General features: G+C 60.7%; 55 protein-coding genes and 2 tRNA genes (1 of these 57 cut by a window edge). 35 read left to right on the top strand and 22 right to left on the bottom strand.

Annotation, left to right across the window (positions count from 1 at the left end; all coding sequences use genetic code 11):
• A protein-coding gene (locus L598_RS13295) for a sulfotransferase family protein (RefSeq protein ID WP_144863148.1) crosses the window boundary here: on the top strand, nt 1-1,148 show its 3' portion. The gene continues 469 nt to the left of window position 1, outside the view; only the last 1,148 of its 1,617 coding nucleotides appear in the window; its start codon lies off the left edge, out of view; its stop codon occupies nt 1,146-1,148.
• Between the two features lie 64 nt (nt 1,149-1,212).
• On the top strand, nt 1,213-3,726 hold the full coding sequence (locus tag L598_RS13290) for a glycosyltransferase (protein ID WP_210244996.1): 2,514 nt from the start codon (nt 1,213-1,215) through the stop codon (nt 3,724-3,726).
• Between the two features lie 116 nt (nt 3,727-3,842).
• Here L598_RS13290 and L598_RS13285 read toward each other — a convergent pair whose 3' ends face one another.
• The 7 genes from L598_RS13285 to L598_RS13255 form a co-directional block, all read right to left on the bottom strand.
• Nucleotides 3,843-5,180 (bottom strand): UDP-glucose/GDP-mannose dehydrogenase family protein, encoded by a 1,338-nt coding sequence (locus L598_RS13285; protein ID WP_144863145.1) that lies wholly within the window; start codon nt 5,178-5,180, stop codon nt 3,843-3,845.
• A gap of 199 nt (nt 5,181-5,379) precedes the next feature.
• Nucleotides 5,380-5,456 (bottom strand) — tRNA-Arg (locus tag L598_RS13280).
• Nucleotides 5,457-5,472: 16 nt separating this feature from the next.
• Nucleotides 5,473-5,778 carry an ETC complex I subunit gene (locus L598_RS13275; protein WP_144863143.1) on the bottom strand — a complete coding sequence of 102 codons (306 nt, stop codon included), beginning with the start codon at nt 5,776-5,778 and terminating at the stop codon, nt 5,473-5,475.
• Nucleotides 5,779-5,795: 17 nt separating this feature from the next.
• Nucleotides 5,796-5,872: transfer RNA gene (locus L598_RS13270), tRNA-Pro, on the bottom strand.
• Nucleotides 5,873-6,005: 133 nt separating this feature from the next.
• Nucleotides 6,006-6,707, bottom strand: coding sequence for a DnaA regulatory inactivator HdaA (hdaA, locus tag L598_RS13265; protein ID WP_144863141.1), 702 nt, complete (start codon nt 6,705-6,707; stop codon nt 6,006-6,008).
• A gap of 6 nt (nt 6,708-6,713) precedes the next feature.
• Nucleotides 6,714-7,826 carry an AI-2E family transporter gene (locus L598_RS13260; protein WP_246658751.1) on the bottom strand — a complete coding sequence of 371 codons (1,113 nt, stop codon included), beginning with the start codon at nt 7,824-7,826 and terminating at the stop codon, nt 6,714-6,716.
• The gene (locus L598_RS13255; RefSeq protein ID WP_144863137.1) at nt 7,819-8,376 is read right to left on the bottom strand and encodes a CDP-alcohol phosphatidyltransferase family protein; all 558 of its coding nucleotides are present in this window, start codon (nt 8,374-8,376) and stop codon (nt 7,819-7,821) included. Before L598_RS13255 ends, L598_RS13260 begins: the two co-directional genes overlap by 8 nt.
• 190 nt (nt 8,377-8,566) lie before the next feature.
• Between L598_RS13255 and purM the strand changes: the two genes are divergently transcribed.
• Both purM and purN read left to right on the top strand, forming a co-directional pair.
• Nucleotides 8,567-9,631, top strand: coding sequence for a phosphoribosylformylglycinamidine cyclo-ligase (gene purM, locus L598_RS13250; RefSeq protein WP_144863135.1), 1,065 nt, complete (start codon nt 8,567-8,569; stop codon nt 9,629-9,631).
• Nucleotides 9,628-10,341 (top strand): phosphoribosylglycinamide formyltransferase, encoded by a 714-nt coding sequence (gene purN / locus L598_RS13245; RefSeq protein WP_144863133.1) that lies wholly within the window; start codon nt 9,628-9,630, stop codon nt 10,339-10,341. Before purM ends, purN begins: the two co-directional genes overlap by 4 nt.
• A 34-nt stretch (nt 10,342-10,375) precedes the next feature.
• On the opposite strand, the gene L598_RS13240 is transcribed toward purN, so the two are convergent.
• Complete coding sequence (locus tag L598_RS13240) at nt 10,376-12,481, bottom strand: molybdopterin oxidoreductase family protein (protein WP_144863131.1); 2,106 nt, start codon at nt 12,479-12,481, stop codon at nt 10,376-10,378.
• Nucleotides 12,482-12,663: 182 nt separating this feature from the next.
• Here L598_RS13240 and L598_RS13235 point away from each other — a divergent pair, with 182 nt between their 5' ends.
• The 4 genes from L598_RS13235 to L598_RS13220 all read left to right on the top strand — a co-directional run bounded on the left by L598_RS13235 (nt 12,664) and on the right by L598_RS13220 (nt 15,373).
• Complete coding sequence (locus L598_RS13235; protein ID WP_144863129.1) at nt 12,664-13,524, top strand: 23S rRNA (adenine(2030)-N(6))-methyltransferase RlmJ; 861 nt, start codon at nt 12,664-12,666, stop codon at nt 13,522-13,524.
• Between the two features lie 57 nt (nt 13,525-13,581).
• The gene (locus tag L598_RS13230; protein ID WP_144863127.1) at nt 13,582-14,022 is read left to right on the top strand and encodes a hypothetical protein; all 441 of its coding nucleotides are present in this window, start codon (nt 13,582-13,584) and stop codon (nt 14,020-14,022) included.
• Nucleotides 14,023-14,039: 17 nt separating this feature from the next.
• Nucleotides 14,040-14,708 (top strand): ribonuclease, encoded by a 669-nt coding sequence (locus L598_RS13225; protein WP_144863125.1) that lies wholly within the window; start codon nt 14,040-14,042, stop codon nt 14,706-14,708.
• Nucleotides 14,709-14,773: 65 nt separating this feature from the next.
• On the top strand, nt 14,774-15,373 hold the full coding sequence (locus L598_RS13220; protein ID WP_144863123.1) for a glutathione S-transferase: 600 nt from the start codon (nt 14,774-14,776) through the stop codon (nt 15,371-15,373).
• Between the two features lie 67 nt (nt 15,374-15,440).
• Here the strand turns inward: L598_RS13220 and L598_RS13215 are convergent, their stop codons facing one another.
• Nucleotides 15,441-16,097: an outer membrane protein gene (locus tag L598_RS13215; RefSeq protein ID WP_144863121.1), complete on the bottom strand. Its 657-nt coding sequence runs from the start codon at nt 16,095-16,097 to the stop codon at nt 15,441-15,443.
• Nucleotides 16,098-16,498: 401 nt separating this feature from the next.
• On the opposite strand from L598_RS13215, the gene L598_RS13210 reads away from it, so the two are divergent.
• The 5 genes from L598_RS13210 to L598_RS13190 all read left to right on the top strand — a co-directional run bounded on the left by L598_RS13210 (nt 16,499) and on the right by L598_RS13190 (nt 20,740).
• A complete protein-coding gene (locus tag L598_RS13210; protein ID WP_144863119.1) occupies nt 16,499-17,263 on the top strand; it encodes an SDR family oxidoreductase in 765 nt (254 codons plus the stop codon).
• Nucleotides 17,260-19,344, top strand: a complete 2,085-nt coding sequence (gene uvrC / locus L598_RS13205) for an excinuclease ABC subunit UvrC (protein WP_144863117.1) — start codon at nt 17,260-17,262, stop codon at nt 19,342-19,344. Before L598_RS13210 ends, uvrC begins: the two co-directional genes overlap by 4 nt.
• A gap of 80 nt (nt 19,345-19,424) precedes the next feature.
• A complete protein-coding gene (gene pgsA, locus L598_RS13200) occupies nt 19,425-20,015 on the top strand; it encodes a CDP-diacylglycerol--glycerol-3-phosphate 3-phosphatidyltransferase (RefSeq protein ID WP_144863115.1) in 591 nt (196 codons plus the stop codon).
• A gap of 4 nt (nt 20,016-20,019) precedes the next feature.
• Nucleotides 20,020-20,271: a molybdopterin converting factor subunit 1 gene (gene moaD, locus L598_RS13195; RefSeq protein ID WP_144863113.1), complete on the top strand. Its 252-nt coding sequence runs from the start codon at nt 20,020-20,022 to the stop codon at nt 20,269-20,271.
• Between the two features lies 1 nt (nt 20,272).
• Nucleotides 20,273-20,740, top strand: a complete 468-nt coding sequence (locus tag L598_RS13190; RefSeq protein WP_144863111.1) for a molybdenum cofactor biosynthesis protein MoaE — start codon at nt 20,273-20,275, stop codon at nt 20,738-20,740.
• Nucleotides 20,741-20,812: 72 nt separating this feature from the next.
• Here the strand turns inward: L598_RS13190 and ndk are convergent, their stop codons facing one another.
• Both ndk and L598_RS13180 read right to left on the bottom strand, forming a co-directional pair.
• Nucleotides 20,813-21,235: a nucleoside-diphosphate kinase gene (gene ndk / locus L598_RS13185; RefSeq protein WP_144863108.1), complete on the bottom strand. Its 423-nt coding sequence runs from the start codon at nt 21,233-21,235 to the stop codon at nt 20,813-20,815.
• 82 nt (nt 21,236-21,317) lie between these two features.
• A complete protein-coding gene (locus L598_RS13180; RefSeq protein WP_144863106.1) occupies nt 21,318-22,010 on the bottom strand; it encodes a glutathione S-transferase family protein in 693 nt (230 codons plus the stop codon).
• Nucleotides 22,011-22,074: 64 nt separating this feature from the next.
• Here L598_RS13180 and L598_RS13175 point away from each other — a divergent pair, with 64 nt between their 5' ends.
• From L598_RS13175 to L598_RS13160, 4 genes are all read left to right on the top strand, one after another.
• Entirely contained in the window at nt 22,075-22,587 is a 513-nt protein-coding gene (locus L598_RS13175) for a DinB family protein (protein ID WP_144863104.1), read from the top strand.
• Between the two features lie 185 nt (nt 22,588-22,772).
• Nucleotides 22,773-24,650 (top strand): ABC-F family ATP-binding cassette domain-containing protein, encoded by a 1,878-nt coding sequence (locus L598_RS13170; RefSeq protein ID WP_144863102.1) that lies wholly within the window; start codon nt 22,773-22,775, stop codon nt 24,648-24,650.
• Nucleotides 24,647-25,453: a crotonase/enoyl-CoA hydratase family protein gene (locus L598_RS13165; RefSeq protein ID WP_144863100.1), complete on the top strand. Its 807-nt coding sequence runs from the start codon at nt 24,647-24,649 to the stop codon at nt 25,451-25,453. Before L598_RS13170 ends, L598_RS13165 begins: the two co-directional genes overlap by 4 nt.
• 234 nt (nt 25,454-25,687) lie before the next feature.
• On the top strand, nt 25,688-26,134 hold the full coding sequence (locus L598_RS13160; protein ID WP_144863098.1) for a hypothetical protein: 447 nt from the start codon (nt 25,688-25,690) through the stop codon (nt 26,132-26,134).
• A gap of 99 nt (nt 26,135-26,233) precedes the next feature.
• On the opposite strand, the gene L598_RS13155 is transcribed toward L598_RS13160, so the two are convergent.
• From L598_RS13155 to L598_RS13145, 3 genes are read right to left on the bottom strand one after another with little or no spacing between them, the layout of a single operon-like run.
• On the bottom strand, nt 26,234-26,650 hold the full coding sequence (locus L598_RS13155; protein ID WP_144863097.1) for a hypothetical protein: 417 nt from the start codon (nt 26,648-26,650) through the stop codon (nt 26,234-26,236).
• A gap of 17 nt (nt 26,651-26,667) precedes the next feature.
• A complete protein-coding gene (locus L598_RS13150; protein ID WP_144863094.1) occupies nt 26,668-27,114 on the bottom strand; it encodes a DNA polymerase III subunit chi in 447 nt (148 codons plus the stop codon).
• A gap of 9 nt (nt 27,115-27,123) precedes the next feature.
• On the bottom strand, nt 27,124-28,626 hold the full coding sequence (locus tag L598_RS13145) for a leucyl aminopeptidase (RefSeq protein WP_144863092.1): 1,503 nt from the start codon (nt 28,624-28,626) through the stop codon (nt 27,124-27,126).
• Nucleotides 28,627-28,907: 281 nt separating this feature from the next.
• Between L598_RS13145 and lptF the strand changes: the two genes are divergently transcribed.
• The 6 genes from lptF (at nt 28,908) to rsmA (ending at nt 36,571) form a co-directional block, all read left to right on the top strand.
• The gene (gene lptF, locus L598_RS13140; protein WP_144863090.1) at nt 28,908-30,116 is read left to right on the top strand and encodes an LPS export ABC transporter permease LptF; all 1,209 of its coding nucleotides are present in this window, start codon (nt 28,908-28,910) and stop codon (nt 30,114-30,116) included.
• Complete coding sequence (gene lptG, locus L598_RS13135; RefSeq protein WP_144863088.1) at nt 30,113-31,198, top strand: LPS export ABC transporter permease LptG; 1,086 nt, start codon at nt 30,113-30,115, stop codon at nt 31,196-31,198. Before lptF ends, lptG begins: the two co-directional genes overlap by 4 nt.
• Entirely contained in the window at nt 31,198-33,645 is a 2,448-nt protein-coding gene (locus L598_RS13130) for an LPS-assembly protein LptD (RefSeq protein ID WP_246658750.1), read from the top strand. Before lptG ends, L598_RS13130 begins: the two co-directional genes overlap by 1 nt.
• Before the next feature lie 95 nt (nt 33,646-33,740).
• Nucleotides 33,741-34,679, top strand: a complete 939-nt coding sequence (locus tag L598_RS13125; protein WP_144863337.1) for a SurA N-terminal domain-containing protein — start codon at nt 33,741-33,743, stop codon at nt 34,677-34,679.
• 51 nt (nt 34,680-34,730) lie between these two features.
• The gene (gene pdxA, locus L598_RS13120; protein WP_144863086.1) at nt 34,731-35,747 is read left to right on the top strand and encodes a 4-hydroxythreonine-4-phosphate dehydrogenase PdxA; all 1,017 of its coding nucleotides are present in this window, start codon (nt 34,731-34,733) and stop codon (nt 35,745-35,747) included.
• Nucleotides 35,744-36,571: a 16S rRNA (adenine(1518)-N(6)/adenine(1519)-N(6))-dimethyltransferase RsmA gene (gene rsmA, locus L598_RS13115; RefSeq protein WP_144863084.1), complete on the top strand. Its 828-nt coding sequence runs from the start codon at nt 35,744-35,746 to the stop codon at nt 36,569-36,571. The genes pdxA and rsmA overlap by 4 nt, the downstream gene beginning before the upstream one ends.
• Nucleotides 36,572-36,834: 263 nt before the next feature.
• Here the strand turns inward: rsmA and gmk are convergent, their stop codons facing one another.
• From gmk to fabD, 7 genes are all read right to left on the bottom strand, one after another.
• Nucleotides 36,835-37,491: a guanylate kinase gene (gmk, locus tag L598_RS13110; protein ID WP_144863082.1), complete on the bottom strand. Its 657-nt coding sequence runs from the start codon at nt 37,489-37,491 to the stop codon at nt 36,835-36,837.
• 3 nt (nt 37,492-37,494) lie between these two features.
• Nucleotides 37,495-38,382: a YicC/YloC family endoribonuclease gene (locus L598_RS13105; protein ID WP_144863080.1), complete on the bottom strand. Its 888-nt coding sequence runs from the start codon at nt 38,380-38,382 to the stop codon at nt 37,495-37,497.
• A 46-nt stretch (nt 38,383-38,428) separates the two neighbouring features.
• A complete protein-coding gene (gene mltG, locus L598_RS13100) occupies nt 38,429-39,610 on the bottom strand; it encodes an endolytic transglycosylase MltG (RefSeq protein WP_144863078.1) in 1,182 nt (393 codons plus the stop codon).
• A gap of 111 nt (nt 39,611-39,721) precedes the next feature.
• Complete coding sequence (gene fabF / locus L598_RS13095) at nt 39,722-40,981, bottom strand: beta-ketoacyl-ACP synthase II (protein WP_144863076.1); 1,260 nt, start codon at nt 40,979-40,981, stop codon at nt 39,722-39,724.
• A 47-nt stretch (nt 40,982-41,028) separates the two neighbouring features.
• On the bottom strand, nt 41,029-41,265 hold the full coding sequence (locus L598_RS13090; RefSeq protein ID WP_144863074.1) for an acyl carrier protein: 237 nt from the start codon (nt 41,263-41,265) through the stop codon (nt 41,029-41,031).
• A 166-nt stretch (nt 41,266-41,431) separates the two neighbouring features.
• On the bottom strand, nt 41,432-42,169 hold the full coding sequence (fabG, locus tag L598_RS13085; RefSeq protein ID WP_144863072.1) for a 3-oxoacyl-[acyl-carrier-protein] reductase: 738 nt from the start codon (nt 42,167-42,169) through the stop codon (nt 41,432-41,434).
• Nucleotides 42,170-42,229: 60 nt separating this feature from the next.
• Complete coding sequence (fabD, locus tag L598_RS13080; RefSeq protein WP_144863070.1) at nt 42,230-43,171, bottom strand: ACP S-malonyltransferase; 942 nt, start codon at nt 43,169-43,171, stop codon at nt 42,230-42,232.
• A 257-nt stretch (nt 43,172-43,428) separates the two neighbouring features.
• Between fabD and L598_RS13075 the strand changes: the two genes are divergently transcribed.
• The 12 genes from L598_RS13075 to L598_RS13020 all read left to right on the top strand — a co-directional run bounded on the left by L598_RS13075 (nt 43,429) and on the right by L598_RS13020 (nt 55,760).
• Entirely contained in the window at nt 43,429-44,355 is a 927-nt protein-coding gene (locus L598_RS13075; protein WP_144863068.1) for an ABC transporter ATP-binding protein, read from the top strand.
• A complete protein-coding gene (locus L598_RS13070) occupies nt 44,352-45,113 on the top strand; it encodes an ABC transporter permease (RefSeq protein ID WP_144863066.1) in 762 nt (253 codons plus the stop codon). Before L598_RS13075 ends, L598_RS13070 begins: the two co-directional genes overlap by 4 nt.
• 300 nt (nt 45,114-45,413) lie before the next feature.
• Nucleotides 45,414-45,872: a 30S ribosomal protein S6 gene (gene rpsF / locus L598_RS13065; protein WP_144863064.1), complete on the top strand. Its 459-nt coding sequence runs from the start codon at nt 45,414-45,416 to the stop codon at nt 45,870-45,872.
• Complete coding sequence (rpsR, locus tag L598_RS13060; protein WP_019170551.1) at nt 45,872-46,120, top strand: 30S ribosomal protein S18; 249 nt, start codon at nt 45,872-45,874, stop codon at nt 46,118-46,120. The genes rpsF and rpsR overlap by 1 nt, the downstream gene beginning before the upstream one ends.
• Before the next feature lie 209 nt (nt 46,121-46,329).
• On the top strand, nt 46,330-46,953 hold the full coding sequence (rplI, locus tag L598_RS13055) for a 50S ribosomal protein L9 (RefSeq protein WP_144863062.1): 624 nt from the start codon (nt 46,330-46,332) through the stop codon (nt 46,951-46,953).
• 126 nt (nt 46,954-47,079) lie between these two features.
• Nucleotides 47,080-48,333, top strand: a complete 1,254-nt coding sequence (locus L598_RS13050; protein WP_144863060.1) for a cyclopropane-fatty-acyl-phospholipid synthase family protein — start codon at nt 47,080-47,082, stop codon at nt 48,331-48,333.
• Nucleotides 48,334-48,592: 259 nt separating this feature from the next.
• Nucleotides 48,593-50,083: a replicative DNA helicase gene (locus tag L598_RS13045; RefSeq protein ID WP_144863058.1), complete on the top strand. Its 1,491-nt coding sequence runs from the start codon at nt 48,593-48,595 to the stop codon at nt 50,081-50,083.
• 4 nt (nt 50,084-50,087) lie between these two features.
• Nucleotides 50,088-51,260, top strand: coding sequence for an alanine racemase (alr, locus tag L598_RS13040; protein WP_246658749.1), 1,173 nt, complete (start codon nt 50,088-50,090; stop codon nt 51,258-51,260).
• Nucleotides 51,261-51,344: 84 nt separating this feature from the next.
• Nucleotides 51,345-52,739 carry a DNA repair protein RadA gene (gene radA, locus L598_RS13035; protein WP_144863054.1) on the top strand — a complete coding sequence of 465 codons (1,395 nt, stop codon included), beginning with the start codon at nt 51,345-51,347 and terminating at the stop codon, nt 52,737-52,739.
• Between the two features lie 55 nt (nt 52,740-52,794).
• Complete coding sequence (locus L598_RS13030; protein ID WP_144863052.1) at nt 52,795-53,343, top strand: CvpA family protein; 549 nt, start codon at nt 52,795-52,797, stop codon at nt 53,341-53,343.
• Between the two features lie 46 nt (nt 53,344-53,389).
• Entirely contained in the window at nt 53,390-54,862 is a 1,473-nt protein-coding gene (gene purF / locus L598_RS13025; protein ID WP_144863050.1) for an amidophosphoribosyltransferase, read from the top strand.
• A 151-nt stretch (nt 54,863-55,013) separates the two neighbouring features.
• Nucleotides 55,014-55,760, top strand: a complete 747-nt coding sequence (locus L598_RS13020; RefSeq protein WP_144863048.1) for an SDR family NAD(P)-dependent oxidoreductase — start codon at nt 55,014-55,016, stop codon at nt 55,758-55,760.
• A 50-nt stretch (nt 55,761-55,810) separates the two neighbouring features.
• Here L598_RS13020 and L598_RS13015 read toward each other — a convergent pair whose 3' ends face one another.
• On the bottom strand, nt 55,811-56,815 hold the full coding sequence (locus tag L598_RS13015; protein ID WP_144863335.1) for an LLM class flavin-dependent oxidoreductase: 1,005 nt from the start codon (nt 56,813-56,815) through the stop codon (nt 55,811-55,813).
• Nucleotides 56,816-56,959: the final 144 nt, after the last annotated feature.

Here is a 56,959-nt window from a genome sequence, read left to right as displayed (position 1 = left end):
CTCTCGAGGTTGCCGCCTCGTTGCAGAAGCGCAACGGCTTCGAGCTCGCCTTCGGTCACCTTCTGTGGCTGCGCCATGTGCTGGAGGCGGAGGTGGCTACACGCGGACTGCCACGCATCTTCCTAAGCTATGACTCCATGCTGCGTTCCTGGGCGCGTGTCGTGGAGCGGGCGGAGGAACAGTTCCGCCTTTCGCTGCCGCGCAAGTCAAGCACGGCCATAGCGGAGATCGAGACATTCCTCTCAGACAAGCTCAGACACCACAAGGAAGCACCGGAAAGCGTGGTGGAAAATCCGACGCTTTCCCGCTGGCTGCGCGACAGCTACCGCATTCTCTCCCGCTGGATCGAAAAGGGCGAGGATACAGCCGACCACGCAGCGCTTGACGCCATCCTTGCCGAATTCGACGCTGCCACCCCTGCCTTCGCGCTACTTGCCGATGCCGGCCACGCGGCGATCGGCAGAGCGCGTCGCTTAGAAGATGATCTCGAGCAAAATAAGGCCGAACTTGCCGAGGCGCGCAAAGCTGCAGCGCAGATGGAGGAGGCCTTTGAGACAGTCGAACGGGCAGCTGCCGACACGCGTGCCGAACTTCAACAGACCAAGAGTGCACTTGAACAGCGCCGCCACGAGGCGGAGGAGACGGCAGAAGCTCTCAAGCAGACACGTGAGAAGCTGGCCGATGCGGAGGCCGCCCGCCAGAAGGCGGAGGAGGCTCACACCCAGGCTCGGCAAGAAGCGGAGGCTGCCCGCCAGGAGGCGGAGCAGGCTGCAGCCCTCAACCGCGACCTTTCCACTCGGCTCGATACCCGTTTCAACGAGATCGCTGAAATAAGCCGCCTCTTGCGCGCCCGCGAGGCAGAGGTAGAGGCCGGGCGCCTACGGACCGAGCAAGTGGCCAGCCAAGCTGCAACGGAGCTTGGGCGCGCTATCACCGCGGTGATGGATAACAGGCGCCATCCTTTCTTCTGGGCAGGGGCGCGCATGCGGCGCGCCATCGCCATTGTCCAGCGCTCCGGTCTTTTCGACGCCGAATGGTATCTCAGGCACTATACCGATGTGGCAGAGGCCGGCATTGATCCGATCAAGCACTATGTGCTCTTCGGCGCAAGAGAGGGACGGCATCCCAACGGCCGCCTCAAAAGTTGAAGTTGCCGCTCAATCATTTTAGCTAGATCGCTACACGGATTGATGTATCGTCAGAAAATCTCAAGTGGGGTCATTGGTGGGCGAAATATCAAAGGAAGATCTGGAAGCCATCCGCAATTCCGGCCCGTTCGATGCCGAATGGTATCTTGATACATATCCGGATGTGAAAGCACTGGGGATGGATCCTCTAGAGCACTATCTCTGGCTGGGAAGAAAATTAAACCGGTCCCGCTCGGCCAAGGATTTTCAAAACGGTGCCACTATAAACAAAGATATCACAGACAATATAGAGAATTCTTCTATACAAAAGAGAAGGCTTGTTATTTTTGCATCTTATAATGAATTTGGAATTATAAATCCGTACGTAAAATATTATATAGACGGACTCTTAGACGTATCAGAGAGAATAATATTCGTAGCAGATAACGATATATCAGAATATGAAAAAAAGAAAATCCAAAGACAATCTGTTAACATAATTAGCGGGCGCCATGGAGAGTATGATTTTGGATCATATAAGCGCGGCTATATTTTTGCAAAAGAGAATGGTTTTCTTCAGGAAGTGGATGAGCTGATTCTTTGCAACGATAGCTGCTTTGGACCAGTCTCGAACTTCGGAAAAATGTTTTTAGAGATGTCCGAGCGAGGTGCGGACTTTTGGGGGATAACGGGGAGTGAATTTTTTCAATATCATCTGCAAAGCTATTTCCTTTGTTTCTCAAAATCTGTTTTTCTGCACAAAACGTTTGAGGAGTTTCTTCTATCTGTAAAAGCACACAAGACTGTCCAAGATGTAATTAAAAATTATGAAGTTCGGCTAACAAAATTATTGACTGATTTAGGCTTTAAGGTCGATTCTGTAATACGAACTCAGCCTGAAATGGAAAATCCTCGGCAGAGGCGCCCCCTAAGCATAGAGCATTATCCCTGCTTTTTACTTGATCAAGGATCGCCTTTAATTAAAGTCAAGGCTTTAAAAAAGGCGGCTTGCAACCTGGATGGGATTGATATTACTTTAGAAAAATTGAAGTCTTCAAACCCCTCTCTATATGAATTTGCCATCCAAGATGATACCATTAACCGTTATTTGAGCGCTGAAGATGCTTCCTTCTCTCTTATCATGCCCACTTACAACAGAGCGCACTGCATAGAGAAAGCAGTAAACTCTGTACTCTTACAGACGCATCGGAATTTTGAACTTATTATCATAGATGATGGATCTGTTGATGGAACAGAGGCGCTCATTAGTGAGCGATACGGGGACGCGATAAAGGAAGGACGGATTACATATATACGGTTACCATCCTCCGTCGGAGTTTGTTCCGCGCGCAATATCGGCTTGATGGCTGCGCGCTTCGATTGGATCGCATATGTCGACTCCGACAACACAATAAGGCCGTACTTTCTTAAAGTGTTCTCCCAAAGCATAAAAGAGAACCCTGAAATATATACCTTTTACGCGGAATTCTGTAGAAGAGAAGACGGCAAGATAGGAGGGGGAATATTCGACTACCAGCGTCTTCGCCAAGGAAATTTCATCGACTTAGGTGTATTTGTTCACCACAGGAAATGCTTTGAAGAGATGGGCGGATTCGACCGATCTCTAAAGCGGTTGGTCGACTGGGATCTAATCCTCCGCTATACGAGGTCTTATCCCCCACGTTATATACCAAATATTTTATTAGACTACAGCGACAATGAAGATCCAAATAGAATAAGCAGGAAGGAGTCCGCTCTTAAATCAAGAATACAGATTACTAATAAACATGATATCAACAAAACAATATCAACAGTCATACTTTCATATAACCAAGAAAAATTTGTCGAAAAAGCCATCCGGAGTGCCCTTTCCCAAAAGGGAGATTTTGACCATGAGATCATCCTCTCGGATGATGGCTCGATAGATGGTACGCCCGAAATTATAGATAAGTACTGTCGCTCCCATCCGAACTTGATTCGGAGCGTTGGCGGAGGTGTAAACATGGGCGTTTCCGCTAATTTCCGTCGAGCCTTCGAGGAGGCTGCCGGTGAGTTTGTGGCAATTCTGGAAGGAGATGACTACTGGATTGACGATCAGAAATTGAATGCGCAAGCGCATTTTCTGCGAGAGAACCCTGATTGCTCCATGGTTTTTTCAAAAATCAATGTTTGTAATTTAAAAGACAAAAGTTTTAAAACCCTTGAAAGGCAAGATTCTATAAAGAAAAATAAATTGACCGGTCAAGACTTTCTTAACCATCCGACGATGAATTTGATAGCAAATTTTTCATGTTGTATGTTTAGATCGGAATTAATGAAAAAATTGCCGAAAATTCTTTTTGAGCACAGATTTAGTGAGATTTCATTAGCTTTTTTTCTAGAAAAATTCGGATACATTGGCTACATTGATAGAATAATGAGTGTTTATGTACAGCATCCCGCAGGGATTTGGAGCGGCGGGGATCGTGATGCGCAATTGCGCAGTGGCCTGATGGTAAGAACGGTTGCCAAAAGCGTGGCGCGTGTCGAATATAAGGAACCGATCCAGAAAATTATTGAGAAAGATTATCTATCAAAGTTACAGAAAGTTCCTGCATAAAACTTGTTCAATATATAACAAGAAGGCAGCCGCTGTGATAATAGATCCCAATAATTGAATCGCCTTTAAAAAGCTATCCTGAAAGGCTCGATTGTTAGGTTGATCCGACTACCTTATTACCCTACCGCCCGCCCCATACCCACAACCTTCAGCCCATAGCGCTCCAGGATCGCTGGGTCGTAAATGTTGCGGCCGTCGAAGATCACCTTCTGCTTGAGCCGCGCGGCGATTTCTGCGAAGTCCGGGGCCTGGAAGTTACGCCACTCCGTCACCACTACCAGTGCATCTGCTCCTTCCAGCGCCTCCTCCTGGGAGGAACACAAGACAAGATCCTCCCGGGCACCATAGATACGCCGGCATTCTTCCATTGCCTTGGGATCGAAAGCGCGCACACGTGCACCCGCCTGCCACAACGCCTCCATCAGCGTGCGCGAAGGCGCCTCGCGCATATCGTCCGTATTGGGCTTGAAGGAAAGGCCCCACAGGGCGAAGGTGCGTCCGGCGATCTCGCCGCTGAAATGAGCCATGATCTTCTCGAAGAGAAGCCGTTTCTGACGTTCATTGCGCGCCTCCACGGCACCGATCACCAGCGGCTCAAAATCCTCGCGCTCCGCCATTGCGATGAGTGCACGCACATCCTTGGGAAAGCATGAACCGCCATAGCCGGCCCCGGGATAAATGAAGTGATAGCCGATGCGCGGGTCAGAGCCGATTCCGAGCCGCACCTTCTCGATATCGGCGCCCAGCCGCTCGGCCAGATTCGCCATCTCGTTCATAAAGCTTATCTTGGTGGCCAGCATGCAGTTTGCGGCATATTTCGCAAGCTCGGCGCTGCGCAGGTCCATCACGATAATCTTCTCGTGATTGCGGTTGAAGGGAGCGTAGATCTCGCGCAGCAGCCTCTCCGTCTCGGAGCCCGGCTCGCTCACGCCGATGAGAATGCGGTCGGGCTTCATAGAGTCGGCGACGGCCGATCCCTCCTTCAGGAACTCCGGATTCGAGGCAACGTCGAAGACGAGGTTTTCTAGACCACGCCGAGCAAGCCGCTCAGTGATGACGGCGCGCACCCTGTCTGCCGTGCCCACGGGCACGGTCGACTTGTTGACGACGATGGCGGGTGCGGCCATATGCGCTCCGATGCTCTCCGCAACGGCGAGCACATGGCGAAGATCAGCAGAGCCGTCATCGTCAGGCGGCGTGCCGACCGCGATGAAGATGATGCGCCCGTGGCGTATGCCTTCCGCGGCATCCGTGGTAAAACCCAGCCGCCCAGCCGCCAGATTGTCAGCCACCAGCCGCTCCAGCCCCGGCTCGAAGATCGGAACCTCACCGTGCTTCAGCCGCGCGATTTTGTCTGCGTCAATATCAACACAGACGACCTCGTGGCCTGCTTCGGCCATGACGGCAGCATGGACAAGGCCCACATAGCCTGTTCCAAAAATGGTGATATTCACGTCGCTTTCCTTTCCGAGGTTGTCGTAGGCTGCTAAGGCGAACTGCCGCTCCCCACGCTCCGGATGGACAGTAGCGTATCGCCTCTGAAGGCCTGGAGCAGAGAACCCTCCAGACAGTCGACAACCCATTCAGCGCCAAGCCGTCACTCATGTCTTAGGCATAAAATGTTACTTATGTCTCCGAGCCGTACAGAAAAAATGGCGATCCCGGCAGGATTCGAACCTGCGACCATCGGCTTAGAAGGCCGGTGCTCTATCCAGCTGAGCTACGGGACCGTGACCATTCGGATCCTCAATGGGTCCAGGGGATCTTGCGGTCATAGCGGAAGTTGTCCGCATAGGAAATCTGGCGGCGCTTCACCGGTTTCGGCTCAAAGACCTGAAAGGCTATTCCGTACCTCGTGGCGTAGGCGATCGCTTCTTCCTTGGTCGGGAATGTAAGGCGAATCTGGCTCTTCGTGTCGCCGGAGCTCGTATAGCCCATCAGCGGGTCTATCTTGCGCGGCTCCTCGGGCTCGAATTCCAGCACCCAGTGGCCGGTCTTGGCAGTGCCGGATTGCATCGCATTGCGGGCCGGGCTGTAGATGCGCGCGGACATGTCTCACTCCTCGAAAATGGTCGGAGTGGCAGGATTCGAACCTGCGACCCCCTGATCCCAAATCAGGTGCGCTACCAGGCTGCGCTACACTCCGAGGCCGGGCTTCCATAGGGTTTGGGGCTCATATAAGCAAGCCCTCATCGCAGGAAAACGAACAATCGGCACATAGAGGACTCTCTTCGGCACGGTAATTCAGGAAAGACCGAACCGGGCCTCCCGTATGGACTTCAGAATCCGAGATCGCCCTGCCCTGCATCCATGGCGCCGATGACATCGCTGGCCAGAGCGCGAGTGATGCGCGCCTTGCGCTCCAGCGCCACGCGGTCGAGCCGGTCCACAACCATCATGGCGGTCGAGAGCGAACGCTCGATGCGCCGTACCACATACTGCACCACATGCGGCTCCACCTCGACCTGACGGTCGGCGAAAAGTTTGGTGATGACTCCGGCGAGAAGCATGTCGTCCGGCTCGTCAATCTCGACCATGGCGGCGGCCTTCAGCCGGGACAGAAGGTCCGGAAGACGCACGCCCCAGGCAATCGGAAAGCGTCGCGCCGTCAGCAACAAATGGCTTTGCGCGCCCCTGACCGCATTGATTAGGTGGAACAGGCCGTTTTCGTCGAGATCGCCGCCGTCGGCATTGTCGATCAACAGCGGCGCCTGTCCAGCAAGCCTTATTTCCTCTTCGCCGATTGATTTCGGGTTTATCTCCGCCGCCCCGGCAAGATCGCGCCAGATGGCGGCCAGATGGGACTTTCCGGACCCTGCCGGGCCAGCCAGGACAACAAGCGGCGCCGGCCATTGCGGCCAGCTATCAATCAGCCCGACTGCCTTGGAATTGGCGTTTGTCACCACAAGGTCGTCGCGCGAGAAGCCCGGGGGATGGGCAAGTTCGAGCGGCAATTGGCGAACCGGTGGCAGTCCGCGCATGATACGCTACTCCCTGCTCCCGCCGTCACGGTCGCCACCGTAAAGCGGGGATTCAAGGTAGCGCGAGATCGCGAAGCGGACGAGAACGGCGACCGCTGCTGAAGCCGGTACGGCGATCAGCAGGCCTGCAAAACCGAAGAGATAGCCGAAGGCGACCAGCGCGAACATGAGCCAGACCGGATGAAGCCCGACGCTCTTTCCGACCAGCTTCGGCTGCAGGATATTGCCCTCGATGAACTGGCCGAGGAAGAATATGGCCGCGACCGCTACCACCCAATACCATTCAGGCCAGAACTGGAAGAAAGCGACGCCCACCGAGAGCACGAGCCCGACCAGCGAGCCCACATAGGGAATGAAGCTGATCAGGCCCGCGAAGAAACCAATCAGCAGACCGAAATTAAGTCCGACCAGTGTCAGGCCGATGGCATAGAAGGTTCCGAGAATGAGGCAGAGCGTGCCCTGCCCGCGCACGAAACCCGCAGTGGAGGCGTTGATGTCGCGGGCGAGCTGACGCACCGTCTCCACATGCTGCCGGGGCACGAGACTGTCGACCTTGGCCACCATATGATCCCAGTCGAGCAGCATATAGAAAGCGACAACGGGCGTAACGATGAAGAGGCTGGCAACGCTGACGAGTGCCGCGCCGGAGCTCCAGATCGACTGGAACAATTGTCCGATGAAGCCGGTGCCTTGCGCCAGAAGCGAGTTGAGCCCGTCCTTGAGCGCCGTGGAATCGACGCCCACCACCCGTTCGAACCACTCGGAATCGAAATTGGTGACCATTCCCTGAAGGCGCGACAGATATTCAGGTATCCGGGCCCCGAAATCCGCAAGCTGCCGTGCAAGGATCGGGATCATCACCGTCAGCGCAAGCGCAAGGACGAAAACGAAGGCGACGAGAATGAAGACCGTCGCCGCCGTACGCGAAAACCCCAGTCTCTCGAGACGATCGGCAACCGGATCGAGGAAATAGGCGAGCGCCATCCCGGCCAGGAAAGGCAGCAGGATCGCGCTGAACACGTAAAGGAAAAGGATAAATACCAGGAAGGCACCTATCCAGAAGGCGGCCTGCCGGCGAAACGCGATCGCCAGCGGAGTCTCTACCTTGATTTCACTCACCTGGCGCTTCGGTCTCGGCATGGCCGCCCATATGCTTGATCCAGCCGACGAAATAGGCCGCGCCGGAAGCGACGGTCAAGAGGCCGGACAGATAGATGAGTCCCGTGCGCAGCATGCCCGAACCAAGCCCCAAGGCAAGCTCTCCGAGAACGAGAGCCGCAAGCACGATCTGCACCAGCGTATTGGCCTTGGAGACGAACAGCGGCCTGACCTTGACGGGATGCGACATGATGGTCGACAGGAGCACGGCGCTGACGATCAGGGCGTCGCGGGAGACGGCAGCGATCACCAGCCACAGCGGCAGTTCGCCCATATAGCCCAGCACCAGGAACACGCTGACCAGCAGCAGCTTATCGGCCATGGGATCGAGATAGGCGCCGAGTTCCGAACGCTGGTCGAAGTGCCGCGCGATGAAGCCATCGACGCCATCGGAGACGCCGGCGAGCACAAAGCCGGCAAAGGCCCATCCCATATAGCCGGTCAGCAGTGCGAAGACCACGGACGGCACGAGAAGCAGCCGCATCAGGGTGATCAGATTCGGAATGGTCAATCAGGCTCTCCCATCTTACCCGCTGAACGCCAACAGATGATTCGAGATAGATGGCCGGAGCAATAGCCGGCTTCAAGTGCCGGCGAACAGGACAATCCTGTCCGCGACCTCGGATCAGGGTCGGGTAAATCTTGCAGCATCGGCCTGGTCATGCGAATAGCCGTGCATCGTGGCGCAATGGAAGAATTCGATGAGCAAGGGGAAGAATGGCCTGTCCTATGCCGATGCCGGTGTGGACATCGATGCAGGCAATGCGCTTGTCGAAAAGATAAAACCGCTGGTGCGCTCCACACGCCGGCCCGGCGCCGATAGCGAGATCGGCGGCTTCGGCGGCCTTTTCGACCTCAAGGCGGCGGGTTTCTCCGATCCGGTGCTGGTGGCCGCCAATGATGGCGTCGGCACCAAGCTGAAGGTCGCCATCGAGGCGGGAAAGCACGATACGGTCGGCATCGACCTCGTCGCCATGTGCGTCAACGATCTCGTCGTGCAGGGCGCCGAGCCACTTTTCTTTCTCGACTATCTGGCGACCGGAAAGCTCGACCCGGAACAGGGCGCGGCGATCGTCGGCGGCATCGCGGAAGGTTGCCGGCAGGCGGGCTGCGCGCTGATCGGCGGCGAAACGGCAGAGATGCCTGGCATGTATCAGGAAAAGGACTATGACCTCGCAGGCTTCGCCGTTGGTGCGGCCGAGCGTGGGCAGTTGCTGCCGACCGACGATATCGTGGAAGGCGACGTTGTGCTCGGGCTGGGCTCTTCCGGCGTCCATTCCAACGGTTTTTCTCTGGTCCGGCGCATCGTGGCCATAAGCGGGCTGGGCTGGCAGGATTCCGCGCCTTTCGCCGAAGGCCGCAGCCTGGCCGAAGCACTTCTGGAGCCGACCCGCATCTATGTGAAATCCATACTCGGTGCGATCCGCGGCACGCATGGCATCAAGGCGCTCGCCCACATCACCGGCGGCGGCTTTCCGGACAATATTCCGCGCGTGCTGCCCGAGGAATATGCCGCCGAAATCGAACTCAAGGCGATCGACGTGCCCCCAGTTTTCCGATGGCTTGCAGCGGAAGGTGGTGTCGCCCATGACGAGATGCTGCGCACCTTCAATTGCGGGATCGGCATGATCGCCGTCGTGGCGGCAGGCCAGGCGGCGCAGGTGGCCGCCGTGCTGCAGCAGGCAGGCGAGCATGTGACGACGCTGGGCCGTCTCGTGCCGAGCCGCGAGCACGGCGTCATCTATCGTGGGCGCCTCGACCTATGACCCGGAATCCGCGCAAACGCGTTGCCATCCTGATCTCCGGCCGTGGCTCAAACATGGCGGCTTTGATCGAGGCGGCGCGGGACGAAAGCTATCCCGCAGAGATTGTCGGCGTCATCTCCGATCGGGCAGATGCGGCCGGCCTCGATATCGCAAAGCGGGCCGGCATCGCCACACGCACCGTGTCGAGGATCGACTATCCAGACAAGCAGGCGCAGGAAACAGCGACCGGCAAGGCGCTGACCGATCTCGGTACAGAGATAGTCTGCCTCGCCGGCTATATGCGACTCCTGAGCGCCGAATTCGTCGCGCAATGGGAAGGCAGGATGATCAACATCCACCCTTCCCTGCTGCCCTTGTTCAAGGGGCTCGATTCCCACCGGCGCGCGCTCGAAGCCGGCATGCGCATCCATGGCTGCACCGTGCATTTCGTTACTGCGGAAACGGACGGCGGTCCGATCATTGCCCAAGCAGCGGTTCCCATTGCTGTTGGTGACGACGAGACCTCTCTGGCCGCTCGCGTCCTGAAAGCCGAGCACAAGCTGTATCCCTTGGCGTTGCGCCTCGTTTGCGAGGGAAAGGTACGTATGGAGGGGCGGAAAGCCGTCTTCTCCGCCTTTCCCGAAGATATCTCGCCCGAAGCCAAGCTGATTTCACCGCGACCGGATACTGGACCGGTGGACCTCGAATCCCTCGCCCGGTTTACGCCGTAAGCGCTTCGGCCCAGAATCTAGAGGCGGCCTGTCTTCACGACGCTGCCCGCACCCATACCTTCGTGTCATGCACGGCCGCACCGCCATAGGGAGCGGGCGCATCGGAGCCGGTGAGCACATTAATGCCTTCGCCGCGCTCATGGGCGCTGTTCGGCCAGATGCCTTCCGCGATCACCACACCGCGGCGCAGGCCATCGAACAGCTTAGCATGAAGCACCACTTCGCCGCGCATGTTGCCGATCTCCACCCGGTCGCCATCGGCGAGCCCGACAGATGCTGCATCTTCCGGATGGATGAGCAATTGCGGCCTGCCCTCCTTTTCCTTCGATACCGGCGTTTCCGTGAAGCTGGAATTGAGGAAATTGCGTGCCGGCGAAGTCGCCAGCCGGAACGGATGCTCCTCGTCAGCAACCTCGATCAGGTCCACATGGTCCGGGAATTCCGGCAGACGCTCGTAGGGTCCCAATATGCCCATGGATTTCGGCGGACGGTTGGGTGCGGCTTGCCCCGTCCAATCCGGCCGGAAGCGGAATTTTCCGTCCGGATGACCGAAACCGTTGAGAAAATGCGCCTCCTCGAAAGGCGGCTGCAAATCCGCCCAGCGCTGCTCCTTGAAGCTATCGAAATTGCCGAGCCCCTTCCTCTGCAGCATGATGTCGATATGCTCGCGTTCGGTCATGCCGAAGCCGGGCAGATGGGCGACGCCAAGGCGCTTGGCCAGTTCCTCGATCACGTAATGATTGGTGCGCGGACCTTCGGGCGGCTCGATCAGCTTGGGTCCGAGCGTGATATGCTGGTTACCGCCCCCCTTGTAGATGTCGTCATGCTCTAGGAACATGGTCGCCGGAAGCACCACATCCGCCAGCTTGGCTGTGTCCGTCATGAACTGCTCATGCACGCAGGTGAAGAGGTCTTCGCGCAAGAAGCCCTTTCTGACCAGCCGCTGCTCGGGTGCCACATTGGCGGGGTTGGTGTTCTGGATCAGCATGGCCGTCACCGGCGGCCCGCCGTAAAGCGCATCCGGCGCGCCTGTCAGCACCGGGCCGATGCGCGAATGATCGAGATATCGCACGCTCGGATCGCGCAGGGTCTTGCCTTCAACGAGACCGGTGTCGAGCTTCAGCACACCGGAATTGGAGTGAAAGGCGCCACCACCTTCATATTGCCAGCAGCCCGTTACCGCGGCGATCGACAGCGCCGCATGCATGTTCACCGAACCATTGCGCTGGCGCGAAAATCCATAGCCAAGGCGGAAATAGGTCTTCTTCCTCGTGCCCACCAGGCGAGCGAAGTCCTCGATCTCCTCCACCGACAAGCCAGTGATAGCGGCCGCCCATTCCGGGGTCTTCGTCTGGAGGTGAGCCTCCAATCCCTTCGGATCGTCGGTGTATCTTTCCAGATAGGCCCAATCGGCCATCCCCTCCCGAAAAAGCACATGCATGACGGCGCAGGCCAGCGCGCCATCGGTGCCGGGCTTTATGACCAGGCCCATATCGGCCTGCTTCATCGTGGCATTCTTGTAGACGTCGATGACCACGATCTTCGCCCGACGCTCCTTGCGGGCCTTTACCGCATGCGTCATCACATTGACCTGCGTGACGACAGCATTGGTGCCCCAGATCACCACGCAGTCCGATTTCGCCATCTCTCGCGGATCAGGTCCACGCAACGCGCCCGCGCCCATCATCCAGCCCGTCCAGGCGAGATTGGTGCAGATGGAGCCGAAGAAGCCCGAATATTTCTTGGCATGGCGCAACCGTTCTATGCCGTCGCGCTGCACGAGCCCCATGGTGCCGGCATAGAAATAAGGCCAGACCGTCTCGCTGCTGTATTTGTCCTCGGCGGCGATGAATTTTTCGGCCACGAGATCAAGGGCGGCTTCCCAGCTTGCCTCTTTCCAGATTGCCTCGCCCTTGGCGCCCGCCCGCACCAGCGGCTTCAGGAGCCGCTCCGGATGATGGATGCGGTCAGCATAGCGCGCCACCTTGGCGCAGATCACGCCTGCCGTATAGGTATTATCCTTTGCGCCATGCAGCCGGCCGATACGCCCGTCGATGATCTCGACATCGAGCGCGCAGGTCGAAGGGCAATCATGCGGACAGGCCGAATGTCCGATATGGATTCGGGGATGGGTGTTCATGCTTTAAAGCTAGCCGATCGCGAAGGCAGATTGTAGAGCACTAGTGGAATGAATTTGACGTTCGAACCGCTTGATGTTGGCCTGGGGATCGAATGTCAAATTCAAAAATTCCACTAGAATCAGAAACTTGCTCGCGATGAAAAGCACTTGTCCGTCGCATTCGCAAGCGTGATGGAGTCCCCATGAATTACCGCCATGCCTATCACGCCGGGAATTTTGCCGACGTCATGAAGCATGTCGTCATCACCCGGATCGTGGAATATCTGAAGCGAAAGGAGAAGGCCTTCCGCGTCATCGATACGCATGCGGGTGTCGGCCTCTACGATCTGACCGGTGAGGAAGCCGGAAAAACGGGCGAGTGGCAGCGCGGCATCGGGCGGCTCATGGAAGCGCAGCCCGAGGGCAAAATCGCCAATCTTTTGAAGCCGTTCCTGTCCGCCGTTGAATCCGTGGACCAGGAAGGTCCCAACAGATTCTATCCCGGTTCACCCAAGATCCTGCGCCACCTCCTGCGCAAGCAGGATCGGCTGACGGCAATCGAACTGCATCCCGAGGATGCCGCCTCGCTCAAGACGCTCTTCGCCGGCGATATGCAGGTTCGCGTCATCGAGCTTGACGGCTGGCTTGCACTCGGCGCGCATCTGCCGCCCAAGGAGAAGCGCGGGCTTGTCCTTGTGGACCCGCCCTTCGAGGATGAAGGCGAATTCGGCAGGCTCGTGGATGGCCTGCAGAAAGCATATCGCCGCTGGCCAGGCGGAACCTATGCTTTGTGGTATCCAATCAAGAACCGCAAGGCGGTGGCGGATTTCCATGAATGGCTCAAGACAAGCGCAATTCCAGACATACTGGACCTGCGGCTCGAGATCAGGCCACCCTCGCCCGATCCGCGCCTCGACGGCTCTGGCATGATCGTGGTCAACCCGCCTTTCGTGCTGAAGGAGGAGATGAATCTGCTCCTTCCCTTCCTGGCGAAGCTTCTTTCCGAGAATGATCGGGGCCGATTTTCCATCGAACAGCTCACCAGGGAGCAGGTCCGGTCTTGACCGGAAGGGGCGGCTGGCTGAAAGTGCGCCAACCTTGAATCTCCGAGGAGCTTCGACATGATGCGTATTGCGAACCTTGCCAGCGCCGTCCTCATGACAGCAGCGGCAATTCTGCCGGCGTGGCAGGCACAGGCAGCCGATTATGCCGTGGGCTCCTATGTTCAGGACAGCGGCATCTGCGCGCATCGCAGCGTGCTCGGCGCAATCACCGACCGGTTCAGCTATCAGGTCCGCAATGTTCCCAACCTGCCCGATGTCGGCATCGTGGATTTCTACAATGTCCGCGAGACCCGCTATCTCCCGGAGATTGAATACCGGCCGATCGCACGGCGCTATTGCAGCGCCGTCGTGCGGCTTTCCGACGGACAGGACAGGCCGGTCTGGTACCTGATCGAATACGGCCAGGGCTTCGCAGGACTTGGCGACAATGTCGAATTCTGCGTCAGCGGCTTCGATCGCTGGCATGTCTACAACGGCAACTGCCGCGTTCTGTACTGACCTGACGACGCTTTCCGATGCGAATCCTTCGATGGCCGCCTTTCAAGGCAGCTCTGTTCCTGTGTTTCCACGGCTTTGCCGTCTCGGGCGCCGCAACCGCGGCTGAGGCCGCAGAGTTCGACTTTTACGCCCTCGCCCTCACCTGGTCGCCGAGCTATTGCGCCGTCGAAGGCGAAAACGCCAATCGCCGCCAATGCGGCGATGACAGTTCCTTCGGCTTCATCGTGCACGGTCTGTGGCCGCAAGAGGAAGGCGGCGGCTATCCGGAATTCTGCGCCGGCAGCGGACCGGATCGCGTGCCGGACAAGCTTGTCAGGCAATATCTGGACATCATGCCTTCGGCCGGATTGATCGGCCACCAGTGGCGCAAGCACGGTTCTTGTACGGGACTCGGCCAGGAGGGCTATCTTCGAACCGTGCGCGCCGCGCGCGAACGCGTCAGGATACCGGAGGCGTTCAGGCAATCGGAAGATGCACGAATGGTCGATCCCGATGTTTTGGAAAAGGCTTTCCTCGACGCCAATCCGGGCCTTGAAGCCATCGGCATCGCCGTCACATGCGACCAGCGTTACCTGCGCGAGGTGCGTATCTGCATGACCAAAGATCTGCAATTCCGCCCCTGCCCGGAAATTGACGAGGACCAATGCCGGATGGACGAGGCTCTGATGCCGCCGGGCGGCGGATAAACCACCGATTGCGGCGACGCGCGGCCCCGCCTAGTGTCGCTCCGCGATTCAATGCGGAGTTCCCGATGCCGAAAGTCCTTTATTCCCCCAGTTCCCCATACAGCGCCAAGGTAAGGATGGCTGCCGCCTATGCGGGCGTCGCCGTCGAGCCGGTGATCGTCGATACAAATGCGGAACCGCCGCTGCTGATCGACAATAATCCGCTGGGCAAGATTCCCGTGCTCGTGACGGATGACGGCGAAAGCATCTTCGACAGCCGTGCCATCACCCAATATCTGAACCGCATTTCCGGCAACGCCCTGTTCCCCCGCAACGCGGTGAAACGTACCGAAGCGGAACGGCTGGAAGCTCTGGCGGATGGCATTTGCGACTGCCTGCTCGCCCATGTCTATGAGCGGCGTTTCCGCCCGGAGGAGAAGGTCGAGCAATCCTGGCTTGACAAACAGTGGTCCAAGGCGGAGCGCGCCCTCGACTACCTTGCCGCCAACCCGCCGAAACTGCCCAGGAAAATCACTGCCGGACACATCGCGCTGCGTGCCACGCTCGGCTATCTCGATCTGCGTTTTGCCGGGAAATGGGAGAAGAAACGCTCGAAGCTAGTGCGCTGGAAAAAGCGGTTTGACGAGAAATTTCCTGAACTCGCGGAGCTGGCTCCGAAAGGCTGAACCTTTATCAAGGTTCCATAAAAAAGCCGGGCGCGAGGCCCGGCTTTCTTTGATTCGGATCGGCAAATCAGAACTTCATACCGACGCCGACCATGACCTTGTGGTTTGAATCGTCAACCTCGAGGCCATTGAAGTCCTCGCTGCCGTAGTCGGTGTAGCGGTACTCAAGACGACCGAAGACATTCTCGGTCAGCTTGGCATCCATACCGGCGCCGGCCGTCCAGCCGAGCATGGTCTGGGTTTCGGAACCGATGCCGGCCTCGGAAACCTCAAGACGCTCGGCGGCACCACCGGCCGTACCATAGATCAGGAGGTTGTCGGTCGCGGCAAAGCCAAGGCGCGCACGGAGCGAACCGTCGACACCGCGCTCGGTTTCATAACCGTTTTCAGACCCATCCATGCCATTGTAGCCGATATCGCCTTCCACACCGTAGACGAAGCTGCCGGACTGCCAGTTCCAGCCGGCAAAGACATTGCCGACGAAACCATCGCTTTCGACCTCGGGGCCGCCTTCAACCTCCGACTGGCCGCTGAAGCCCCAACCAAGGGCAACACCGGCATAGGGACCGGCCCAGGTCGCGACCGGCGGAACTTCCATCGGAGCCGCGGGCGGCGCGGGCGGCGCTTCGGTGATGATATCAGCCGCAAGAGCCGGAGCTCCAGCGACGGCAACAAGCCCGAGGGCAATAGCTGCAGATCGCATGAGGTTTTTGTTGGCTTTCATAATGTAAACTCCTTGCCACTCAAAACGACTAAGCGTTTCCTAGAACGGGAACACCCTCCCCGTGCTTGGGAGGCACAACGGTCGAGGGCGAAACCGGTTCCGAATGTCATTTCCAAATGCGGCTCAATCGCACCCACAAATGGGTCTTTCGCTGGCAGCAATATGGCGGCAGTCTGACGTTGCGTTTTCGCAACAGATAAGGCTCAAAGCCTTGGCCAGGCTGCGCTTTGCCACCTTGGCCTTGGGCCGGCGAAAACCCTGTATGCACGAAATCGCCGCATTCCCTTATAAATGCTTACCATATCTTGGTTTTGCAAGAACCGGTCTGCTGATTTTGACGGATTGGTCCGCAGGAGGGCCGCGTTTATATAGTTGGTCGGTTTCAGCAGCACAGGTTCGGCATGGTACAGGCACACAAGGTCGCCCTGGTTACGGGCGGTGCAAGACGAATAGGCCGTGCGATCTCACTCGACCTCGCGGCGCATGGTTTCGCGGTCGCGATCCATTGCAACAGGTCGCAGGAACTTGCCAACGCACTTGCGGAGGAAATCAATGCCGGCGGCGGCCGGGCCGCTGCCATTGAGGCGGATCTTCTCGACAGCGAGGCTACGGCGCGACTCGTTCCGGCAGTGATCGCCGCTCTCGGGCCTGTCGGCTTGGTCGTCAACAATGCCTCGCTCTTCGAGGACGATTCGGTGACCGATTTTGACGGGGAAGCATGGGACAGGCATTTCGACCTGCATGTGAAAGCGCCGGCGATCATCGCCCGCTCCTTTGCTGCTGCTCTGCCGGAGGGGCATGAAGGACTGATCGTCAACATCATCGACCAGCGGGTCTGGGCGCTGACGCCGCGCTTCTTCAGCTATACGCTTTCCAAGTCGGCGCTGTGGACGGCAACAAGGACCATGGCGCAGGCTTTGGCGCCGAGGATACGTGTCAACGCCATCGGGCCGGGGCCGACGCTCGCCAACGAGCGCCAGGATACTGCCGATTTCGAGAGGCAGACACGAGCGCTGATCTTGAGGCGCGGACCCGCGCTTGAAGAGTTCGGCGCAACCGTTCGCTATCTTTGGGAGGCACGATCGGTGACCGGGCAGATGATCGCTCTCGACGGCGGACAGCATCTCGCCTGGGAGACACCGGACGTGACCGGAGTTGCCGAATGAGCGCGGACGACATCGAGAACAGGCGCAGAAGGCCGGGCGAGCGAGGCGCCGCACCGGACATGGCCGGCTATCTGCCGGGCGACGACAATGACGACGAACCGGAAGTGGAGGAAGCGTCTGCAGAGACCACGCCGGAGGCCAAACGCGCGCCTATCGAGTGGGATTCAGGCGGCCGCGAAGCACAAGGCAAGCTGGGCGTCGAGGTCATCCAGGCTCTGGTCAAACGCCTGCCGAACGCGCCCGGCGTCTACCGCATGATGAATGCCGCCGGCGACGTGCTTTATGTCGGCAAGGCGCGCAGCCTGAAGAAGCGGGTGACGAACTACGCGCAAGGACGCGGGCATTCGAATCGCATCACGCGGATGGTCCGCGAGACAGCGGCTATGGAATTCGTCGTCACCCGCACCGAGACGGAAGCCCTGCTTCTGGAAGCCAATCTCATCAAGAGGCTCAGGCCGCGCTTCAATGTCCTTCTGCGGGACGACAAGTCCTTCCCCTACATCCTCCTGACTGGCGATCACCCTGCTCCAGGCATCTTCAAGCATCGCGGAGCGCGGTCGCGCAAGGGTGACTATTTCGGCCCCTTCGCCTCGGCCGGCGCGGTCGGGCGGACGATCAATTCCCTGCAGCGCGCCTTTCTTCTGAGAACCTGCACCGACTCCGTCTACGAAAGCCGCACCCGCCCCTGCCTGCTTTACCAGATCAAGCGATGCTCGGGCCCCTGCACCGGCGAGGTGAGTCCCGAGGACTATGCCGAACTGGTGGCGGAGGCCAAGGCGTTCCTGTCAGGCCGCAGCAGCAAGGTCAAAAACGAGATCGCCGCCGCCATGCAGGAAGCCTCGGAGGCGCTCGATTTCGAGCGCGCGGCGATCTATCGCGACAGACTTGCCGCGCTCAGCCATGTGCAGGCGCATCAGGGCATCAATCCGCAAACTGTCGAGGAGGCAGATGTCTTCGCCATCCATCAGGAGGGCGGGCAAAACTGCATCGAGGTCTTCTTCTTCCGAACCAGACAAAACTGGGGTAACCGCGCCTATTTCCCCAAGGCGGATCCGGCGCTCGGGCCGGCGGAAGTGCTCGGTTCCTTCCTTGCCCAATTCTATGACGACAAGCCCTGCCCTCGGCAGATTCTGCTATCCCATCAAATCGAGGAACAGGCGCTGCTCGCCGAGGCGCTATCGACCCGCGCCGGACGCAAGATCTCGGTATCTGTTCCGCAGCGCGGCGAGAAAAAGGACCTGACGGATCACGCTTTGCAGAATGCCCGCGAGGCACTGGGACGAAGACTTGCCGAAACCTCATCGCAGGCGCGGCTGCTTGCCGGCCTTGCCGAAACCTTCGGCCTGCCCCGGACGCCCCGGCGCATAGAAGTGTTCGACAACTCGCATATAATGGGCACCAATGCCGTTGGCGCCATGATCGTCGCCGGGCCGGAAGGCTTCGTGAAGAATCAATACCGCAAGTTCAATATCCGCTCGACGGAGATCACGCCGGGCGACGATTTCGGCATGATGCGCGAGGTCATGCAGCGGCGCTTCTCGCGGCTCCTCAAGGAACATGGCAACCCGGCCGATCGCCCCGGTGAGGAAGACACCGTCGCCGAGGAGACCGACAGCTTCCCCGCCTGGCCGGACCTCATCCTCATCGACGGCGGTCAGGGCCAGATGTCGGCCGTGCGACAGATCCTCGCCGAACTCGGCATCGAAAACGCGGTGACCGCGATCGGCGTGGCCAAGGGTGTTGATCGCGACGCAGGCCGTGAGCGCTTCTTCATGGAAGGGCGGCAGCCATTCTCGCTGCCGATGCGCGATCCCGTCCTCTATTTCATACAGCGCCTGCGTGACGAGGCTCACCGCTTCGCCATCGGCTCTCATCGCGCGCGGCGCAAGAAGGAGATGGTGCGCAATCCGCTCGACGAAATCGACGGCATCGGCCCCGGCCGCAAGCGCGCCCTTCTCCATCACTTTGGCACGGCCAAGGCCGTCAGCCGCGCAGGTGTCGAGGATTTGGCAGCAGTTGCCGGAATTTCGGAATCCATGGCGCAGGTGATCTACAATCATTTCCATGAAAACAGCCGCTGACCCTTCGCAGTCAAACAGGGAGATTGCCCCGCATGTTTCCATCTGATTTGAGTAGAAAGGAAAGAAAGGGGGCATCCTTCATGTCAAAGCGCGCATTCAACCTGCCCAATCTCCTGACCTATGCGCGCATATTGGCAGTGCCGCTTATCGTCCTCTGCTTCTTTCTGGAAGGCCGTCTGCAGTCGAGCGAATTCGCCCGCTGGTCGGCGCTGCTCATCTTCATCGCCGCAAGCGTGACGGATTACCTTGACGGCTATTTCGCGCGCACCTGGAAGCAGACCTCCAATATCGGCAAGATGCTCGATCCCATCGCCGACAAGCTTCTGGTCGCCACCTGCCTGCTCCTCCTGGCGGCGGACACTGACCGCACCATCGCAGGCTGGACGCTTTGGGCGGCGATCATCATCCTCTGCCGTGAAATCCTGGTCTCCGGCCTGCGGGAATATCTGGCAGCGCTGAAAGTAAGTGTCCCCGTCACCCAGCTTGCCAAATGGAAGACGACGATCCAGATGATCGCTATCGCCTTCCTGCTCGTCGGCCCTGCAGGCGACAGGATACTGCCCTATGTTACACAGACCGGCATCTTGCTCTTGTGGATCTCGGCGCTGGTCACGCTCTATACGGGCTACGACTATTTCCGTGCCGGGCTGAAGCATATCGTGGACGAATAAGGCCATGAAACTTGTATATTTCGCCTGGGTGCGCGAGCGGATCGGCACAGGAGAAGAGGAAATCGACCTGCCACAGCAGATCAGGACCGTTTCCGACCTGCTCGCCTGGCTGAAATCGCGCGGCGAAGGTTACGAAGCGGCCTTGCGATATCCGGAAGTCATCCGGGTGGCGATTGACCATGAGCATGTCGATCATTCCGAACCCGTGGCTGGCGCAAGGGAGATCGCCCTCTTTCCGCCGATGACGGGAGGCTGAGGTGCCTGTCTGCGAACTGCTTGTCCGGGTGCAGGCAGAGGATTTCGACCTCGCGGCCGAATGCGAGCGCTTGACCCGTGGCCGCAAGGACGTTGGCGCGGTTGTCACCTTCAGCGGGCTTTGCCGCGACGAATCCGGCACGCTGGAGGCGCTGGAACTCGAGCACTATCCCGGCATGGCTGAAGAAGAGATCACTCGCATCGCCCGCGAAGCGGTGGAGCGGTGGCCGATCAATGGTCTTTCCGTCATCCATCGCCACGGCAGGATCGCGCCGGGAGAGAATATCGTTCTCGTTGTCGCCACCTCGCCTCACCGGCAGGCGGCATTCGAGGCGGCCTCCTTCCTCATGGACTACCTGAAATCACGTGCGCCCTTCTGGAAGAAGGAGCATCGGCGGGATGGCCAGGAAGGCGGCTGGGTGGAAGCGGCGCGCCATGACGAGGAGGCCTTGCAGCGATGGAAGCGCTGACTGCGCCTACCACAGAGCAACAATAAAAAGGCCGGCAGGCCCGGCCTTTTTTGCATTCAGGCAGATGGCTGCTTACCCGACGATCTCGGTATCGGAGAACCAGTATTTGATCTCCTGGGCTGCGGTTTCCGGCGCGTCGGAACCATGCACGGAATTCTCGCCGATGGACTGGGCAAAAGCCTTGCGGATCGTGCCTTCAGCCGCGTCGGCGGGATTGGTGGCACCCATCACCTCGCGATTCTTGGCGATCGCATTCTCGCCTTCCAGAACCTGCACGACGGTCGGTCCGGAGGACATGAACTCGCAGAGTTCATCGAAGAACGGACGGTCCTTATGGACGGCATAGAAGCCTTCCGCCTGGCGGCGGCTCATCCAGACGCGCTTGGAAGCGACGACGCGCAAACCGGCGTCCTCGAGCATTTTGGTGATGGCGCCGGTGAGATTGCGCCGCGTGGCATCCGGCTTGATCATGGAAAAGGTGCGTTCGATCGCCATGAGGTTTCCTTCATGTTCTTGAGGGGAGATGGCATGAGATGGCGCGCTCTATAGCCGCCGATGCAGCCGATGTGAAGGGATATCAGGCTGCCGCCGGAATGCGGCGCGCCAGACCATCGTGAAGATCGAGGCAGCGATCGAACCACTCTGCAACCGGATCGTCAGGCGCGAGAAACTGATAGGAGGTCACGATGCGTGCCCATTGGAAGGCGCCGGCGACGATGTAATCGGTGAAAAGCGGCTTCTTGCCGCCAATGAACGGTTGGAATTTCAGCATGTTGCGCAAGGATTCGAGCGACGCTCGAAAGCCGGCCAACCCGGCGTCCCTGTCCGCAATGACCTCCTCCAGCGGCTTGCCGAAACGCTCCTCGCGATTGGCGCGGAAATAGATCTGGTCCTTCGGGTCCAGCATGTCGTGAATATCGACCACCGCCGCCGAAACGATGAAGGGATGCACCTGCGTGAGGGCCCAACGCTCGACAAATCGTGCAGCAGCCCTGCCCCCTTCACCGCCGAAGAGCGAGGGCCGCTCCGGATAGCTGTCCTCCAGATATTCGGCGATCGCAAAGGAATCCACCACCACACTGTCGCCGTCGCGGATCACCGGAACGGTCCTGGACACCCCCTCTTCCACTTGCGGTATCTCGGTGAAGCGCGTCGGGATCGATTTGAAGTCCAGTCCCTTATGGGCAAGCGCGAAGGCCGCCTTCCAGCAATGGGGGCTGAAAGGACGTCCAGTGTCGCTGCCGACGAGGTCATAAAGCTGAATGGTCATTATGCTCCTTTCTGCCTCCTGTGGTGCGGTGCATAATCGACGGGCAACAGGACAAAGTGAAGCCATGAAAGAGCATTTCAAGATGATGGCGGCCTATAACACATGGGCCAACAGGCGCATTTATGATGCTGCCGCCGGTCTGAGCGACGAGGAATGCGGCCGGGATGTGGGCACTTTCTTCAGGTCGATGATGGGCACGCTCAACCACATCCTGGTCGCCGACCGCATCTGGATGAAACGCTTCACCGGGGAAGGTGATGCGCCGACGAGGCTGGATGCCATCCTTCATCCTGATCTGTCTGCTCTCAGGTCGGCGCGTGAGAAGGAAGATCAACGGATCGCCAGCTGGATAGAGGGCCTGGAGGAATCAACCCTCGCAGGATCGATCGCCTATACGACCGTGACCAATTCTCAGCGCGTGTCTCAGCGACTGGCGCCCACCCTCAGCCATTTCTTCAACCACCAGACACATCATCGCGGCCAAGCCCACATGATCCTGTCCGTTTTGGGGAAGGAGCCGCCGTCGCTCGACCTCGCGTATTTCCAGAGGATGCCGGAGGGGCAGGATTTCGCGTAACAGGATTAATGCAATCCGGTCAAACCCAGCAGGTCCTCCAGTTCGTCATCTATGTCTATATTGGTGCGCATAGCGGTCTCGATGTGTATGATCAGATCAAATATAAACATCGCAACCCTGCCATACAACGGCCGGCTTCTGGGCCGGCTCTTGCTTTCCCGCCTAGGCTCGGCCACAAGCGCGCAATGCTTACGATCTCCGATCTTTCGCTGCGCATTGCCGGCAGACTTCTGCTCGATCATGCCTCGCTGACCCTGCCCGCCGGGACCAAGGCGGGGCTGGTCGGCCGCAACGGCACGGGCAAAACCACGCTTTTCCGCGCCATCACGGGCGATCTGGCACCCGAGACCGGATCGATCACGCTGCCGAAGAACACACGCATCGGCCAGGTGGCGCAGGAGGCGCCCGGCACCGAGGAACCGCTGATCGAGATCGTGCTGAAGGCCGATGCGGAACGGCTCTCCCTCATGTGCGAAGCCGAAACGGCAACCGATGCTCATCGGATTGCCGAAATCCAGACGCGCCTTGCCGACATAGACGCCCACTCGGCAGAAGCACGCGCCGCCTCGATCCTGGCCGGCCTCGGTTTTGACGCCGAGGCGCAGAAGCGGCCGGCCTCATCCTTTTCGGGCGGCTGGCGCATGCGCGTCGCGCTGGCGGCAGTGCTGTTCGCCGAGCCGGATCTGCTCCTGCTCGACGAGCCGACCAACTATCTCGATCTCGAAGGCACGCTCTGGCTGGAAAGCTATGTGGCGCGCTATCCGCATACGGTGCTGCTCATCAGCCACGACCGGGACCTCCTCAACCGCGCAGTCTCATCCATAGTCCATCTGGAGCGGCAGAAGCTGACCTTCTGGCGCGGCGGTTATGACCAGTTCGAGCGTCAATATGCCGAGCGCGCCGAGCTTCAGGAGAAGATGCGCGCCAGGCAGGAGGCTCAGCGCAAGCATATGGAATCCTTTGTCGAGCGCTTCCGCTACAAGGCATCCAAGGCGCGGCAGGCACAATCCCGCCTGAAGGCGCTGGAGAAGCTGAAGCCGATCGCAGCAGCCGTAAACGAGACGGTGGCGCCCTTCCGCTTTCCCGATCCGGAAAAGGCAGTCGCCTCCCCGATCATCGCGATCGATCGCGGCGCGGTTGGCTACGCCCCGGGTAAACCGGTCCTGAAGAATCTTTCACTCAGGATCGACAACGACGACCGCATCGCGCTGCTCGGCGCCAACGGCAATGGCAAGTCGACCTTCGCCAAGCTGCTTGCCGGAAGGCTGAACCTCGAAGCCGGCACCATGACCATAGCGCCCGGGCTCAAGGTCTCCATCTTCGCCCAGCACCAGCTGGACGATCTGCGCCCGGAGGAGAACGCCTATCAGCACGTGCGGCGCTTGATGCCCGATGCGCCGGAATCGAAAGTGCGCTCCAAAGTGGCCCAGTTCGGCCTGACGACCGAAAAGATGAATACACCGGCCAAGGATCTTTCAGGCGGCGAAAAGGCGCGCCTGCTGATGGGGCTCGCTGCCTTCGAAGGGCCAAACCTCTTCATCCTCGACGAGCCGACGAACCATCTCGACATCGATTCGCGCGAGGCGTTGATGCATGCGCTGAACGATTTTGATGGGGCGGTCATCCTCATCAGCCATGACAGGCATCTGATCGAAGCCACCGCAGACCGGCTCTGGTTGGTGCGAGACGGCACCGTGCAGCCTTTCGACGGAGACCTTTCCGATTACCGGCAACAGATCACAGGCGGCGCCTCCGAGCGGCGCGAGCGCAAGGAAACGGACAAGATTTCCAAGGCCGACAAGCGGCGCGACGCAGCCAGGAAACGTGCCGCACTTGAACCTCTGGCCAAGCAGATCAAGGCTACCGAGGGTCTGATCGAGCGCACCCGCAAGCGGATCGAGGGAATAGAAGCCCAGCTTGCCGATCCGTCCCTTTATGAAAAAGATCCTGGCCGCGCTTCCGCCCTTGCCAAGGAACGTTCCGACCTTTCCAATGCGCTGAGCCGGCATGAGGAAATGTGGCTCGACCTGTCGGCCCGTTATGAAGAGGAGGCGGCCGAATGACGATCCGGGTTGAAAAACAAGGCGAAATCACGATCGTTACTATCGACCGGCCCGAGGCGCGCAATGCCGTCAGCCCGGAAATGGCCGACGGGCTCTTCAAGGCCTTCACCGCCTTCGACCGGGACGAAAACAGCAAGGTTGCGATACTGACGGGTGTCCCTGGCGCCTTCTGTGCCGGCTTCGACCTGAAATTCGCCGCCGAGGGCATAGACGAGAAATGGTTCGCCGAGCACGATCTGGATTCAGGCTTCGACGGCCGTGACGACCAGCCGCGCAAGGGGCCGATGGGGCCGACACGGCTTCAGCTTTCCAAGCCGGTGATCGCCGCCATCTCCGGGCCGGCGGTCGCGGGCGGCATGGAGCTGGCGCTGTGGTGCGATCTGCGCGTGATGGAACGGTCGGCCTATATGGGCGTCTATTGCCGGCGCTGGGGGGTCCCGCTCATCGACGGCGGCACGGTACGGCTGCCGCGCATTGTCGGCCATGGGCGCGCGATGGACCTCATCCTCACGGGTCGCAGGGTCGACGCCGAGGAGTGCTTGGCCATCGGCCTTGCCAATCGCATGGTGGAGGACGGATCGGCGCTCGAAACCGCTCTCGAACTTGCGGCCGAGCTCGTCCGCTTCCCGCAGGCCTGCATGCGCGCCGACCGGCTTTCGGCTATCCGGCAATGGTCACTCGATGTGCCTTCCGCGCTGGTGAACGAGTGGAAAAGCGCCGAGACCTTCCGAGCCGAGGGCATTGCGGGAGCCGCGCGCTTCGCCGGCGGCAAGGGACGCTCCGGCGATTTCGACGAAATCTAAGATGACGACTGCTGGCAGGAAACTCACCAGCACCCTCTTCCCTGCCCATAACGAAATTTGACCGTTGCGTATGACTGGCTGGTTTTCGCCGGCAGATGCCTTTCAAGCTTTTGTTTTTCAATCAGTTTCCATCGCAGAAGGTTTTTGGTGAGTTTTAAGGTTCACAGACACGCCCTAAAGGCGTACTCTCACATTGTTACGGTAAGAAATACAAATGTGATAAGGGGAAATGACATGTCCGAAGGAAAAAGCTTTCCACAGCGTTGGGAGGAGTATCGCCCGACCAAGGCGCTCTGGCTGTGGTCCTGTGCAGGTTGTGCGGTTGCGACCATGCTGATCGGCTTCACGGTCGGCGGCTGGGTCACTGGCGGAACAGCCAATGAAATGGTCGAAAATGCCTCGGACGATGCCCGCGCCGGGCTTGTCGCGTCCCTTTGCGTCGACAAATTCCTGGCAACCGCCAATGCCGCGGATCGTCTGGCCGAGCTCAAAGAAGTGAGTTCGTGGAAGCGGGATGACGTGATCAAAGATGGCGGCTTCACCAAGATCGCAGGCCTCGAAGACGAGATTTCCGGAGCAGCCGATATGTGTGCTGACAGGCTCGCGGCCCTGGACGAGGTACCGGCGCAAGTCGTCGCGCCGGATGAATCCACGGTGAAAACCACAACCTCGGACGGCTAGATACCCCGGTCATCTCCGCCGGCATCTATGCTCCAGAGGCAGAATGCCCTCCGGATTCTGTCCGGAGGGCATTTTCGTTGCGCCGGATGACGCGGCTATTCAGGGGCAACGGGTCAGCTCGACCTTTGCGCCGTCGCGATCGAGATAGGTGAGCGCCAGCGCATTCTCGCTCTCCAGATTTAGCCGAATACGCTCGGAAGACGTCGTGCCCTCTCCGGTGCAAGTGAGGGTGGCTGTCCAGGCCCCTTCCCCTTCGACTGCCACCTGCATGTCGCAGATATTCTCGCGTCCCTCGAACTGGCCTTCGGAAAGAGTGATCGGAGTCCCTTCTCCTTCGCCGGAGCACCAGGCCGGGTCGGCTGCCCAGCTTCCATAAAATGATGGGTTCGAAGGAGAAGCAGAGCTTTCTTCCATCGGTGTGCGGGTCGCCGGCGCAGGCGCCTCGCTTCCACCATCGGTGCAGGCGGAAAGAGCCGCAGCGGCTGCTCCCCAAAGAAGAACCAGCCGAAAATTCATAAGAACTTCAGCATGTTTCAGCCCTTGCGTTCCCACCGACGGTCCGGGCCCTGCTGCCAATAGGTCACGGTATGGCCCGCGGCCTTCATCGCCTTCCACTGTGCTCGCGCGGCTTCCACCTGGGCCGTGTCGTGTCCGTCGAACATGAAGACGGCGCGGTCATAACCTTCCATGCTGCCGGGCTCGGCTCCTTCCACGAGGAAGCGGATCTTCGCGCCATTGGCGCTGCCGGTGCCGGTTGTGAGCAGGACCGGTTGCTCCTCCGGATGAGCTTCGCGGTCGCTGGCATGGGCAAGGAAGGAATCGTCGCGATAGGTCCACAGCCGCGCGTCGAGCGCATCGCGGCGCTCTTCGCTGACCGTCTGGATCGCCACCCGCCAGCCGCGGTCGAGGCTCTTCTCGACCAGCGGCGGAAGAGCCTCTTCCAGGGTCGACTCGGTCAGATGGTAGAAGAGGACCTCCACCCTTCGATCCTACCCCTCGTAATTGTCCACCACGAGCCGATCCAGAAGGCGCACGCCGAAGCCCGAAGCCCAGGATTGGTTGATCTCCGAAGAGGGAGAGCCCATTGCCGTCCCGGCGACATCGAGATGCGCCCACGGGGTGCCGTCAACGAAGCGCTGCAGGAACTGCGCCGCCGTGATGGCGCCTGCATTGCGGCCGCCGATATTCTTCATATCGGCATTCTTGGAATCGATCAGCTTGTCGTATTCGGGCCCGAGGGGCATACGCCAAACCTTCTCGGCGGTGGCGGTTCCGGCCGCCGTCAGGCGCGCGGCCAGTTCGTCATTGTTGGAGAACATGCCGGCATGGGCATTGCCAAGCGCGACGATTATGGCGCCCGTAAGCGTGGCCAGATTGACCATGAATTGCGGCTTGAACTCCTGGTTGCAGTACCAGAGGAGATCCGCCAGCACCAGACGGCCTTCCGCGTCCGTGTTCAGCACCTCGATCGTCTGCCCGGACATGGAGGTGACGATGTCGCCAGGACGCTGCGCGTTGCCATCCGGCATGTTTTCCACAAGGCCGATGATGCCGACGGCGTTGGTCTTCGCCTTGCGGGCGGCCAGCGCATGCATGACGCCCAGCACCGCCGCCGCACCGCCCATGTCGCCCTTCATGTCCTCCATGCCGGCGGCGGGCTTGATGGAGATGCCGCCCGTATCGAAGACGACGCCCTTGCCGACGAAGGCGACGGGCTTTTGCTTGGACTTGCCGCCGTTCCATTGCATGACGGCGACACGGGGCGGCCGCGCCGATCCCTGCGCCACACCGAGAAGCGCGCCCATGCCAAGCTTCTTCAGTTCCTTCTCGGTCAGTATATCGACCTTCACGCCGAGTTTTTCCAGGTCCCTGGCGCGCTCGGCAAATTCGACAGGGCCCAGGATGTTGGCGGGCTCGTTCACCACGTCGCGCGCCAGGAAAACGCCGCCCGCGACAGCCTCGGCCGTCGCGAAGGCCCGCTTGGCGGCAGCCGGGTCGGCGCAATGGATCGTATATTTGACGGGCTTGCCTGATGACGGCTTGTCCTCGCCGTTGCCGTTTTCCTTTCGCGTCTTGTATTTGTCGAAACTGTAGGAACGCAGGAGGATGCCGAGAGCGACATTCGCCGCATCCTCGGCCTTCACCTCGGCTCCATTCACAGACAGCGCCAGCGTGATTTCGGTGGCGTTGCGCACCGCGCCGGCCACCGCTCCCCCGATCCTCAGCCAGGCCTGCTCATCGAGCTTGTCGGTCGGTCCGACCCCCGCCACGATCAACTGGTCGAACTCGGCGCCAGCGGGCGCAAGGATGTCCAGCGTCTTTCCGAGCTTTCCCGAAAAACCGCTCGTCCTGCAAGCCCGCGGCAACACATCGCCAGGGTCGTAGACCTTACCGGTATCCTCCAAAGTGGCCCCTTCCGGCACGAGGACGGCAACGCTCCCCTTCTTGGGAGCGGCAAATTTGGCAAAGGCAATGGATGGTCTTTCGGTCATGATTTCCTGCAATTCGTTCGTGATTGGAGTCGGGCGATCTTGGGGCTTTTACGAAGTTTGGCAAGGGATTGAAACGTGCGCGCCATCCATCAACCGTACAAAGGAGCAATCAATTCGGCGTTAACCGAGTTTCTTTTTGCTTTCTTAGCCATTCCGGCTGAAACTCGCGCAGGGACGGAATGAGCGGAAATGACGCATTTGACCCTGTCTTCTCTTATGCGAGCAGGGCCGGTGTGGCATATGCCGCATCTCAGCCATGAAAGCACGGAACAAAGCAGCACATGAAAGTAGTCGAACTCTACATCATGCGCCGCACTTTCGGGATTTTCCTGGCAACGCTGGTCTGGGTGCTCGCCATCGTATGGACCACGCAGGTCCTGAACCGTATCGATCTGGTGACCGACAGCGGCCAATCCGCGGCGACATTCTTTCTTGTGGCCGCTCTCGTGCTCCCGGCGGTCATTCCAATCGTCATGCCTTTCGCCATCGGCATCGCAGTCGCCCATACGCTGGCGACAATGAACACCGATTCGGAACTGGTGGTCATCAGTGCCGCCGGCGGACCGCGCACCACGATCATCCGGCCGATCATGATCATCGCCATATTGGCGAGCCTGGTTTCCTTCTCCGTCCATAACCTGTTGGAGCCCTATTCGCGCCAGGCCTTCCGCGAACTGATTGCCGGTTCGCGCGCCGACCTGATCAGCACCGTGCTGCAGGAAGGCAGCTTTCAGAAAGTGGACGACGGTCTTTTCGTGCAGATCGGACAACGCTTGCCGGACGGACAGCTCGGCGGGATCTTCGTTGCCGATTCCCGCGAGGAGAATGTCGAGTTGATCTATCACGCCAAGCGGGGCGCAACCGTCGAGCATAACGGCGGCAGCGTGCTTGTCATGCAGGATGGCGTGGTTCAGCGCAAAGCGCAGAACGGCGACATCTCGATCATCCATTTCGATGCCTATGCCTTCGATCTCTCGCAATTCGAAAGCAGCGCCGACGGTGAACCGAGGCTCTTTCCGAAAGATCGCAGCCTGGCCTATCTGCTCGATCCTGATCCCAACGACCGCATCTTTCAGCGCAACCCGCAGCGATACCGGGCCGAGTTGCATCTTCGCCTTTCCGATTGGCTCTATCCGATAGTATTCGCGTTGATCGGGCTGGCGGTTGCCGGCGATGCGCGTTCGTTCCGCGAAGCACGAATGCATCCGATGCTCACCACGCTGTCCATCGCGCTCGTCGTGCGCTGGGCTGGCTTCTATGCCGGCAATGAAGCCGAGACAGTGCCTTTCTTCTCATTCGTGCTTTATGCGGTGCCCGTCCTTGCCGCCATCGTGGCAATGGGCTTCATTGCCACCGGCAAGGTGATGGAGCTCCCAGTTAGCTGGACCGAGAAGTTTGCCACTCAGTTCCAGAAGATCAGCGACAGGCTTTTGCGTCTGCGTCTGAGGCTGGCAGCCATGCGCCGGCGCGCAGCAAGGGGGCGCGCATGATAGGGCTTACCCTCGGCCGCTATTTCTTCCGACGCTATGTGATGATCACAATATGGAATTCCATCGGCATCGCGGCTCTGGTCTTCATCGTCAATTTCACCGAGATTTCCGGCCGATCGGGCGCCCTTCCCGGCTATTCGGCGAACTGGGCGCTGAAGCTTGCGGCACTTCAATTGCCCTTCATCATGCTGCAGGCGGTGCCGTTCATCGGTCTGATATCTGCCATCGTCACCCTGATCAGCCTCAACCGCAAATACGAACTGGTGATCGCCCGCTCGGCTGGCATCTCGGCATGGCAGTTCCTGACGCCGATCGCCSCCGGCGCCYTTGCCTTCGGTCTGCTTGCGATCTTCGTCCTCAATCCGATAGCCGCCGCCGGCTTCGCGACGGCGCAGAACCTCGAAAGCGAAGTGCGTGGTGCCCAGTCCAGGGCGAATGAGAACGCTGCGCAATGGCTCAAACAGCGCACGAACGAAGGCGAGACGATCATCGGCGCAAAATCAGTGCTGCAGCAGGGGCTCGTGCTCGCGGGCGCCAGCTTCTTCCGCATCGATGACGAGGGTAACATCGCCGAAAGGCTGGATGCCGAACGGGCTAGGCTGCGTGACGGCTACTGGGAACTGAGCAAGGTTTCGCGTCTCGTCGAAGGCCAGTTGGCCGAGGCGATAGAAACCGTCCGCATCAAGACGAATCTGCGTCCGGAATTCGTCGAGGAGCGGATCGCCGGACCGGAATCGGTGTCGATCTTCGAACTGCCGGCGAAGATCGATGTCGCACGGTCTCTTGGCCTGCGTGCCAATGCCTTCGCCATGCATTTCCACTCGCTTGTGGCACTGCCGCCGCTGCTGGTGGCGATGACCCTGATCGCAGCCACGGTGTCGATGAGATTTGCCCGGATGGGGCAATCGGTAACCATGATTCTGGGTGGAATCCTCGCAGGCTTTCTGCTTTATGTCGTCTCTGTTTTGGTCCAGGCCTTCGGCACCGCGGGATTCGTCCCGCCGGTGGTGGCGGCCTGGACTCCAGTCGTAGTGGCGATGTTTTTTGGGGTGACATTCCTTTTGTATAAGGAGGATGGTTAGTGGGGAACGCGGTAACCGGTAGCCGCAAAACCATCCGCGTTACGCGTCTTCTGGGCGCGTCGGCGCTTGTATGCGTATTTTGTTTCGCAGTCGCTTCCGTTCCAACGGTCGCGCAGACCATCAATCTGGAAGAACGGGACGTGCCGCAGGACGCACAGATGCTCCTGGAATCGGATACGCTCGTCTATGACAATGACCGCAACACGATCATGGCCGTCGGCGGCGTCCAGATCGAATATGGCGGCAATCGTCTCGTTGCCCAGAGGGTCACCTACGACCGCAATACCTCGCGTCTGATTGCCAGCGGCAATGTCGAGATCGTCGAAAAGGACGGTAACCGCATCTATGCCGACGAGATCGATGTCACCGACGACTTCCGCGATGGCTTCGTCAACACGCTGAGGGTTGAAAGCGTCGACAAGACCTATTTCGCCGCCGAGAGCGCCAAGCGCGAAGGCGGTACGGTGACGACCTTCAACAACGGTGTCTATACCGCCTGCGAGCCTTGCGAGGAAAAGCCTGACAGGCCGCCCATCTGGCGTGTCAAGGCAAGAAAGATCATCTGGAACGGGCAGACCAAGACGGTTCGCTTCGAGAAGGCGAATTTCGAATTCTTCGGCATGCCGCTCGCCTATCTGCCCTTCTTCGAGATCGCCGACCCGACGGTGAAGCGGAAGTCGGGCTTCCTCTTCCCAAGCTTCGAGCAGAGCAGCGAGACAGGCTTCGGTGTCCGCGTGCCCTATTATTTCGCGCTTTCGCCCACCTACGATCTCACTGTGGCCGTTACCGGCTTCATAAAACAGGGCTTTCTCGGCGAGGCCGAGTGGCGGCAGCAGTTCGACAATGGAAGCTACAGCCTCAAGATCGCCGGTATTTCGCAGCGCGATCCGGAGGCTTTCGACCGCAATCGCGTCAATTCCTCCGTGACCGATCGCGGGATGATCGGCACCAAGGGCGAATTCAAGATCAATCCGCGCTGGGCCTTCGGCTGGGACATCCTCGCCCAAACCGATCAGAACTTCTCCTATACCTATGGTATTGAAGGTTATTCCGATCTCGTCCATCGCTCGGAAATCTACCTGACCGGCCTGAACGATCGGAACTATTTCGACCTGCGCGCCATGCATTTCGACGTTCAGGAGGACATACTCCAATCCAGCGCCAATTCCCGTGACGATAAGCAGCCCTGGGTGCTGCCGAATTTCGATTATGCCTATACGCCGGACGAGCCGGTCGCCGGCGGCGAGCTCAACATAGACGTCAACGCACAGTTGCTCGACCGCGATGAGATGCAGTCGACCCTCTTTGCTTTTGATCTGGACGGAGAAGGAGGCGATTCCGCGATTGATCTAGCTGAGCGCATCCCCGGCCCCGAAGGAACCACCGGCCGCCTGACGGCGGAAGCTGAGTGGCGGCGTTCCCTGGTCACGGACGGCGGCCTCGTCATCACGCCGCTGCTGCAGGCGCGCGGCGACACCATCTTCACTGGCTATTCCAATGACACGGTGAATGAATTTGGCCGCTTCGCGCCGGGTGGTCCCCCGAATGTCGCCCACGATATCCGCTCCGCATATTACCGCTATATGGCGACCGCCGGTCTGGAAGCGCGCTGGCCGGTCCTGTTCTCGACATCGAGTTCCACCCATGTTCTGGAGCCCATGGCGCAGATTTTCGTGCGGCCGGACACGCCCTATCAGGATGTGATCGGCATTCCGAACGAGGACGCCCAGTCGCTGGTCTTCGACGCGACCTCGCTTTTCGAGCGCGACAAGTTTTCCGGATACGACCGCATCGAGGGCGGCACGCGCGCCAATCTCGGCATCCGCTATTCCGGCGTTCTGTCGAATGGATGGACCCTGAACGGCCTTTTCGGCCAATCCTACCATCTTGCGGGCGACAATCCGTTCGCCTCGCCCGATCTGGTCAATGTCGGCGCCTATTCCGGCCTGGAGACGGATGTCTCGGATTTTGTCGGCATGGTCGGTATCGGCACGCCGCACGGCTTCTCCGCCTCGCTCGGCGGCCGCTTCGACGAGGAAACCTTCGACCTCCGCCGCACCGATATCAGGGCGGCCTACACCTCGAAGCCGCTCTCGCTCTCGCTGCAATATGCCTTCATCGAGGAGCAGCCTCTGTATGGCCCTGAAGGCGACCGGCAGGAGGTAACGGGGACCGGGCGTATACGCTTCTTCGAGAACTGGAGCGCCTTCGGTTCGGCCACCTATGACGTGGAAAGCCAGACCGTCATCGCCAACTCGATCGGTTTCGCCTATGATGACGAATGCTTCATCTACGCCATGGGCTTCCAACAGACGCGAAATCCGATCACAGGCGAGGTCCGCGAGAAGTTCGGACTCAACATCTCGCTGCGCACGCTGGGTCAATTCGGCACCCAAGTGGCGCAGGCGCCCCAATTTGCCGGCACCCAGTCCCTGTTCGGCGACTAGGATGTTCCCAAGCGGTCATTGTTTCGCCTAGAAAGCGTGCATGAACCACAAGATCAACGGCTCATGAGCAAGACAAAATGAAGAACGGCAAGCAAATGACTTCTTCCGCCCGAGCTTGTCTGTCCGCGGGCCTTGTTCTGCTTGCCGCCGTGGCTGCAACACCTGTGACCATAGTTGGCGGCGGACAGGCAACGGCCGCCGAGATCAAGTATATCGTCAACAATATGCCGGTGACGAGCTACGACATCGAGCGTCGGGTGGCTTTCCTGCGTCTGCAGCGTCGTGGCGGCAATGTGCGCGAACTGGCGACGCAGGATATGATCGACCAGACATTGCGTCTGCAGGAGATGCAACGCCTGAACATCGATATTCCGGATACCGAGATCGATGCGGCCTATGCCCGCTTTGCCAGCAACAACAAGATCACGCCGGCACAACTCGACCAGGCGCTCGCGCAGGCAGGCGTGACAAAGGCGCATTTCAAGGAATTCATCCGCTCCCAGATCGGCTGGAGCCGGGTGCTGCAGGCGCGTTTCCGCTCCACGGGTCAGATGACAGAGCAGGACGCAGTGCAGAAGATGCTGCAACAGGGCGGCCAGAAGCCAAGCGCAACCGAATATATGCTGCAGCAGGTCATCTTTGTCGTACCGGAAAGCGAGAGATCCCAACTCGGCAAGCGCAAGCGTGAGGCGCAGGCCATGCGCGACCGCTTCCGTAGTTGCGAGACTACACGCGAATTCGCCAAGGGCCTCCTCGACGTGACCGTGCGCGATCTCGGACGTGTGATCGAGCCGGAATTGCCGCCGGATTGGAAGAAGGAGATCACGGCCACCTCCCCAGGCAGCGCGACGCCGGTGCGGGAAACCAATCGCGGCGTGGAATTCATCGGCGTATGCAGCACGCGCGAAGTTTCAGATGATCGCGTCGCACAGATGGTATTCCAGAGCGAACAGAGCGACGAAAAGGTTGCCGACGATATGACGAAGGAATACATGGCCGAATTGCGCGAGAAGGCGAAGATCATCCAGCGCTGACCTTGGGACCAATCGCCTTCCACTGCGCCTGACCCTGGGGAAGGCAAGAACGTGTCTGTGCTCGCATTGACGGCCGGCGAACCGGCCGGGATCGGACCGGAAATCCTGCTCGATGCGTGGTTTGGCCGACACTCCGAGGGTGTGCCCGCCTTTTACGTGCTCGGCGATCCGGCAGCGCTCGATGCCCGCGCAATGCTCGTCGGACTGCCCGTGCCCATCATCGAGACCACGCCTGAGGAGGCCGAAAGCCAGTTTGAGATCGGGCTGCCCGTCGTGCCTCTGGAAAACCGGTTTACGGATTCGCCGGGAAAACCTGAAAAGGCAAATGCTGCCGGCGTCATCGAAGCGATCACGCGGGCGGTGGAGGACGTGACCGCCGGCCGCGCCGACGCGCTGGTGACCGGCCCCATCGCCAAGAAGCCGCTTTATGATGCGGGATTCGAATTTCCCGGCCATACGGAATTTCTCGGCGACCTGGCTGCCAGGATGACCGGCCGCCCGGCCATGCCGGTGATGATGCTTGCCGGACCCGAACTGCGCACGGTTCCCGTGACGCTCCATATCCCTCTGGCCGATGTGCCGGGCGCATTGAAAACCGACCAGATCATCGAGACGGGCCGCATCACGGCACGGGATCTGCGTGAGCGGTTCGGCATTCCCGCACCCCGCCTTGCCGTATCCGGCCTCAACCCGCATGCCGGCGAAAGCGGCGCCATGGGTAGGGAAGACCAGGAAATCATCGCTCCCGCCGTGGAGCGCCTGCGCGCCGAAGGTATCGACGCGATAGGCCCGCTGCCTGCCGATACCATGTTCAACACCACCGCGCGCAAACGCTACGACGCCGCGCTCTGCATGTATCACGACCAGGCGCTTATCCCGGTGAAGACGCTCGCTTTTGATGAAACGGTGAATGTCACGCTCGGCCTGCCCTTCATCCGCACCTCCCCCGACCATGGCACGGCCTTCGACATCGCCGGCAAGGGCATGGCACGGCCGGACAGCCTCATGGCGGCACTGAAGCTGGCGCGCCGGCTCGCCGATCACATGCTGGACCAGCCGGCTGCATGAGCGCGGATGGCTTGCCGCCCCTGCGCGAGGTCATCGCACGGCACGGATTGTTCGCACGCAAGTCGCTTGGTCAGAACTTCCTTTTCGACCTGAACCTGACCGGCAAGATCGCGCGTGCGGCCGGGGATTTGTCCCATTCGACGGTGATCGAGGTCGGACCGGGCCCGGGAGGCCTCACCAGGGCATTGTTGATGCATGACGCAGCCCGCGTTGTCGCCATCGAGCGGGACGAACGCTGCCTGGCCGCGCTGGGGGAAATCTCCGACCACTACCCCGGAAAGCTTGAAGTCATCCCAGGGGATGCGATGAACGTGGACTTTGCGGCGCTCGCGCCAGATGCCGATGACGTAAGGATCGTTGCGAACCTGCCCTACAATATCGGCACCGAGCTTCTTGTCCGCTGGCTGACGCCGGAAAAATGGCCGCCATTCTACCGCTCCATGACGCTGATGTTTCAGCGCGAGGTGGCGCAGCGCATCGTGGCCGCGCCGGATACGGGAGCCTATGGCCGGCTCGCCGTCCTGGCCGGATGGCGCGCTGAAGCACGCATCGCATTCGACGTGCCTCCCCAGGCCTTTACGCCGCCGCCAAAGGTAACCTCCTCTGTCGTGCATATCGTGCCCAAGGAGGAGCCTCTTCAGGCCGATGTCAGGTCATTGGCGAAAGTGACGGAGGCCGCCTTCGGCCAGCGCCGCAAGATGCTGCGGCAGAGCCTGAAATCGCTCGGCGGTGAAAGGCTCCTCGCCGCCGTCGGCATTGATCCGATGCGGCGCGCCGAAACATTGTCCGTCGAGGAATTCGTCGCGCTGGCCAAGGCGGTATAAGGCGCCGACCGCGCTGCACAGCACCCTTCCTCGCCCCCGCTTGCGGGGGAGAGCTATCCTCACTCTCTCAATGGCCGGGCCGGCCGCGCTTCACCCTCCCCCTTGAGGGGAGGGTCGGCGAGCAATCGGGACTGTAGCGAAGGATTGCGAGACGGGTGAGGTATCGAGGCTTGTCGGCAGCATTCATGGAGCGCTGAGAAGTTCTCCTCGCCGGCTCGTAAAATCCCTGCCATCAAACCGCTTCCATCTAAAGATGAACGGTTCTATTCCGCCTTCTCCTCCAGCAGACCGGCGACGAAATCGAACAGGCCCGGCCGGCGGTCGCGCCGCAGCCGCTCTGCCGCCACGATCGCCTTGACCTCCGAGAAGGCAGCGTCCAGATCCGTGTTGATGACGATATAGTCGTAGTCGCGCCAGTGCTCGATCTCGGCGCGTGCATTTTCCAGCCGCGCCGCGATGACCTCTTCGTGATCTTCCGCGCGGCGGCGCAACCGCTCTTTCAGCTCTCGCATGGAGGGCGGCAGGATGAAGATGGATACGATGTCCCCGCGCATCTTCTCCTTGAGCTGCGCCGCGCCCTGCCAGTCGATGTCGAAGAGCATGTCGCGGCCCTCCGCCATGGCGGTCTCGGCAGGCTTGCGCAGCGTGGCGTAGAAATTGCCGTGCACCTCGGCCCATTCGAGCAGTTCGTCATTGTCGCGCAAGAGATCGAATTCGCGCTTGGAGCGGAAATGATAATGCACCCCCTCGATCTCGCTTCCGCGACGCGGCCGGGTCGTGACGCTGACGGAGAGCTCGAATTGCGGATCGCTCTCGATCAGATTGCGGGCGATGGTGGACTTTCCGGCGCCCGAAGGCGAGGAAAGCACAAGCATCAGGCCGCGGCGGCGGATGAGGGGCAAGGAAGACGCCTTTGCCATCGGCTACTCCAGATTCTGCACCTGTTCGCGAAACTGATCGACAACGACCTTGAGTTCCAGCCCAAGCGCGGTGATCGAGCTCGCATTCGACTTGGAGCAGAGCGTATTCGACTCGCGGTTAAATTCCTGTGCAAGAAAATCGAGCTTCCTGCCGATGGTACCGCCCGTCTCGATCAATCCACGCGCGGTGGCGATATGAGTCTTCAGGCGATCGATCTCCTCGCGGATATCGGCTTTGGTCGCCAGGAAAGCGGCCTCCATATGCAGGCGGCTCTCGTCGAGAACGGGGGCTTCATCCAGAAGCAGGCGCACCTGCTCGGCGAGCCGCTGACGTATTGCAGCCGGCTCCCGCGAAGGATCGGCTTCGGCGCGCTGGGTCAGGTCCTCGACCGTGGCAAGATGCCCGAGAAGCAGCGCCCCCAGCGCACTGCCCTCCTCGCGCCGGGCCGCTTCAAGCCCGTCAAGCGCCTCGTCCAGCGCCTTCAAAATGGCGCCGTCGAGTTCGAGCCGCGTCTCCTCGTCATCGGCGATATCGGGAAGATCCAGCACGCCGCGCAATCCGAGAAGGCCGTCCGCGGTGGCGGGCGCCAGGGAAAACTGCTCCTCCAGCCTCTTGGCCAGTCCGGCAAGGTCCTTCAGGAATTCCTCGTTCACCACCGGCTGGGCGGCGGCGCTTCCTCGCGACACGGTCAGGCCGGCCTGGATGTTGCCGCGGGAAAACCGCTTCTGTATGGCCTGCTTGGCAGGCTGTTCGAGCCGCTCGAAGCCTGGTGGAAGGCGAAGACGCGAATCAAGCCCCTTGCCGTTCACAGACCTGATTTCCCAGGTGATCGAGGCAAGCTCATATTCCTTCGCCGCCCGGGCGAAACCGGTCATGCTTTGCAGGCTCATTCTGTTCCCTTGTTGGCCGGGCTATTTCCGCATCCCGGTGCGGTCCTCAGTCGGCGGCTGGTTCGGCATTCCTATCGGCATCTTTGGCAGCGGCCGCAGCTTCCTCCTGCTGTTTTTTCTGGATGCTGCGCCAGCGCGCGACGTTCTCGTTGTGCTCCTCCAGCGTCGTGGCGAACACATGGCCGCCCGTGCCGTCGGCAACAAAATAGAGGTCGTCAGTCTTCGACGGGTTGGCGACCGCCTCCAGCGCTGCGCGTCCGGGATTGGCGATCGGCGTCGGCGGCAAGCCATCGATCTGATAGGTGTTGTAAGGCGTGGGCTTTTCGATATCGGACCGGTAGATGGGTCGGTCCGCGGGCCTGCCTTCGCCGCCGAAGAGACCGTAGAGGATCGTCGGATCCGATTGCAGCCGCATGCCCTTCTTGAGACGGTTGAGGAAGACGGCCGCCACGCGCGGGCGCTCGTCTGCGCGGCCCGTCTCCTTTTCCACGATGGAGGCGAGGATCACGAATTCCTCTATCGTGTCTATCGGAAGGTCGTCGGCGCGACGCTCCCATATGCTTTGAACGAGTTCTTCCTGATGCGCCTTGAGCTTTTCGATGATCTGCTTGCGCTCGGTGCCGCGCGTGAAACGGAGCGTGTCAGCGGCGAGGCTGCCTTCGGGCGGCAGCTCGTCCGGCATTTCGCCGGAAAGTTCCTTCGTTTCCGCGATACGCTGGAAGGCCTGCGCCACCGTCACCCCTTCGGGAACGGTGAGGGAGTAGAGCACCGAGCGGCCGCTCCTCAGGAGTTCCATGATATCACGCATGGAAGCGCCTGCCTTGATTTCGTATTCGCCTGCCTTGAGTTGCCCGTCCGCTCCGTGGGCGCGCAGGCCGAGCAGGAAGATGCGCTGGTCGCTGATCAGCCCTTCCCGCTCCAGCATGGCCGCGATCTCGCGCACACCCGTATTCGGCTTGATCAGGATCGTCTCGGCGCTTGCCGAGGGACCGGGACCGTCAAACTCCAGCTTGCCCAGATAGAAGACAAGACCGCCAGCCAGCACCAGCAGGACGATGGAGGAAAGGATGAAATTGAGGAAAATGACAAACTGGTTGCGCGATTGACGGGAACGGCGAGGCGGCGGCGTCCCGGCCTTGGGTCGCAGGGCCTCGCTCGCGCTCTTCGGAACGACCGGGCGAGACGGCTGCGAACTGCCGGACGGGTAATCCTTGTCGGAAATCGTCATCTTGCCCTTGGAAGCTCCCTCTGCTCCAGCCCATGACGCCGCGAAACACCGACCACTTTCTCAAGGCTGAATATGGCAAAATTGCCTTTAGAACAGCGCTAAAACAATCAGTTACGCAACATAACGCTGGAAAACGAGCGACGCGTTCGTACCGCCGAAACCGAACGAGTTCGAAAGCGCGACGTCTATGGTCCGCTCGCGTGGTTTGTTGGGCACGAGGTCGATCGCGGTCTCCGCCGCCGGATTGTCCAGATTGATCGTCGGCGGTGCGATGTTGTCTCGTATCGCAAGGATCGAAAAGATCGCTTCCGCCGCACCCGCCGCTCCAAGCAGATGGCCGATCGACGACTTCGTCGAGGACATGGAAACTTTCGAGGCAGCATTGCCGATCAGCCGCTCGACCGCGCTCAACTCGATCGTATCGGCCATGGTCGAAGTGCCGTGGGCATTGATGTAGTCGACATCGGCGGGATCGAGACCGGCGCGCTTGAGCGCTGCCTTCATGCAGCGATAGGCCCCGTCGCCATCCTCCGCCGGGGCGGTGATGTGATAGGCGTCGCCCGAAAGGCCGTAGCCGGTAACCTCTGCGTAGATCCTGGCGCCACGGGCCTTGGCATGCTCCAGCTCCTCCAGCACGACCACGCCGGCGCCCTCGCCCATGACGAAGCCGTCGCGGTCGCGGTCATAGGGACGCGAAGCCTTCTCCGGCGTATCGTTGTAGCTGGTGGAAAGCGCCTTGCAGGCGGAGAAACCGGCAAGCGACAGCCGTGTGACCGGCGCTTCGGCGCCGCCGGCGAGCATCACGTCGGCATCGCCGAACATGATCAGGCGCGCGGCGTCCCCAATGGCATGAGCGCCCGTCGAGCAGGCCGTCACTACCGCATGGTTCGGCCCCTTGAGGCCGTGGCGGATCGAAACCTGGCCGGAAACGAGATTGATGATGTTGCCGGGAATGAAGAAGGGGCTGATTCGCCGCGGCCCGCGATCCTGCAGGATGAGGGCGTTCTGCGCGATGCCCTCGATGCCGCCGATGCCGGAGCCGATCATCACGCCGGTGGCGTTCTTCTCATCCTCGGTCTTCGGCTCCCAGCCCGAATCGGCAAGCGCCATATCGGCTGCGGCAATGCCGTAAATGATGAAATCGCCGACCTTGCGCTGGTCTTTCGGCTCCAGGAAGGAATCGGGATCGAATTCGCCCTCGCCGCTTCCGCGCGGGATAATGTTGGCAATCTTGCACGGGAGGTCTTCGGTCTCGAACTGGTCGATCCGCCTGCCAGCACTCTTGCCGGCAAGCAGTTTCTTCCAGCTATGCTCGACCCCCGCCCCGAAGGGCGAGAGCAGGCCCATACCTGTTATGACAACGCGCCTCATCGCCGCCTGTCTCCGCCCGTCGCGGCCGTGCACATCGCCATGAAAGGTCAGGCGGTCGCCTTGTCGATGTATTTGACGGCGTCGCCCACCGTCAGGATGGTCTCGGCCGCATCATCGGGAATCTCGACGCCGAATTCTTCCTCGAACGCCATGACCAGCTCAACCGTGTCGAGGCTGTCCGCGCCGAGATCATCGATGAAGCTCGCCGATCCCGTGACCTTGTCGGCGTCAACTCCCAGATGCTCTACGACGATTTTCTTGACGCGTTCTGCGGTGTCGCTCATTTCTTGAAACCCTCGACTTCAGTTTGGTTCGTCTTCGTTAGCGGGACGGTTGCCGCTAATCAAGTTGAAAGATCATTGCGCTTCCGGGAAGCCACAGGCCCGCAGCGGGGCCCGATTACACGAAAAAACCTGTATCTCCAAGGCGAAAAACTCACCGGCCCTTGCCCTAGATCATCGCCATTCCGCCGTTGACGTGCAGGGTCTGTCCGGTGACGTAGGCCGCTTCGTCCGACGCCAGATAGGCCACCGCCGAGGCGACTTCAACTCCGGTGCCCATCCGCTTCATCGGAATGGCGCCCATGATGGCGTCGCGCTGCTTGTCGTTCAGCTTGTCGGTCATGGCGGATTCTATGAAGCCCGGCGCGATGCAGTTCACCGTGATGTTGCGGGTGGCGATCTCCTGGGCCAGCGACTTCGAGAAGCCGATCAGTCCGGCCTTGGAGGCGCAGTAATTGGCCTGTCCAGGATTGCCGGTGACGCCGACGACCGATGTGATGTTTATGATGCGCCCGAAGCGCCGGCGCATCATGGGATGGGTGAGTTCGCGCGTCAGGCGAAAGACGGCAGCCAGATTGACCTCCAGCACCGCATCCCAGTCCTCGTCGCTCATGCGCACGAAAAGGCCGTCGCGCGTAATGCCGGCATTGTTGACGAGGATATCGACGCCTTCCAGATCGGCCTCAGCCTTCTGGCCAAGGCTTTTCACCTCGGTGCGGTCGGACAGGTTCGCCGGGAAGATCTTCACGCGCTCACCGAATTCGCCAGCCAGCGCCTCGAGCTTCTCGACGCGCGTGCCGTGCAGGCCCACGGTCGCGCCCTGGGCATGCAGCGTGCGGGCGATTGCTTCGCCGATGCCGCCGGTGGCACCGGTCACGAGCGCCTTGCGGCCGGTCAGATCGAACATGTTTCACTCCCCTCCAGATGGCTGTGCCCTCCCTTGGCAAGGGAGAGGTGGTTGCTTTCGTCAGCCAAGCGCGGCCAGCGCCGCCTCGACATCGGCCGGCGTACCGATATTGGCCGTCGCGATCTCGCGGTTGATGCGGCGCGCCAGACCGCTCAATACCTTGCCGGCACCGACTTCGTACAATGTACCGACGCCGTTCGCCCCGAACCACTCGACGGTCTCGCGCCAGCGGACGCGGCCCGTCACCTGCTCGACCAGCCGGGCAGTAATCTCGTCGGGGTCGCTAAGCGGGCTGACGCTGACATTGGCGATGACCGGCACCGCCGGCGCTTTCTTCGCCACTCCCGCCAGTGCCTCCCGCATCGCCTCGGCAGCCGGAGCCATCAGGGCGGAATGGAAAGGCGCCGAGACGGGAAGCATCATAGCGCGCTTGGCTCCCCTTTCGGTGCACAGCCGCGCCGCATGTTCGACCGCCGGCTTGGCGCCGGATATGACAAGCTGGCCGCCGCCATTGTCGTTGGCGACCTGGCAGACGGAGCCCCGGCCGGCTTCCGCGCAGGCGGCTTCCACATCCGCCTGCTCCAGACCGATGATGGCGGCCATTGCCCCCTCGCCCACTGGCACGGCCTGCTGCATTGCGTTGCCGCGGATGCGCAGAAGCCGCGCGGTATCGGCAATGGAGAACATGCCTGCGGCGCAGAGCGCCGAATATTCGCCGAGGGAATGGCCGGCTACATAGGCAACCTTGTCCTTGAGCGAGAAGCCGCCGGCCTCCAGCGCGCGCAGGGCAGCAAGCGAAACCGCCATCAGGGCAGGCTGCGCATTGGCGGTCAGCGTCAGCGTCTCTTCCGGACCTTCCCATATGATCGCGGACAGTTTCTGCGACAGCGCCTCATCGACTTCCTCGAAGACGGCGCGCGCCTCGGGAAAGGCTTCCGCCAAATCGCGGCCCATGCCGACGGCCTGGCTGCCCTGCCCCGGAAATGTGAATGCAATGCCCATCGGGCGGCTTCTCCCGCTTTCCTGCTTTTTTGTGAAACCCTCGTGACGCAACAGGGTCCGCTTCGTCAAGCCCGTCACACCGCCGCCATTGCGATTTCCCGCTGTCGCGGCAATTCATGTCAGGAATAGGCGGCAGGAAGAACCCGCCTATGGCAAGTCGGCGATCATGGTCCTATATGACGGCGGTCGCAAATCACGCCTCACCGACGCTGCCCGCGCGGCATGTTCCAGGGCATCCATTTCAAGCAGCCGTTTTCATGCAGCCCATCATCTCCATATCGAAGCTCTCGAAGACCTATGATACGGGCTTTACGGCCCTGCGCGGCGTGGAGCTCGAAATCCGCCGCGGTGAGATCCTGGCGCTTCTCGGCCCGAACGGTGCCGGCAAGACGACCATGATCTCCATCATCTGCGGGCTTGTGAATCCGTCTTCGGGAACGGTGACCGTGGACGGGCACGACATCATCACGGACTATCGTGCGGCCCGCTCGCTGATCGGCCTGGTGCCGCAGGAACTGCATACCGAGAGCTTCGAGACCGTCTGGGACACGGTGAGCTTCAGCCGCGGGCTTTTCGGCAAGAAGCCCAATCCGGCGCTCATAGAAAGCGTGCTCAGGGATCTTTCCCTTTACGACAAGAAGGACAGTCAGATCATGACGCTCTCGGGCGGCATGAAGCGACGGGTCATGATCGCCAAGGCCCTGGCGCATGAACCGGCCATCTTGTTCCTCGACGAACCGACGGCTGGCGTCGACGTGGAGCTGCGCAAGGATATGTGGCAGCTCGTCCGCCGCCTTCGCGCCGCCGGCACCACCATCATCCTGACCACCCACTACATCGAGGAAGCCGAGGAGATCGCCGACCGCGTCGGCGTCATCAACAAGGGCGAGCTTCTTCTGGTGGAGGAAAAGACCGAACTGATGCGCAAGCTGGGCCAAAAGCAGCTCATGCTGGAGCTTCGGGAGCCGGTGAAGGAGCTACCGGCCGCGCTTGCGCGCTACAACCTCTCGCTCGACGACGAAGGCAGCCAGCTTGTCTATCTCTATGATTCGCAGGCGGCGCGCACCGGCATCACCTCGCTTCTCGCCGACCTCAACAAGTCGGGCATTACCGTCAAGGACCTGAACACCCGGCAGAGTTCGCTTGAAGACATTTTCGTCAGTCTCGTGAGGGAAAGACAGTGAATTTCCAGGCCGTGAAGGCAATCTATTTCTTCGAGATGGCGCGCATGCGGCGCACGCTTCTACAAAGCGTAATCTCGCCCGTCCTGTCCACCTCGCTTTATTTTATAGTCTTCGGCGCCGCCATCGGCTCGCGCATCGAGGAAGTCGGCGGCGTGTCCTACGGCGCCTTCATCGTGCCCGGACTGATGATGCTGACGCTTTTGCAGAACAGCATCGCCAATGCCTCTTTCGGCATCTATTTCCCGAAATTCATCGGCACGATCTACGAGGTCATGTCGGCCCCCATCTCATTCCTGGAGATCGTGCTCGGCTATGTCGGCGCGGCGGCGACCAAATCGCTCATCCTCGGCGTCATCATCCTGGCAACGGCCGGCATTTTCGTCCCGTTCCACATCGCGCATCCCTTCTGGATGCTGTTCTTCCTGGTGATGACAGCGGTAACATTCAGCCTGTTCGGCTTCATCATCGGCATCTGGGCGGACAATTTCGAGAAGCTGCAGCTCATCCCGATGCTCATCGTCACGCCGCTCGTCTTTCTCGGCGGCAGCTTCTATTCGATCGAGATGCTGCCGCCCTTCTGGCAGACGGTGACCCACTTCAATCCGGTGCTCTATCTCATCAGCGGCTTCCGTTGGAGCTTCTACGAGACGGCCGATGTCAGCGTCAGCATCAGCATCGCCATGATCACCTTCTTCCTGGCGATCTGCTTGACGCTGGTCTGGTGGATCTTCAGGTCCGGCTACCGGCTCAAGACGTGACGGGTCTTTGAGGCGGCGTCTCGATCGATTCGCGCTGCGGCAAGATGCGCGGCCGAAAAGCTTGCTTTCTGGCCAAAAGCCTGTATAGACGCGGCCTGTTCCGCCGGTCCCAGTTGGGGGCTGAACGGAGGGCCAGTTGCCGCACGGCGATTGTTGCGAAGCCAGAAGGTCTTCCGCCTCCCGTGTCTCCGCTCTCGACCGTCTCTCGAACGCGCCTTTCTTCACCCGAATAGGGAAAGACAAGGTCGTTGAGGCTTTAGCCGCTGAGGCCGGAAGAACGAAACGAAGAAAGGCAAGACAATGGCTCTATATGAACATGTGTTTCTTGCCCGGCAGGATCTGTCGCAGCAGCAGGTCGATGCGCTCCTTGAGCAGTACAAGGGCGTCATCGAGGAAGGCGGCGGCAAGGTTGGCCGGGTCGAGAACTGGGGGTTGAAGTCCCTCGCCTACCGCATCAAGAAGAACCGAAAGGCTTACTTCACGCTGATGGACATCGACGCTCCGGCAGAGGTCGTCAAGGAGGTCGAGCGCCAGATGGGTCTGTCGGAAGACATCCTGCGCTTCATGACCATCCGCGTCGAGCAGCACGAGGAAGGCCCGTCGGCCATGATGCAGAAGCGCGACGACCGCCCGGACCGCGGACCGCGTCGTGACTTTCGCGACGGCGGACGTGATCGGGACCGTGGCGACCGTGATCGCGGAGATCGTGACGACCGTGGCCCGCGCCGCCCTCGCGAGTCGAATGAGGGAGACGAATAATGGTCGATATCAACCAGATCCCGACGCGCCGGCCCTTCCATCGCCGCCGCAAGACCTGCCCGTTCTCCGGCGCCAATGCGCCGAAGATCGACTACAAGGACGTGCGTCTCCTGCAGCGCTACATTTCCGAGCGTGGCAAGATCGTGCCTTCGCGCATTACGGCCGTCAGCCAGAAGAAGCAGCGTGAACTCGCCAAGGCGATCAAGCGTGCGCGCTTCCTCGGCCTTCTGCCCTATGTGGTGAAGTAGGGAATACCGGATGCGGGCGGCCAGCCGCCCGCTCCCGCCATCCGCGACGGGCGTGGATCAGGCGTATCGAAATCCCGGGTTGGGTGCGTTCCTGACGGACCCTAACTGCCGCGACAGGCAGGACAGCGACCTAGAAGGCTCTGTGAGTCGTCCGCTTCCTCGCCTGTTCCGTAACCACCGCCGCCTTGCGGCATGAAAGGAACATGAAGATGGAAGTCATTCTTCTCGAACGCATTTCCCGTCTCGGCCAAATGGGCGACACGGTGAAGGTCAAGGACGGGTACGCCCGCAATTTCCTCCTGCCGCAGGGCAAGGCGCTGCGCGCCAACGAGGCCAACAAGAAAAAGTTCGAATCCCAGCGCACCGAGCTCGAGGCGCGTAACCTGGAGCGCAAGACGGAAGCCCAGGCCGTCGCCGAGAAGCTCGACGGCATGAGCTTCATCGCCGTTCGCTCGGCTGCCGAGACAGGCCAGCTCTATGGTTCGGTCTCAACGCGCGACATTGCAGAGCTCCTGGCCGAGCAAGGCTTCAAGGTCGGACGCAACCAGATCGAGCTCAACCAGCCGATCAAGGCCATCGGCCTTACCAATGTCGCCATCGCGCTCCATCCCGAGGTCGAGGTTACGATCACGCTCAACGTGGCCCGCTCGACGGAAGAAGCCGAGCGCCAGGCGCGCGGTGAGACGCTTGATTCGGCCGAGGCCATCTATGGCGAAGACATCAACGACACCGCCCGCCCCGAGGCTTTCTTCGATCCAGACGCCGATCTCGACGAGCTCGAGGAAAACCAGCCGGCAGAAAGCGGACAGGAAGAAAGCTCCGAAAGCGCCTGAGCGGATTGTTCAAAGCGCAACAAATTGTGACCGGGCGACACAGCCCGGTCTTTTTTTCGCCTCTTTTCTTTCGCGTACTATTTGTTACATACTGAAAAACTCCCAGTCTTACGGGGGTTTTTCGATATGAACTGGTTGCTGAAAAAAGTTGTTTCCCGCCTGATCCATACCGGGTCGCTGAAGATCACGGACCCGGGCGGTCAGGTGCACCATTTCGGTAACGGCTCCGGGCAGCCGATTCATCTCATCATCCGTTCCTCGCGCGCCGAATGGGCCATTGCCCGCAATCCGTGGCTGGCCGTTCCCGAAGCCTATATGAACAGCGAGATGGATTTCGCGGAAGGCGACGTCATTGCGCTTCTGCATCTCGTCTACGACAATTTGAACAAGGCAGAGACCCAGCCTTTCCTGTTCCGGCTGAGCGAAAGCCTCGGCTTCCTGTTCCGGCGACTGCAGCAGATCAATACAGCCGGCCGCTCAAGGCAGAATGTCCATCATCATTACGACCTTTCCGGCGACCTCTACCGGCTCTTTCTCGACGAGGACATGCAGTATTCCTGCGCCTATTTCGAGAATCCCTCGGTCAGCCTGGAAGAGGCGCAGCGTGCCAAGAAACGCCATATAGCGGCCAAACTCGATCTGAGGCCGGGGCAGAAAGTGCTCGACATCGGCTGCGGATGGGGTGGTTTGGGTCTTTACATAGCGCAGCAGTTCGACGCGAGCGTGCTCGGCGTAACACTCTCCGACGAGCAGCATGCGGTTGCCAATCGCCGCGCCCGTGAGAGCGGAATGGAGGGGAAGGCCCGCTTCGAGATCACCGACTACCGCGCGCTCACCGGGCCATTTGACCGAATCGTGTCGGTCGGCATGTTCGAGCATGTCGGCATAAATCACTACCAGACCTTCTTCGACAAATGCGCAAGACTGCTCGCCGATGACGGCGTGATGCTGCTCCACACCATCGGCCGCACGTCCGGCCCCGGCGTCACCGCTGCCTTCATCCGCAAATACATATTCCCGGGCGGCTATATCCCTGCCCTTTCGGAGGTGGTGCCGGCAATCGAGCGGGCGGGCCTGATCGTGACCGACGTGGAGATCCTGCGGCTCCACTATGCCGAGACGCTGAAGGCCTGGCGCGAACGGTTCATGCAGAACCGCGCCAAGGCCGTCGAAATCTATGACGAGCGATTCGCGCGCATGTGGGAATTCTATCTCGCCGGCTCGGAAGCCTCCTTCCGCTGGCAGGACATGGTCAACTTCCAGATCCAGATCACGAAGCGCAACGATGTCCTGCCGATAACGCGCGACTATATGGACGAGACCGAAAAGGCGCTGAAGGCGGGAGCGCCCCGGCACGCCTTCCCGGACGCGGCAGAATAGGAATATAATCAGAAAATCCGTGATTCGGTGTCAAGCGAAAGCTTGTGCCCGTTGGTGGGTTTGAGCACGCGAATTGATTGCGGCTTGGCTCTCCCGGTGAATCAGTGTGGATAGCGGGCACACCTTCTGAAGTGGATGAATCTTCATCCAAAGGGTAATGCGTAATCGGGAATATGCGGCTACGACATGTACGGGTTTGGGTGCCGGGGTGTTGTTCCTCGTTGGTCCGGCCAAACGATAGAACGGGTGAAGAACCGGCATGGCTGACGCAGTCCGCAAACTCAGTGCGGCGGAAACGCCGCTTTATCGCGAAGCGCCGAACAATATCGAAGCCGAGCAGGCCCTGCTCGGCGCCATACTCGTCAACAATGATGCCTTCTATCGCGTCTCCGACTTCCTGAAACCGTCGCATTTCTACGAGCCGCTGCATCGCAAGATCTTCGAGGTGGCGGGCGAACTGATCCGGATGGGCAAGACGGCCAATCCGGTCACCATCAAGACCTTCCTGCCGGCCGACGAGAAGATCGGCGAGATGACCGTGGCGCAATATCTGGCGCGGCTTGCCGCAGAGGCAGTGACGGTCATCAACGCAGCCGATTATGGCCGGGCGATCTATGATCTCGCCATTCGCCGCGCGCTCATCACCGTGGGCGAGGACATGGTCAATATCGCCTATGACGCGCCGGTGGACATGTCGCCGGCCGACCAGATCGAGGATGCCGAGCGGCGGCTTTTCGAACTGGCGGAAACGGGCCGCTATGACGGCGGCTTCGAGAGCTTCTCGGATGCCATCAAGACAGCCGTGGATATGGCCAATGCCGCCTTCATGCGCGATGGCCATCTCTCCGGCATCGCCACCGGCCTGCGCGATCTGGACCGGCGCATGGGCGGGTTGCAGCCATCGGACCTGATCGTGCTCGCCGGTCGTCCCGGCATGGGCAAGACATCTCTCGCCACCAACATCGCCTTCAACATCGCCGAGGCTTACAAGCCCGCACAGCAGGCGGACGGCTCTTTCAAGGCGGCGAATGGCGGCGTCGTCGGCTTCTTCTCGCTCGAAATGTCGTCGGAGCAGCTCGCCACGCGCATCATTTCCGAGCAGACCGAAATCCCCTCCTCCAAGATCCGCCGCGGCGAGATCAGCGAGATGGATTTCGAAAAGCTGGTCGCCTGTTCCCAGACCATGCAGAAGATACCGCTCTTCATCGACCAGACCGGCGGCATCTCGATCGCCCAGCTTGCCGCACGCGCGCGGCGGTTGAAGCGTCAGCGCGGCCTCGACGTCATCGTCATCGACTATATTCAGCTCATGACGGGCACTTCGGCGCGCGCGGCGCAGAATCGCGTGCAGGAGATCACCGAGATCACCACCGGCCTCAAGGCTCTGGCGAAGGAGCTTGGCGTGCCGATCATCGCGCTCTCGCAGCTTTCGCGCCAGGTCGAGAGCCGCGACGACAAGCGCCCGCAGCTTTCGGACCTGCGCGAATCCGGCTCCATCGAGCAGGACGCCGACGTCGTTCTCTTCGTCTATCGTGAGGAATACTATCTCAAGAACCGCGAGCCGAAGCCCGGTACCGAGGAATACATCAAGTGGGAGATGGAGATGAACGAGGCCCGCGGCAAGGCCGAGGTCATCGTCGCCAAGCAGCGCCATGGTCCCACGGGCACGGTCCAGCTCGGCTTCCAGGGCGAGTTCACCCGCTTCTTCGACCTGGCGGAGGACAGCCACCTGCCGGAACGCTTCGAGTAGCGCCTTGCCCGATGAACCTTCCCCCACCGTTTCCTCCGGCATCGAGCTCCCGCTCGCTGGCGGAAGGCTGACGATCGACCTCGGTGCACTGGTCGCCAATTACCGGCTGCTTGCGCAGCTTTCGGCTCCCGCACAGGCGTTGGCCGTCGTGAAGGCCGATGCCTATGGCCTCGGCATCGAGCCGGTCGTGAACGCTTTGTGGAATGCCGGATGCAGACGCTTCTTCGTCGCCTTGCCCGAGGAAGGTTTCAGGGTGCGCAAGGCAGCGCCCGAGGCCGGGATCATGGTGTTGAGCGGGCTTTTCGGCGTCGATGCGGCAGCGGCTTTCGTGGAGGCCCGGCTCATTCCGGTCCTGAACTCGCAAACCGACATAGCCATATGGGAGGCGCATGGCTGGGACGGGGATGTGCCGCGGCCATGCGTGATCCATGTCGACACCGGCATGAACCGGCTTGGCCTGACGCTTGAAGCGGCGCGGGCGTTTGCGGAAGAAAATGCACTCACCCGCGCATTGACGCCCGTCATGATAATGAGCCATCTGGCCTGCGGCGATGATTCAGGCCATCCGATGAACCGGCGGCAACTCGAATTATTTCAAGAGCTTCGCGCCATTTTCCCAGGCATCGAATCAAGTCTGGCGAACTCTGCCGGTGTTTTCCTCACCAAGGATTTCCATTTCGAGGCCACGCGGCCCGGCATTGCCCTTTACGGTGGGAACCCGTCGGCCGCAGGAAACAATCCCATGCGCCCCGTGGTGACGGCGGAGGCCCGAATCCTGCAGGTACGTCAGGCGAAAACCGGCACCGCGGTAAGCTATGGAGCATCGCAGATATTGACACGGGACAGCCTGATCGCCATTGCCTCCGTCGGTTATGCAGACGGCTATCATCGTTCGGCATCAGGCGCGGGCGTTCCTCTGCGGCACGGCGGGACGCGTGGTGCCGCCGGCTTCCTTCATGGAAGACGGGTGCCGGTCGTCGGCCGCGTGACCATGGACCTTACCATGTTCGATGTGACGGAACTCGGTCCCGGAGCCGTCGGTCCGGGTGATTTCATCGAGATCTTCGGGCCGAACATGCCGATAGACGACGTGGCCAAGGCTGCCGGCACGATCTCCTACGAGCTTCTGACCAGCATCGGGCGGAGATATCACCGGACCTATGTGGGGACGGCGTGATAGTCATGATTTCAGGCACTCTCGCTCTACGTTGCCCCCGCGAAGGATACAGCGGTTTCAATCTTTCTGCCCTTCCAGCCGCCCATGGCTAAATCCCGCATCCAGTTCGTCTGCCAGAATTGCGGCACGGTGCATTCGCGCTGGGCCGGCAAATGCGACGCCTGCGGCGAATGGAACACGCTCATCGAGGAAGGCACTTCCGGCGGCATCGGCGCCGGCCCGCAAAGCCTGCGCAAGGCGCGGCCAGGTCGTGCCGTCGCGCTGACCACGCTTTCGGGCGAGATCGAGGATGCGCCGCGCATCGCCACCGGCATTGGCGAACTGGATCGCGCGACCGGCGGCGGTTTCGTGCGCGGCTCTGCCTTGCTGGTCGGCGGTGATCCGGGCATTGGCAAATCCACTCTCCTCACGCAGGCGGCCGCGGCGCTGGCTTTGAAAGGGCATCGCGTCGTCTATGTCTCCGGCGAGGAAGCGGTGGCGCAGATCAGGCTGAGGGCGCAGCGCCTCGGCGCTGCCGACACCCCGGTGGAGCTTGCCGCCGAAACCAATGTGGAGGACATCCTTGCCACACTGGCCGACGGCAGGCGCCCCGATCTCCTGATTCTCGATTCCATCCAGACCCTGTGGACCGACCTTGCCGATTCGGCCCCCGGCACGGTCACGCAGGTGCGCGCCGCCGCCCAGGCGATGATCCGCTATGCGAAATCCACAGGCGCGGCGGTGGTGCTTGTCGGTCACGTCACCAAGGAAGGGCAGATCGCCGGCCCCCGCGTGGTGGAGCATATGGTCGACGGCGTGCTTTATTTCGAAGGCGAAGGCGGCCATCACTACCGCATCCTGCGCACCGTGAAGAACCGCTTCGGCCCGACCGACGAGATCGGCGTTTTCGAGATGGGAGACAAGGGCTTGCGGGAGGTTTCGAATCCTTCGGAGCTGTTTCTCGGCGAGCGCAGCCTGAAGGCGCCGGGCGCAGCGGTCTTTGCCGGTATCGAGGGCACGCGGCCGGTGCTGGTGGAGATACAGGCGCTGGTCGCGCCCTCTCCGCTCGGCACGCCGCGCCGTGCGGTCGTGGGATGGGATTCGGCGCGGCTTTCCATGGTTCTGGCCGTGCTCGAGGCCCATTGCGGCGTGCGTTTCGCCACCCATGACGTCTATCTCAACGTGGCCGGCGSCTACCGCATAACCGAGCCGGCGGCCGATCTCGCGGTCGCGGCGGCGCTGGTCTCCTCCCTCACCGGTCTTGCCCTGCCCGCCGATTGCGTCTATTTCGGCGAAATCAGCCTTTCCGGTGCCATACGGCCGGTCGCCCATGCGGCGCAGCGGCTCAAGGAGGCGGAGAAGCTGGGTTTTGGTCAGGCGGTCATGCCGCGGTCGGCAGAGGATACGAATGGCGCAATCGCGGCAAGAGCCTATCAGCCGGAAGCCGTCGCCGATCTCGTCGCGCGCATCGCGGGCTCGCGCCCTCGAAGCGGGGACTGATGCCGATGCACCGGGGGACGGCCTGGTTTCGATCCTAGAGGAGTAAGGGGCGCCAATGCCGATCACGCTGCTTGACGGAATTCTCGTCGGGTTCACCCTCGTTTCGGCGGTTCTGGCCATGGTGCGAGGCTTCTCTCGGGAAGTCCTGTCGATCGCCTCATGGGCTGCGGCGGCGGTGGCGGCCTATTTCTTTCACCCGCTGGTGTTGCCTTACGTTCAACCCTATATAGACAATAGCACGCTGGCGCTGGCGGCGGCGGCGGCAATCATCTTTTTCATCGCCCTTATCCTGGTGACGGTGATAACGATGAAGATCGCCGACTTCATCATCGACAGCCGGGTTGGCGCGCTCGACCGTACGCTGGGCTTCATCTACGGCGCGGCGCGCGGCATATTGGTGGTGGCGGTGGCGCTTCTGTTCCTCAACTGGCTTCTGGGCTCGAACCCGCCGACCTGGATCACCGAAGCCAAGTCGCGGCCGCTTCTCGACGGAGTCGGGCAATGGGTGGAAGGCTTGCTGCCGGACGATCCGGAGAATTCGATCCTCGACCGCATCTCGCCCGACGAGGTGCCGACGCAGGAAGAAGGCCAGACGAACAACTAGAACCGGCAGTCCGGGACGCGGTGTCATTTAGAAGAGGCGGCCAGCAATGGCACAGGAAGACAATCTCCCGTTAGCGGGCGAAGCCGATGATCATTTCCACGACGAATGCGGCGTGTTCGGCATATTCGGCCGACAGGACGCCGCAGCGATCGTCACCCTCGGCCTGCACGCGCTCCAGCATCGCGGGCAGGAAGCCGCGGGCATCGTCTCCTTCGACGGCAGCCAGTTCCATGTCGAGCGGCATATCGGCCTCATCGGAGACACCTTCACCAAGCAATCCGTTCTCGACCGGCTCAAAGGCTCCCGCGCCATCGGCCATACGCGCTATGCGACCACCGGCGGCTCGGGCCTGCGCAATGTCCAGCCCTTCTTCGCCGAGCTTGCCGATGGCGGGCTCGCCGTCGCGCATAACGGCAACATCACAAATGCGATGACCGTGCAGCGGCGGTTGCAGAAGGAAGGTTCGATCTTCTCCTCGACTTCCGACACCGAGACGATCATGCATCTGGTCGCGACCAGCAAGGAGCGCGACATCAATTCCCGCTTCATCGATGCGGTGCGCCAGCTCGAAGGGGCCTTCTCCCTCGTGGCTCTCACCTCGAAGAAGATGATCGGCTGCCGCGATCCGCTCGGCATCCGGCCGCTGGTGCTCGGCGACCTCGACGGCTCCTATATCCTCGCCTCCGAGACCGTCGCCCTCGACATTATCGGCGCCCGCTTCGTGCGCGACCTGCTGCCGGGCGAGATTGTCGTCATCACCAGCAAGGGCGTCGAAAGCTTTTTCCCCTTCGAGAAGCAGAAGCCTCGCTTCTGCATATTCGAATATGTCTATTTCGCCCGCCCCGATTCCTCGGTGGAAGGCCGCAACGTCTATGAGGTGCGCAAGGCGATCGGCGCCGAGCTCGCCCGCGAGAACCCTGTGGATGCCGATATCGTGGTCCCGGTTCCTGATTCGGGCACGCCGGCTGCGATCGGCTTCGCGCAGGCCTCCAACCTGCCTTTCGAGCTTGGCATCATCCGCAACCATTATGTCGGCCGCACCTTCATTCAGCCGACGGACTCGATCCGCCATATGGGCGTCAAGCTCAAGCACAATGCCAATCGCCGCTCCATCGAGGGCAAGCGCGTTGTCCTGGTGGATGATTCCATCGTGCGCGGCACGACAAGCCAGAAGATCGTGCAGATGGTGCGCGAGGCCGGCGCAAAGGAGGTGCATATGCGCATCGCATCGCCGCCCACCCGTGCCTCCTGCTTCTACGGCGTCGACACGCCGGAGACGGCAAAGCTGCTCGCCTCGCGCATGAGCGTGGAGGACATGGCCGAATTCATCCGCGTGGATTCCCTCGGATTCCTCTCCATCGACGGCCTCTATCGCGCGGTCGGCGAGGCGCAGCGCAACAATGAGCAGCCGCAATATTGCGACGCCTGCTTCACAAAGGACTATCCGACCCGGCTGACCGATCACGAAGGTGCCGACAATGTGCGCACATTGTCATTGTTGGCCGCCGGCGGGCAATAAACAACGGGAGTGGAGCCCGAGCCACCGCTCCCCCCTCTTTGCGATATCTCAGCGCGGCAATCCGGCACGAGAAGGCGCGGCAGGGTTTCGCTGGCAGTAAAATCGTCCTATCTGGTGTGCTCCTGCCGTCCCATATCGACTGGATTGACCCATGACCTCCTCTCTCGACCTTTCCGGACGCATAGCCCTGGTCACTGGCGCGTCGCGCGGCATCGGCTATTTCCTGGCGAAGGAATTGGCCGCCTGCGGCGCTCATGTGGTGGCTGTTGCACGCACCGTCGGCGGCCTGGAAGAACTCGATGACGAGATCAAGGCTGCGGGCGGCGAAGCTACCCTAGTGCCGCTCGATCTTGCCGACATGGCAGGCATCGACCGGCTGGGCGGCGCGATCCATGAGCGCTGGGGCAAGCTCGATATTCTCTATGCCAATGCCGGCATACTCGGCGTTGTCGCGCCGATCGGCCATGTCGAGGCGAAGGTTTTCGAGAAGGTGATGACGATCAACGTCACCTCGACCTGGCGGCTGATCCGGTCGGTCGATCCGTTACTGCGCCTGTCGGATGCCGGACGTGCAGTCGTCGTTTCATCCGGCGCCGCCCATTCGGCCAAAGCTTTCTGGGCTCCCTATGCAGCCTCCAAGGCGGCGGTGGAGGCCCTGGTGCGCTCCTGGGCGAATGAAACCAGAAACATGCCGCTTCGGGTCAATGCAGCCAATCCCGGCCCGACCCGGACGGCCATGAGGGCGCAAGCAATGCCGGGCGAGGATCCCGAGACGCTTCCGCATCCCTCCGAGATAGCGGCAAAATTCCTGCGGCTCGCAAGCCCCGATCTCAAGGAGACCGGGCTTATCTTCGATGCGCCGCAGGATCGCTTCCTGACCTATCAGATGCCGGCCTGACGGCGGCTGAAGCCTCAAAGGGGCTGTTTCTTCACGGCCGGGGTGCTGGATTACGACAGAGTCGCATTCAGCTCGCGCGCCGCTTCCGACAGGATTTCAAAAGAGCGCAGCCGCGCCTTGTGGTCGTAGATATTGGCCGTGACGATCAGCTCGTCGGCGCCTGTCCGCTCGGCAAATTCCTTCACGCCCGCCTTCACCGTCTCCGGTGAACCGATGACGGAGCAGGAAAGCGCCTGATCGACCATGGCTTTCGCCATCGGCTCAAGCGTCTCGTAATAGCCGGCTTTCGGCGGCGGCAGCTTGCCGGGACGGCCTGTCCGCAGATTGACGAAGGATTGCTGAACGGAGGTGAAAAGCAGGCGTGCTTCCTCGTCCGTTTCGGCCGCAAATACATTCAGCCCTAGCATCACATAGGGACGATCCAACTGCTCCGACGGCTCGAAACGGCTGCGATAGACCTCGACCGCCTGCTCCATGGCCGCCGGCGCGAAATGCGAGGCGAAGGAATAGGGAAGTCCCAGCATGGCTGCGAGCTGCGCGCCAAAAAGGCTGGATCCCAGGATCCAGACTGGCACCTCAAGGCCCGCTCCCGGCACGGCCTGCACCGGTTGACCGGGTTGGACCGGCTTGAAATAGCCCATCAATTCCACAACATCGCGCGGAAAGCCGTCGGCCTCGGTGGCGAGGTTACGGCGCAATGCTCGCGCGGCGGGCATGTCCGTTCCGGGCGCGCGGCCGAGACCGAGTTCGATCCGGCCGGGAAAGAGAGATGCCAGCGTGCCGAACTGTTCGGCCACGACAAGCGGGGCATGGTTGGGCAGCATGATGCCGCCTGCGCCAAGTTTCAGGGTGTTCGTGGCCGCCGCGACATGGCCTATCACGACGGCCGTGGCCGCGCTGGCAACCCCCGGCATGTTGTGGTGCTCGGCGAACCAGTAGCGGTTGTAGCCCCATTGCTCGGCATGCCGGGCAAGGTCGACGGAGTTGCGGAGCGCGGCGCCGGCATCGCTGCCTTCGGGCACCGGGGCGAGATCAAGTATGGAGAGCGGAATCATGGTCCGCAACATATAGGCATTGTCCACCCGGAGAGAAGGCACTGCTTTGCAGCCGGTTCGCTTCCCATTCCCCTCTGCCTGCATCACGGGGATAAATCCGCTGCCCTCTCCGCGCCAAGCCATTGTCTCCCTTCACCATTCACC

This window comes from Mesorhizobium sp. J18, assembly GCF_007829525.1.
Taxonomy (GTDB): Bacteria; Pseudomonadota; Alphaproteobacteria; order Rhizobiales; family Rhizobiaceae; genus VLJP01.
Note: the sequence above shows the minus strand (reverse complement) of the source record. Positions and strands in the feature narration are given on the sequence as shown.

What these genes read in the sequence shown, in the direction of transcription:
- purM (WP_144863135.1), top strand. Translation starts at nt 8,567, where the DNA reads ATGAGCAAGGGGAAGAATGGCCTGTCCTATGCCGATGCCGGTGTGGAC.
- L598_RS13215 (WP_144863121.1), bottom strand. Translation starts at nt 16,097, where the DNA reads ATGAAAGCCAACAAAAACCTCATGCGATCTGCAGCTATTGCCCTCGGG.
- L598_RS13050 (WP_144863060.1), top strand. Translation starts at nt 47,080, where the DNA reads ATGAACTGGTTGCTGAAAAAAGTTGTTTCCCGCCTGATCCATACCGGG.
- L598_RS13240 (WP_144863131.1), bottom strand. Translation starts at nt 12,481, where the DNA reads ATGAACACCCATCCCCGAATCCATATCGGACATTCGGCCTGTCCGCAT.
- rplI (WP_144863062.1), top strand. Translation starts at nt 46,330, where the DNA reads ATGGAAGTCATTCTTCTCGAACGCATTTCCCGTCTCGGCCAAATGGGC.
- L598_RS13165 (WP_144863100.1), top strand. Translation starts at nt 24,647, where the DNA reads ATGACGATCCGGGTTGAAAAACAAGGCGAAATCACGATCGTTACTATC.
- L598_RS13020 (WP_144863048.1), top strand. Translation starts at nt 55,014, where the DNA reads ATGACCTCCTCTCTCGACCTTTCCGGACGCATAGCCCTGGTCACTGGC.
- rsmA (WP_144863084.1), top strand. Translation starts at nt 35,744, where the DNA reads ATGAGCGCGGATGGCTTGCCGCCCCTGCGCGAGGTCATCGCACGGCAC.
- L598_RS13155 (WP_144863097.1), bottom strand. Translation starts at nt 26,650, where the DNA reads ATGAATTTTCGGCTGGTTCTTCTTTGGGGAGCAGCCGCTGCGGCTCTT.
- L598_RS13210 (WP_144863119.1), top strand. Translation starts at nt 16,499, where the DNA reads ATGGTACAGGCACACAAGGTCGCCCTGGTTACGGGCGGTGCAAGACGA.
- L598_RS13145 (WP_144863092.1), bottom strand. Translation starts at nt 28,626, where the DNA reads ATGACCGAAAGACCATCCATTGCCTTTGCCAAATTTGCCGCTCCCAAG.
- moaD (WP_144863113.1), top strand. Translation starts at nt 20,020, where the DNA reads ATGAAACTTGTATATTTCGCCTGGGTGCGCGAGCGGATCGGCACAGGA.
- pgsA (WP_144863115.1), top strand. Translation starts at nt 19,425, where the DNA reads ATGTCAAAGCGCGCATTCAACCTGCCCAATCTCCTGACCTATGCGCGC.
- lptF (WP_144863090.1), top strand. Translation starts at nt 28,908, where the DNA reads ATGAAAGTAGTCGAACTCTACATCATGCGCCGCACTTTCGGGATTTTC.
- uvrC (WP_144863117.1), top strand. Translation starts at nt 17,260, where the DNA reads ATGAGCGCGGACGACATCGAGAACAGGCGCAGAAGGCCGGGCGAGCGA.
- L598_RS13235 (WP_144863129.1), top strand. Translation starts at nt 12,664, where the DNA reads ATGAATTACCGCCATGCCTATCACGCCGGGAATTTTGCCGACGTCATG.
- mltG (WP_144863078.1), bottom strand. Translation starts at nt 39,610, where the DNA reads ATGACGATTTCCGACAAGGATTACCCGTCCGGCAGTTCGCAGCCGTCT.
- fabD (WP_144863070.1), bottom strand. Translation starts at nt 43,171, where the DNA reads ATGGGCATTGCATTCACATTTCCGGGGCAGGGCAGCCAGGCCGTCGGC.
- L598_RS13180 (WP_144863106.1), bottom strand. Translation starts at nt 22,010, where the DNA reads ATGACCATTCAGCTTTATGACCTCGTCGGCAGCGACACTGGACGTCCT.
- L598_RS13105 (WP_144863080.1), bottom strand. Translation starts at nt 38,382, where the DNA reads ATGAGCCTGCAAAGCATGACCGGTTTCGCCCGGGCGGCGAAGGAATAT.
- L598_RS13090 (WP_144863074.1), bottom strand. Translation starts at nt 41,265, where the DNA reads ATGAGCGACACCGCAGAACGCGTCAAGAAAATCGTCGTAGAGCATCTG.
- rpsF (WP_144863064.1), top strand. Translation starts at nt 45,414, where the DNA reads ATGGCTCTATATGAACATGTGTTTCTTGCCCGGCAGGATCTGTCGCAG.
- purF (WP_144863050.1), top strand. Translation starts at nt 53,390, where the DNA reads ATGGCACAGGAAGACAATCTCCCGTTAGCGGGCGAAGCCGATGATCAT.
- fabG (WP_144863072.1), bottom strand. Translation starts at nt 42,169, where the DNA reads ATGTTCGATCTGACCGGCCGCAAGGCGCTCGTGACCGGTGCCACCGGC.
- purN (WP_144863133.1), top strand. Translation starts at nt 9,628, where the DNA reads ATGACCCGGAATCCGCGCAAACGCGTTGCCATCCTGATCTCCGGCCGT.
- ndk (WP_144863108.1), bottom strand. Translation starts at nt 21,235, where the DNA reads ATGGCGATCGAACGCACCTTTTCCATGATCAAGCCGGATGCCACGCGG.
- L598_RS13275 (WP_144863143.1), bottom strand. Translation starts at nt 5,778, where the DNA reads ATGTCCGCGCGCATCTACAGCCCGGCCCGCAATGCGATGCAATCCGGC.
- L598_RS13170 (WP_144863102.1), top strand. Translation starts at nt 22,773, where the DNA reads ATGCTTACGATCTCCGATCTTTCGCTGCGCATTGCCGGCAGACTTCTG.
- L598_RS13220 (WP_144863123.1), top strand. Translation starts at nt 14,774, where the DNA reads ATGCCGAAAGTCCTTTATTCCCCCAGTTCCCCATACAGCGCCAAGGTA.
- L598_RS13015 (WP_144863335.1), bottom strand. Translation starts at nt 56,815, where the DNA reads ATGATTCCGCTCTCCATACTTGATCTCGCCCCGGTGCCCGAAGGCAGC.
- gmk (WP_144863082.1), bottom strand. Translation starts at nt 37,491, where the DNA reads ATGGCAAAGGCGTCTTCCTTGCCCCTCATCCGCCGCCGCGGCCTGATG.
- L598_RS13030 (WP_144863052.1), top strand. Translation starts at nt 52,795, where the DNA reads ATGCCGATCACGCTGCTTGACGGAATTCTCGTCGGGTTCACCCTCGTT.
- hdaA (WP_144863141.1), bottom strand. Translation starts at nt 6,707, where the DNA reads ATGCGCGGACTGCCACCGGTTCGCCAATTGCCGCTCGAACTTGCCCAT.
- rpsR (WP_019170551.1), top strand. Translation starts at nt 45,872, where the DNA reads ATGGTCGATATCAACCAGATCCCGACGCGCCGGCCCTTCCATCGCCGC.
- L598_RS13160 (WP_144863098.1), top strand. Translation starts at nt 25,688, where the DNA reads ATGTCCGAAGGAAAAAGCTTTCCACAGCGTTGGGAGGAGTATCGCCCG.
- L598_RS13075 (WP_144863068.1), top strand. Translation starts at nt 43,429, where the DNA reads ATGCAGCCCATCATCTCCATATCGAAGCTCTCGAAGACCTATGATACG.
- L598_RS13225 (WP_144863125.1), top strand. Translation starts at nt 14,040, where the DNA reads ATGCGAATCCTTCGATGGCCGCCTTTCAAGGCAGCTCTGTTCCTGTGT.
- L598_RS13045 (WP_144863058.1), top strand. Translation starts at nt 48,593, where the DNA reads ATGGCTGACGCAGTCCGCAAACTCAGTGCGGCGGAAACGCCGCTTTAT.
- fabF (WP_144863076.1), bottom strand. Translation starts at nt 40,981, where the DNA reads ATGAGGCGCGTTGTCATAACAGGTATGGGCCTGCTCTCGCCCTTCGGG.
- L598_RS13230 (WP_144863127.1), top strand. Translation starts at nt 13,582, where the DNA reads ATGATGCGTATTGCGAACCTTGCCAGCGCCGTCCTCATGACAGCAGCG.
- L598_RS13125 (WP_144863337.1), top strand. Translation starts at nt 33,741, where the DNA reads ATGACTTCTTCCGCCCGAGCTTGTCTGTCCGCGGGCCTTGTTCTGCTT.
- L598_RS13175 (WP_144863104.1), top strand. Translation starts at nt 22,075, where the DNA reads ATGAAAGAGCATTTCAAGATGATGGCGGCCTATAACACATGGGCCAAC.